At 66.9% G+C, this 49177-nt stretch carries 50 protein-coding genes, 1 tRNA gene and 6 pseudogenes; 22 read left to right on the top strand and 35 right to left on the bottom strand.

All coding sequences use genetic code 11. The features are described from left to right. Nucleotides 1-59 precede the first annotated feature (59 nt). Both TY51_RS05315 and TY51_RS05310 read left to right on the top strand, forming a co-directional pair. Nucleotides 60-703 (top strand): annotated as a pseudogene (locus TY51_RS05315) (NAD(P)H-hydrate dehydratase). Between the two features lie 47 nt (nucleotides 704-750). Further along, a tRNA-Leu gene (locus TY51_RS05310) sits at nucleotides 751-835 on the top strand. A 15-nt stretch (nucleotides 836-850) separates the two neighbouring features. On the opposite strand, the gene TY51_RS05305 is transcribed toward TY51_RS05310, so the two are convergent. The 6 genes from TY51_RS05305 to TY51_RS05280 form a co-directional block, all read right to left on the bottom strand. Continuing rightward, nucleotides 851-1585 carry a hypothetical protein gene (locus tag TY51_RS05305; protein WP_042246817.1) on the bottom strand — a complete coding sequence of 245 codons (735 nt, stop codon included), beginning with the start codon at nucleotides 1583-1585 and terminating at the stop codon, nucleotides 851-853. Between the two features lie 3 nt (nucleotides 1586-1588). Beyond that, nucleotides 1589-2866 carry a hypothetical protein gene (locus tag TY51_RS05300; protein WP_042246813.1) on the bottom strand — a complete coding sequence of 426 codons (1278 nt, stop codon included), beginning with the start codon at nucleotides 2864-2866 and terminating at the stop codon, nucleotides 1589-1591. An 83-nt stretch (nucleotides 2867-2949) separates the two neighbouring features. Beyond that, nucleotides 2950-3747 (bottom strand): Crp/Fnr family transcriptional regulator, encoded by a 798-nt coding sequence (locus TY51_RS20100; protein ID WP_052649820.1) that lies wholly within the window; start codon nucleotides 3745-3747, stop codon nucleotides 2950-2952. 306 nt (nucleotides 3748-4053) lie between these two features. Continuing rightward, a complete protein-coding gene (locus tag TY51_RS05290) occupies nucleotides 4054-5040 on the bottom strand; it encodes a GGDEF domain-containing protein (protein ID WP_052649818.1) in 987 nt (328 codons plus the stop codon). Beyond that, entirely contained in the window at nucleotides 5037-5606 is a 570-nt protein-coding gene (locus TY51_RS05285) for a heme NO-binding domain-containing protein (RefSeq protein WP_052649816.1), read from the bottom strand. The genes TY51_RS05290 and TY51_RS05285 overlap by 4 nt, the downstream gene beginning before the upstream one ends. A 69-nt stretch (nucleotides 5607-5675) precedes the next feature. Further along, complete coding sequence (locus TY51_RS05280) at nucleotides 5676-5966, bottom strand: DUF3572 family protein (RefSeq protein ID WP_197054649.1); 291 nt, start codon at nucleotides 5964-5966, stop codon at nucleotides 5676-5678. 106 nt (nucleotides 5967-6072) lie between these two features. On the opposite strand from TY51_RS05280, the gene TY51_RS05275 reads away from it, so the two are divergent. The 4 genes from TY51_RS05275 (at nucleotide 6073) to TY51_RS05265 (ending at nucleotide 8586) form a co-directional block, all read left to right on the top strand. After that, nucleotides 6073-7290 (top strand): diguanylate cyclase, encoded by a 1218-nt coding sequence (locus tag TY51_RS05275; protein WP_052649813.1) that lies wholly within the window; start codon nucleotides 6073-6075, stop codon nucleotides 7288-7290. 5 nt (nucleotides 7291-7295) lie between these two features. After that, nucleotides 7296-7457: a GGDEF domain-containing protein gene (locus TY51_RS21690; RefSeq protein WP_156117890.1), complete on the top strand. Its 162-nt coding sequence runs from the start codon at nucleotides 7296-7298 to the stop codon at nucleotides 7455-7457. Nucleotides 7458-7519: 62 nt separating this feature from the next. Beyond that, on the top strand, nucleotides 7520-7918 hold the full coding sequence (locus TY51_RS05270; RefSeq protein WP_042246807.1) for a DUF983 domain-containing protein: 399 nt from the start codon (nucleotides 7520-7522) through the stop codon (nucleotides 7916-7918). Then, nucleotides 7915-8586: an NUDIX domain-containing protein gene (locus TY51_RS05265; RefSeq protein ID WP_042246834.1), complete on the top strand. Its 672-nt coding sequence runs from the start codon at nucleotides 7915-7917 to the stop codon at nucleotides 8584-8586. Before TY51_RS05270 ends, TY51_RS05265 begins: the two co-directional genes overlap by 4 nt. Here the strand turns inward: TY51_RS05265 and TY51_RS05260 are convergent. From TY51_RS05260 to TY51_RS05225, 8 genes and pseudogenes are all read right to left on the bottom strand, one after another. Continuing rightward, nucleotides 8583-9352, bottom strand: a pseudogene (locus TY51_RS05260) (enoyl-CoA hydratase-related protein). The gene TY51_RS05265 and the pseudogene TY51_RS05260 sit on opposite strands and share 4 nt — an antisense overlap. 62 nt (nucleotides 9353-9414) lie before the next feature. Beyond that, nucleotides 9415-9873 carry a cytochrome c-type biogenesis protein gene (locus TY51_RS05255; RefSeq protein ID WP_042246805.1) on the bottom strand — a complete coding sequence of 153 codons (459 nt, stop codon included), beginning with the start codon at nucleotides 9871-9873 and terminating at the stop codon, nucleotides 9415-9417. Then, a pseudogene (locus TY51_RS05250) lies at nucleotides 9870-11833 on the bottom strand (heme lyase CcmF/NrfE family subunit). Before TY51_RS05250 ends, TY51_RS05255 begins: the two are co-directional and overlap by 4 nt. Before the next feature lie 102 nt (nucleotides 11834-11935). Next, nucleotides 11936-12463 (bottom strand): holin family protein, encoded by a 528-nt coding sequence (locus TY51_RS05245; protein WP_042246803.1) that lies wholly within the window; start codon nucleotides 12461-12463, stop codon nucleotides 11936-11938. Then, on the bottom strand, nucleotides 12454-13065 hold the full coding sequence (locus TY51_RS05240) for a holin-associated N-acetylmuramidase (protein ID WP_042246801.1): 612 nt from the start codon (nucleotides 13063-13065) through the stop codon (nucleotides 12454-12456). The genes TY51_RS05245 and TY51_RS05240 overlap by 10 nt, the downstream gene beginning before the upstream one ends. 94 nt (nucleotides 13066-13159) lie before the next feature. Continuing rightward, a complete protein-coding gene (gene ccmE, locus TY51_RS05235; protein ID WP_042246831.1) occupies nucleotides 13160-13609 on the bottom strand; it encodes a cytochrome c maturation protein CcmE in 450 nt (149 codons plus the stop codon). A gap of 19 nt (nucleotides 13610-13628) precedes the next feature. Next, nucleotides 13629-14441 carry a glutamate racemase gene (locus TY51_RS05230; protein WP_042246797.1) on the bottom strand — a complete coding sequence of 271 codons (813 nt, stop codon included), beginning with the start codon at nucleotides 14439-14441 and terminating at the stop codon, nucleotides 13629-13631. Between the two features lie 67 nt (nucleotides 14442-14508). Then, complete coding sequence (locus TY51_RS05225; RefSeq protein ID WP_042246795.1) at nucleotides 14509-17898, bottom strand: indolepyruvate ferredoxin oxidoreductase family protein; 3390 nt, start codon at nucleotides 17896-17898, stop codon at nucleotides 14509-14511. 161 nt (nucleotides 17899-18059) lie between these two features. Between TY51_RS05225 and TY51_RS05220 the strand changes: the two genes are divergently transcribed. The 5 genes and pseudogenes from TY51_RS05220 to TY51_RS05200 all read left to right on the top strand — a co-directional run bounded on the left by TY51_RS05220 (nucleotide 18060) and on the right by TY51_RS05200 (nucleotide 23547). Further along, nucleotides 18060-18965, top strand: coding sequence for a LysR family transcriptional regulator (locus tag TY51_RS05220; protein ID WP_042246793.1), 906 nt, complete (start codon nucleotides 18060-18062; stop codon nucleotides 18963-18965). Between the two features lie 303 nt (nucleotides 18966-19268). Then, nucleotides 19269-21448, top strand: a pseudogene (gene purL / locus TY51_RS05215) (phosphoribosylformylglycinamidine synthase subunit PurL). After that, a complete protein-coding gene (locus TY51_RS05210; protein ID WP_042246791.1) occupies nucleotides 21445-22587 on the top strand; it encodes a bifunctional 2-C-methyl-D-erythritol 4-phosphate cytidylyltransferase/2-C-methyl-D-erythritol 2,4-cyclodiphosphate synthase in 1143 nt (380 codons plus the stop codon). The pseudogene purL and the gene TY51_RS05210 overlap by 4 nt, the downstream one beginning before the upstream one ends. Next, nucleotides 22584-23081 (top strand): phosphatidylglycerophosphatase A, encoded by a 498-nt coding sequence (locus tag TY51_RS05205; RefSeq protein WP_042246789.1) that lies wholly within the window; start codon nucleotides 22584-22586, stop codon nucleotides 23079-23081. Before TY51_RS05210 ends, TY51_RS05205 begins: the two co-directional genes overlap by 4 nt. Then, nucleotides 23078-23547: pseudogene (locus tag TY51_RS05200) on the top strand (CinA family protein). Before TY51_RS05205 ends, TY51_RS05200 begins: the two are co-directional and overlap by 4 nt. Here the strand turns inward: TY51_RS05200 and TY51_RS05195 are convergent. From TY51_RS05195 to TY51_RS23185, 12 genes are all read right to left on the bottom strand, one after another. Beyond that, nucleotides 23544-24584, bottom strand: coding sequence for a low specificity L-threonine aldolase (locus TY51_RS05195; RefSeq protein ID WP_042246787.1), 1041 nt, complete (start codon nucleotides 24582-24584; stop codon nucleotides 23544-23546). The pseudogene TY51_RS05200 and the gene TY51_RS05195 overlap by 4 nt on opposite strands. Next, nucleotides 24581-25021: a YcgN family cysteine cluster protein gene (locus TY51_RS05190; protein ID WP_042246785.1), complete on the bottom strand. Its 441-nt coding sequence runs from the start codon at nucleotides 25019-25021 to the stop codon at nucleotides 24581-24583. Before TY51_RS05190 ends, TY51_RS05195 begins: the two co-directional genes overlap by 4 nt. Then, nucleotides 25021-25950 carry a bifunctional riboflavin kinase/FAD synthetase gene (locus TY51_RS05185; RefSeq protein WP_042246782.1) on the bottom strand — a complete coding sequence of 310 codons (930 nt, stop codon included), beginning with the start codon at nucleotides 25948-25950 and terminating at the stop codon, nucleotides 25021-25023. The genes TY51_RS05190 and TY51_RS05185 overlap by 1 nt, the downstream gene beginning before the upstream one ends. A 29-nt stretch (nucleotides 25951-25979) precedes the next feature. Next, entirely contained in the window at nucleotides 25980-26423 is a 444-nt protein-coding gene (locus TY51_RS05180) for a MaoC family dehydratase (protein WP_042246828.1), read from the bottom strand. Nucleotides 26424-26564: 141 nt separating this feature from the next. Continuing rightward, entirely contained in the window at nucleotides 26565-27434 is an 870-nt protein-coding gene (locus tag TY51_RS05175; RefSeq protein WP_042246778.1) for a TIGR01459 family HAD-type hydrolase, read from the bottom strand. Beyond that, nucleotides 27434-28351, bottom strand: coding sequence for a manganese-dependent inorganic pyrophosphatase (locus TY51_RS05170; protein WP_042246775.1), 918 nt, complete (start codon nucleotides 28349-28351; stop codon nucleotides 27434-27436). The genes TY51_RS05175 and TY51_RS05170 overlap by 1 nt, the downstream gene beginning before the upstream one ends. 139 nt (nucleotides 28352-28490) lie before the next feature. Beyond that, complete coding sequence (locus TY51_RS05165) at nucleotides 28491-29000, bottom strand: CarD family transcriptional regulator (protein ID WP_042246772.1); 510 nt, start codon at nucleotides 28998-29000, stop codon at nucleotides 28491-28493. Between the two features lie 292 nt (nucleotides 29001-29292). Beyond that, the gene (gene fdxA / locus TY51_RS05160) at nucleotides 29293-29631 is read right to left on the bottom strand and encodes a ferredoxin FdxA (protein WP_042246770.1); all 339 of its coding nucleotides are present in this window, start codon (nucleotides 29629-29631) and stop codon (nucleotides 29293-29295) included. Nucleotides 29632-29662: 31 nt separating this feature from the next. Further along, nucleotides 29663-29956 carry an RNA-binding S4 domain-containing protein gene (locus tag TY51_RS05155; RefSeq protein WP_042246768.1) on the bottom strand — a complete coding sequence of 98 codons (294 nt, stop codon included), beginning with the start codon at nucleotides 29954-29956 and terminating at the stop codon, nucleotides 29663-29665. Nucleotide 29957: 1 nt separating this feature from the next. Beyond that, the gene (locus tag TY51_RS05150) at nucleotides 29958-32909 is read right to left on the bottom strand and encodes a helicase-related protein (RefSeq protein ID WP_042246825.1); all 2952 of its coding nucleotides are present in this window, start codon (nucleotides 32907-32909) and stop codon (nucleotides 29958-29960) included. Between the two features lie 9 nt (nucleotides 32910-32918). Next, nucleotides 32919-33053, bottom strand: a complete 135-nt coding sequence (locus TY51_RS23940; protein ID WP_255351383.1) for a hypothetical protein — start codon at nucleotides 33051-33053, stop codon at nucleotides 32919-32921. Nucleotides 33054-33067: 14 nt separating this feature from the next. Continuing rightward, entirely contained in the window at nucleotides 33068-33406 is a 339-nt protein-coding gene (locus tag TY51_RS23185) for a hypothetical protein (RefSeq protein WP_052649811.1), read from the bottom strand. 154 nt (nucleotides 33407-33560) lie between these two features. Here TY51_RS23185 and TY51_RS05140 point away from each other — a divergent pair, with 154 nt between their 5' ends. Together TY51_RS05140 and TY51_RS05135 are read left to right on the top strand one after the other, a co-directional pair. After that, nucleotides 33561-33845, top strand: a complete 285-nt coding sequence (locus tag TY51_RS05140) for an SCP2 sterol-binding domain-containing protein (protein ID WP_042246766.1) — start codon at nucleotides 33561-33563, stop codon at nucleotides 33843-33845. A 101-nt stretch (nucleotides 33846-33946) separates the two neighbouring features. After that, nucleotides 33947-34792, top strand: a complete 846-nt coding sequence (locus TY51_RS05135) for an alpha/beta fold hydrolase (RefSeq protein ID WP_231558915.1) — start codon at nucleotides 33947-33949, stop codon at nucleotides 34790-34792. Between the two features lie 45 nt (nucleotides 34793-34837). On the opposite strand, the gene TY51_RS05130 is transcribed toward TY51_RS05135, so the two are convergent. The 6 genes from TY51_RS05130 to alr all read right to left on the bottom strand — a co-directional run bounded on the left by TY51_RS05130 (nucleotide 34838) and on the right by alr (nucleotide 39950). Further along, complete coding sequence (locus TY51_RS05130) at nucleotides 34838-35761, bottom strand: hemolysin family protein (protein ID WP_081994716.1); 924 nt, start codon at nucleotides 35759-35761, stop codon at nucleotides 34838-34840. Continuing rightward, nucleotides 35758-36255 carry an rRNA maturation RNase YbeY gene (gene ybeY, locus TY51_RS05125; protein WP_042246758.1) on the bottom strand — a complete coding sequence of 166 codons (498 nt, stop codon included), beginning with the start codon at nucleotides 36253-36255 and terminating at the stop codon, nucleotides 35758-35760. The genes TY51_RS05130 and ybeY overlap by 4 nt, the downstream gene beginning before the upstream one ends. Next, nucleotides 36248-37324, bottom strand: coding sequence for a PhoH family protein (locus TY51_RS05120; RefSeq protein ID WP_042246757.1), 1077 nt, complete (start codon nucleotides 37322-37324; stop codon nucleotides 36248-36250). Before TY51_RS05120 ends, ybeY begins: the two co-directional genes overlap by 8 nt. Nucleotides 37325-37459: 135 nt before the next feature. Then, nucleotides 37460-38182 (bottom strand): ABC transporter ATP-binding protein, encoded by a 723-nt coding sequence (locus TY51_RS05115; RefSeq protein WP_042246755.1) that lies wholly within the window; start codon nucleotides 38180-38182, stop codon nucleotides 37460-37462. After that, the gene (locus TY51_RS05110; protein ID WP_042246752.1) at nucleotides 38179-38937 is read right to left on the bottom strand and encodes an ABC transporter permease; all 759 of its coding nucleotides are present in this window, start codon (nucleotides 38935-38937) and stop codon (nucleotides 38179-38181) included. The genes TY51_RS05115 and TY51_RS05110 overlap by 4 nt, the downstream gene beginning before the upstream one ends. Further along, nucleotides 38934-39950 carry an alanine racemase gene (gene alr / locus TY51_RS05105; protein ID WP_042246747.1) on the bottom strand — a complete coding sequence of 339 codons (1017 nt, stop codon included), beginning with the start codon at nucleotides 39948-39950 and terminating at the stop codon, nucleotides 38934-38936. Before alr ends, TY51_RS05110 begins: the two co-directional genes overlap by 4 nt. 170 nt (nucleotides 39951-40120) lie before the next feature. Here alr and TY51_RS05100 point away from each other — a divergent pair. The 7 genes and pseudogenes from TY51_RS05100 to TY51_RS05075 all read left to right on the top strand — a co-directional run bounded on the left by TY51_RS05100 (nucleotide 40121) and on the right by TY51_RS05075 (nucleotide 45682). Beyond that, nucleotides 40121-41652: pseudogene (locus TY51_RS05100) on the top strand (acyl-CoA carboxylase subunit beta). Between the two features lie 205 nt (nucleotides 41653-41857). Then, nucleotides 41858-42013 (top strand): hypothetical protein, encoded by a 156-nt coding sequence (locus TY51_RS21685; protein ID WP_156117888.1) that lies wholly within the window; start codon nucleotides 41858-41860, stop codon nucleotides 42011-42013. 87 nt (nucleotides 42014-42100) lie between these two features. Beyond that, the gene (locus TY51_RS05095; protein WP_042246744.1) at nucleotides 42101-42514 is read left to right on the top strand and encodes a hypothetical protein; all 414 of its coding nucleotides are present in this window, start codon (nucleotides 42101-42103) and stop codon (nucleotides 42512-42514) included. Between the two features lie 127 nt (nucleotides 42515-42641). After that, nucleotides 42642-42884: a hypothetical protein gene (locus tag TY51_RS05090; RefSeq protein ID WP_042246742.1), complete on the top strand. Its 243-nt coding sequence runs from the start codon at nucleotides 42642-42644 to the stop codon at nucleotides 42882-42884. 75 nt (nucleotides 42885-42959) lie between these two features. Next, the gene (locus TY51_RS05085) at nucleotides 42960-43172 is read left to right on the top strand and encodes a hypothetical protein (RefSeq protein WP_042246739.1); all 213 of its coding nucleotides are present in this window, start codon (nucleotides 42960-42962) and stop codon (nucleotides 43170-43172) included. Between the two features lie 99 nt (nucleotides 43173-43271). Further along, complete coding sequence (locus TY51_RS05080; protein WP_042246736.1) at nucleotides 43272-45317, top strand: acetyl/propionyl/methylcrotonyl-CoA carboxylase subunit alpha; 2046 nt, start codon at nucleotides 43272-43274, stop codon at nucleotides 45315-45317. Continuing rightward, nucleotides 45314-45682 (top strand): hypothetical protein, encoded by a 369-nt coding sequence (locus TY51_RS05075; protein WP_042246733.1) that lies wholly within the window; start codon nucleotides 45314-45316, stop codon nucleotides 45680-45682. Before TY51_RS05080 ends, TY51_RS05075 begins: the two co-directional genes overlap by 4 nt. 48 nt (nucleotides 45683-45730) lie before the next feature. On the opposite strand, the gene TY51_RS05070 is transcribed toward TY51_RS05075, so the two are convergent. After that, complete coding sequence (locus TY51_RS05070; RefSeq protein WP_052649809.1) at nucleotides 45731-46078, bottom strand: DUF4174 domain-containing protein; 348 nt, start codon at nucleotides 46076-46078, stop codon at nucleotides 45731-45733. 47 nt (nucleotides 46079-46125) lie between these two features. Here TY51_RS05070 and TY51_RS05065 point away from each other — a divergent pair, with 47 nt between their 5' ends. After that, a complete protein-coding gene (locus TY51_RS05065) occupies nucleotides 46126-46803 on the top strand; it encodes a hypothetical protein (RefSeq protein WP_042246730.1) in 678 nt (225 codons plus the stop codon). Here the strand turns inward: TY51_RS05065 and TY51_RS05060 are convergent. Then, nucleotides 46769-46960: a hypothetical protein gene (locus tag TY51_RS05060; protein ID WP_042246727.1), complete on the bottom strand. Its 192-nt coding sequence runs from the start codon at nucleotides 46958-46960 to the stop codon at nucleotides 46769-46771. The genes TY51_RS05065 and TY51_RS05060 overlap by 35 nt on opposite strands. 93 nt (nucleotides 46961-47053) lie before the next feature. Next, a complete protein-coding gene (locus TY51_RS05055; protein WP_042246724.1) occupies nucleotides 47054-47596 on the bottom strand; it encodes a DUF4174 domain-containing protein in 543 nt (180 codons plus the stop codon). A 57-nt stretch (nucleotides 47597-47653) separates the two neighbouring features. On the opposite strand from TY51_RS05055, the gene scpA reads away from it, so the two are divergent. Next, nucleotides 47654-49177: methylmalonyl-CoA mutase (gene scpA, locus TY51_RS05050; RefSeq protein ID WP_042246721.1), on the top strand; the 1524-nt coding region annotated here is incomplete at its 3' end.

Raw genomic sequence — 49177 nt, 5'->3', positions numbered from 1 at the left:
CGCGGGCGGCGTTGCGGGTCGGCGCGGGGCTGGTGACGCTGGCGCCCCCGGCCGCCGCGATGGCCGAACATGCGGTTCCCCCCGATGCGCTGATGCGGCGCGCGGTCGATGATGCCAATGCGCTGGCGCAGATATTGTCCGACCGCCGCGGCATGGCGCTGTGCCTTGGGCCGGGCTGTGGCGTCACGCGGGCGGCGGCGCTGCTGCCAGCGGCGCGGGCTGCGGGACGCCCGATGGTGCTGGATGCAGATGCGCTGACCGCATTGGCCGGGGACCCCGGACCCCTGCCCCCCGACTGCGTCCTGACCCCGCATGGCGGAGAGTTCGCCCGCCTGTTTCCCGACCTTGCCGCACAGCTGTCCACCGACACGCCCGCCCGCCCCAAGCCCACGATCCTGCGCGAAGCCGCCCTGCGCATCGGTGCGGTCGTCGTGCTGAAGGTCCCGACACGGTCATCGCCGATCCGCAGGGGCGCGTCGCGATCCATTCGGACCTGCATATTCCCTGGCTTGCAACAGCGGGATCGGGGGACGTTCTGGCGGGCAGCATCACCGGGTTGCTGGCCCGCGGCCTGCCTGCGTTCGATGCGGCCTGCCTGGGGGTGCGCCTGCACGGGGCGGTCGCGCGGCAGCACGGGCCGGGGCTGATCGCGGACGACCTGATCGACGGGCTTGTCCCGGTCATCGCAGGGTGGCGCGGGTGATTTTTCCCCTCGCACTGCGCGCGACCATTTGCTAGATCGCGGGCAGCGCGGGTATGGCGAAATTGGCAGACGCACCAGATTTAGGTTCTGGCGCCGCAAGGCGTGGGGGTTCAAGTCCCTCTACCCGCACCACCACTGATCGATCTTCTAGCCTTCGACAGGCGTGGTCAGGCCCAGTTCCGCCATCAGATCCGGCTCCAGCACGTTGATCTCGGCCGGCGGGGTGCGCAGGGCATAGGTCATCAGCCGCAGATCGACCCCCATCTGCACCAGATAGTCCATCACCCCCGCCTGCGCGCGCTGCATGTCGCTGACCGCCATGAAGGCCGGCAGGATCGTGTTCTGGCCAAAATAGTGCTGGTGGACGCCGACCACGCCTCCGGCGGCGACCTGCCGTGCCGTACCGCCCGCAAGGATATAGGGGCAGGCCGACAGGCAGACCGCGCCATCCGGAACGGTGGTGCCATACCCTGCGGCCCGGATCGTCCGGCCGATGGCCAAGGCGTCCGACACCGACCCGCCCGAACTGTCCAGCGTGACCTGCGTCGCCGTGGGACGCGTCCGGTCCAGCCACGCGGCAAAGCGGTCGGCGTCGCCCGGTGCGATCTGGCCCGTGACGGTGATGGCATCGTCGGCCTGATCGAACTCCAGGGCCTCGGGCATGGCGCGCATGGCGGGGCCACCCGGTTGCGACGGGTCCGACGGCCGCAGGTCGGGGCGATAGGGGCGCACGCTTGGCCCCTGTGCGGGTGGGGCGTAAAGCCCCGGCGCCGCCGTTCCCGGCGCGCGCATCAGGTCCAACCCGACGATGGCCCCCGCCATCAGAACCTGGGACACCAGCACCGCCCGCACCACCTTGTGCGGGGACGAGAACATCCCCATCGCCTAGACCTCGCGCCGCGCGGGATCGGGCGCAGGTGGCGGGGTCGCGTCGATCTGGCGCAGCAGATCGGACGCGGCCAAGGCGGCGCGCAGCTCTCCGACGGTCATGCGCTCGTCGCTGTGACCCTCTCCGCGGCCGGACCGGATCGCGGCCTGCACGACCATGATGATGAAGACCAGCACCGCAGGCAGCAGGTCGATGGCGATGGCGCCCGCCCATGCCGGGACAAAATTGCCGGCATAGGCGATGACCGCATCCGCCGCCGACATGGGCGTGTACAGCGCATCGTCGACCTGTGGCAGCGCCATCACCTCGGTCGCGGCCTGGCCCAAGGTGGTGGCGCGCTGTTCGACCAGCGACAGGACCGAGGTGATGGTGCTTGACTGGCCCGCGCGCGTGGCCTCGGTGGTGCCGTCCAGTTCGGGCAGCACGACCGCATCGGCAAGGTCCTGCGCGGCGCGCCCGACCAGCGGCGCGGGGTTCAGTTGGCGCAGCTGTGTGATCAAACCGGCCAGCTGGACCGCGTCTTCGGAAAAGCGGACAGTCCTGTCCTCCAGCGGTCCCGGCTCGACCGAGGTGCCGCGCATGCGCGACAGAATGGTGTTGCCTTGGGCAAAGGTCTCTTCGATGGGAGCCTCTGCGGCCAGCAGCTGATCCTCCAGCGCCTGCAGTTCGGCGCCCTTCTGCGTCAGGACGCGAAAGACCGCGCCGCGGCCCGAAAAGCCCGACAGGGTGCCCCCGGCCTCCTGCTCCGACAGGTCGCAAGCTTGCCGCACGCGCGCCACGTCGCGCGACAGCGCCTGCCCCGCCACCGCATTGGCATGCGCGCGTTCCAGCGAGGTCTGATAGGTCTGCACGGTCGCGGCCATGTGGGTTTCCACCGCCGCCGTCCCTGCCAGCGCCGCCGCGTTCAGCCAGGACGACATCGCGACGATCGCCACCGAACCAAGCGCCATCGTCAGCAGCAGGCCCACCCGCGACGCCGCCGACCGGACCGCCGGCAACAGCCGCAGCATGTAGGACCAGAAGACGAAGATGCCCACCGACACGGCGATGGAATAGGCCAGCGCCGCAAAGGTCGTCCACAAGCCCGGATCATCCAGCAGCGTCCGCACGCCCAGATAGGTATAGATGCCCGATGCCGCCGACAGCACCCCAAGCGCGGTCGAGGTGAAGCTGTCCAGCCAGTCCAGGTGCCGCTCCAGCTCTCGGGCATAGCGGTCGCCGGCGCGATCGAGGCTGCGGTCTTGGACGGGGGCTGGGTTGGGGTCGTGGGCCATGCGGTCTCCGGGTGGCGCTGAGGGACTGGCCCCAGATAACCGCAGAACGTCCGTATTCTCAGCCCCTTGCGGCCGCGCGGCGGTCACGCTTTCGGCATGACCGCAATCGGCAGGGCGGGTTCCGGGCTGCGGGCGAACCCTTCATCGGGCAGCACGTGGTCGCCGCCGGGGCGCGCGGTCTTCAGCCGGGCGCGGTCCAGGATGCGGATCTCTCCGCGGCCCATCTCGACGATGCCTTCGGCGCGCAGTTGCGACAGGGTCTTGTTGACGGTCTGGCGCGAACATCCGGCGATGGCCGCCAGATCGGTCTGGCTCAGCTGGATCTGCGGGGTTTCGACGCTGGTCATGGTCAGCAGGTTGATGCGGATGCGATCTTCGGCCGCATAGAACATGGCGACGGAATGCTGGCGGTTGTCCCGCGTCAGCCGATCGTGAAAGATCTTGGCGAAATTGCGCATCAGCAGGTCGGCGGGAACGTGACGCAGGATCATCGCGGCATCCAGCAGCATTACCGTCGTATCTGGCAACGTGGTGCAGCTGGCGGCACAGGTCCGGCCGGAAAACTGCTCGACCTCTCCCAGCACTTCGCCGGGGGCGGCAAGATGCGCCATGACGCGGTTGCCGTTGATGTCCAGGTAATTGACCTCGATCCGCCCCTTGATGATCAGGTATATCCAGTCGGCGGGCTCTCCCTGGCGAAGGATGTCCTTGGGTCGGCGAATATGAACGAGGTTCGCTTCGGCCAGCAGCGCGGCCAGGCGCGACGTGTCCAGATCGGCAATCAGGGCGGGTTTCAGGCGGATCAGGATCGACAGAAGATCGGGGACCGGGACAGACGTCCTGCCCTTTGCCGAAGCCGTCCGTGGGGTAAAAGCCTGCATGTCCCCTGCCCGAATGCCGATGCAGGGCCAAGTATATCGACCTCGTCGCGCAGGAACAGACATTTCGTCAGGGTGGCGATGGCGCATGCGCCCATCGGTAGCGGATCAAGTGTGCTATCACTGATCACAATCCACGAGGTACCACACCCTCGATCCGCAGCTTGGTCATATTCGACCGCTCAAATCGACACTGTCGGCGGGGCGACACAAACCACGTTAGCGCAAAAATAATTGCGCGATTGCGCGCGTGACGATCGCAGGCCGGTTTTGATGTCCCTGAGTGTCAGCGGTTGTGGTTCCATACCGCTAGAGGATGGTCGCGCGCCCGCGCCCCGCCCCCTTGGAGACGTAAAGCGCCTTGTCCGCCATCGCCAGCACCTGTTCCGGCTGGTCCGGTCCACCGGGATGCCAGACGAGGATGCCCAGGCTTGCCGAAACCTGCAGGTCGGTCAGTTCTGGCGGCGACAGGGCGCGTATCGCCGCGATGATGCGGTCCGCAAGCTGTTGCAGGGCCGCGCGCGAGGTCATTCCCCGTAGGATCAGCACGAATTCGTCGCCGCCGATCCGCGCGGCCGTGTCGGCCTTGCGGATATGGCCGCGTAGAACAGCGCCAACCGCGCGCAGCAGGTCGTCGCCCGCTTGGTGGCCCAACTGGTCGTTAACCTGCTTGAAATGGTCCAGGTCCAGATGCGCGATCGCAAAGGGGTGGGCGACCTCGTCCGCGAAATCGGTCGTGCGCAGGGACAGCGACAGCGCGATTTCCAGTCCGCGGCGGTTCTGCAGCCCGGTCAGCGGATCGGTTTGCGCCTGCAGCAGGGCCAGCTCCCGTGACTGCGCCAGCTGTGTGTTGAAGCGGGACAGCTCTGTCAGAACACCGCGATTGGCCTCATGGAGGAACAGCAGCTCCATCGCCAGTTCGGACGGCGCGAAATCATCGTCGGTCAGCGACGCGGCCCTTATCGCGCGATGAAGGCCGATCCCGAAGCCGAGGTTGACCAGCAGCGTTCCGTCATCGACCTGCACGCCGTGACCGCGCAGGACCAGGTCGCGGGACTGGACCACGCGCAGGAACAGGCGGCGGCGGTGCTCGACCGCGGTACGGATCGCCTGCAGCGGGCATGGCCCCTGCCCCGCGCGTCCGCTGACCAGCCGGTCGGTCAGGCCGTCGGACAGGTCCGGGATCAGCTTGGCCAGGGTGGGGCCGACGGACAGCACCTGCCCGGTCGCGGACAGCCACAGATGCATGGGCAGCAATTGGCCAAGCGCCTGCGCCGAAAGGGACAATCCGGTCACGACGACACCGCGCCGGTCATTTGTGCGCCCTGCAAGCTGAAGATCCGTCCTTCGAAGAATTGTTCGTCCCAGATGTCGATGCGGATCGACAATCCCTCGACCGAGATCAGGCACAAAGCGCCGTAATCGTCGGCCATGCCGCGGATCAACCCGACCAGCAGATGCTGCCACACCTGGTCGGGTTCCAGCATGACCAGCCAGACCGACTGATCCTCGGCCTCGACCTGCAGGCGCGGGACCTCCAGCTCGGGCAGGACCAGATGCGCGCGACCCGGCAACTCCTCCAGGCGCAGCAGGAAATCCTTGAAATCGCGGCCCGAGAACCTCAAAAGCCGCCGCACCGGTTCGATGCGCGTCATCCAACCGCCCAGATCCTCGAACATTTCGGGCAGGGGCTTGGTCAGGCGGAACGCGGCGCGTTCCAGCGCCGCCGTCCCGAAACCCGCGCCAAGCGGCGCCAGCCGCCCCACGGCCACCGCCTCCTCGTCGGCGACCGACTGGACCAGGTCTTCTCCATACGTGGCGCGGAGGAATTCTTCGATCGCGCGATTGATCAGACTTTTCATGCCCACCTCGATTCGAACCGAGACTAGCGGCAGGGCGTAAACAAATCGGAAAGCGCCACCGGAAAAGCGCTAGTCGGCGTCCCAGCCATAGCTGCCCGGCCCCGACAGTGCCGTGCGGGCCGTCATGATGTCGCCCGGACGGACGCCCAGACTGTCGGCAAAGCTGCACAGGCGGTCGTCATTCTCGACCAGAAAATCCAGCAGGAACAGCGCGACGTCCGGCCGGCTGGCAAAGTTGCGCACATCCGCGGGCTGCAGACCGGCGGCATCCATGAACTGGGCCAGATCCTGCGGCCGATCCGCCAGCAGGATCAACGTCTGTGTCGCCAGATCGGCAGCCTGTTCGGCCGAATAAGCCATGTCATCCATCCGTATCGCAATTTCGTGAGGTCGCCTGCAAAGGAAACTCTTTGTTAAGCATTTTAGACGAGATTGAAATGAAGATGTCGGATTTCTGGATAGATCGATGACGGCACGTATCATGGTTGCAGATGGCATAGCGACGGCGCGGATCACGTTGAAGGTCCGGCTTGCCGCCGTGCGCTATGACGTGGCCGCGGTCGCATCGGCCGCGCAGCTGATGCAGGAACTGGACGTGGCCCTGCCCGACCTGATCATCCTGGGCAGTTTCCCCGATGGTGCGGCCATCGACATCTGCGGACGGCTGTCCCGCGATCCGCGGTTGGCCGACATTCCGGTGCTGATGCTGGTCCGGTCCGACCAGCGGCTGGCCGCGCTGCAGGCCGGCGCCACCGCCACGCTGGAACCCGATGTCGACGACCAGATGCTGATGGCCCGCATCCGCAACATCCTGCGCCAATCCGATGCGCCGCAGGACAGCCGGATGGGCATGGCAGAGGCACCAGTGGGGTTCGCCCATGCCGACCGCCCGCTGATCGTGCTGATTGCCGACAGCACGACCCGCGCCCGGCGCTGGCGCCAGATGCTGTCCGAACGGATGGCCTGCCGGTTCGAGATCCGCGATTCCGACGAGGCGCTTGGCGCGGCGTCGGCGGGGCGGACGGCGGATCTGTACCTGATTTCTGCCGATATCCGCGAACGTGGCGACGGGCTGCGCCTGCTGTCCGAACTGCGGTCCCGGCAGGGGTCGCGGGATGCGGGCTTCGTGATCGCCATCGGCCCGGACCGGGCGGAACTGTCAGCCATCGCGCTGGACCTGGGCGCGGGCGACGTCATGCCGGACGCGCTGTGCAGCGCCGCGACGGCAGAGGCGGCGGCGATGTCGCTGCAGATGCTTCTGTCGCGCAAATCCAAAAGCGACCAGCGCCGGGCCGAGGTTCAGCGCCACATGCTGTGGGCAATGACCGATCCGCTGACCGGGCTGTATAACCGCCGCTATGCCCTGCCCAAGCTGGCCGATATCGCACGGGACGCGATGCTGGCGCATCAGGGGTTCGCCGTCTTTGCCATCGATCTGGACCATTTCAAGGCGGTCAACGACTGCCACGGCCACACCGCGGGCGACGCGGTCCTGGCCGAGGTCGCGCAGCGCCTGCGCGATACCATCGGCGCCGAGGGCATGACCGCCCGCATGGGCGGAGAGGAGTTCCTGGCCGTGCAGGGCAACTGTCCCCCCGTCCGCGCGGCCCGCATCGCCGAGGCGCTGCGCCTGGCCGTCCAGGCGCGGCCGGTCCGCCTGCCGGGCCTGTCGGGGGTGGGATGATCCGGGTGACGGCCTCGGTCGGGGTGGCGATGGTCGCGCCGGCCGACGACATCTGGCCCGATCAACTGGCGCGCGTCGCGCTGGAACGCGCGGACCGGGCGCTGCTGGCGGCCAAAGCGGCCGGGCGCAATCAGGTCGTCTGTTCGCGTGCGGAACGTGCGGCATAGGGGGACTTTCAATGTGCCGCGGTGGCGCCTAGATTTGGTTCAGCGCCGCAAAGGACCTCGTCATGACAGATGCCGCCAAGATCACCCCTTCGCTGACCCAGGAACGCCCGACGGGCCAGGCGATGCTGCGCGGCGCGCGGGGCCGCTGCCCGGCCTGCGGAGAGGGACGGTTGTTCACCAGCTATCTCAAGGTGGCGGATGCGTGTCCGGCCTGCCACGAGGATCTGCACCACCAGCGGGCCGATGACGGCCCAGCCTATCTGACCATCCTGATCGTGTCGCATCTGGGCGCGCCGCTGCTGCTGGCGTCTTTCATCGCGTGGCGGCCCAGTGCCATGACGATGATCCTGTCCTTTGGGATCGGGGCCATCGTGCTGTCGCTGGCGATGCTGCCGGTGATCAAGGGCGCGATGGTCGGTCTGCAATGGGCGCGGCGCATGCACGGGTTCGGCAGGGCATGACCGTCGCCATCCGCGACGCCGCGACGGTGCTGGTCGTGCGCCGCGATGCGGCCGGGGCGTCAGTCCTGATGGGCATGCGTGGCGCCGGTGCGGCATTCATGCCGTCTAAGTTCGTCTTTCCCGGCGGCGCCGTCGATCCCGAGGATGTGCAGGTGGCCCTTGCCCGACCGCTTGGGCCCGCATGCCGCGCCCGCTTGGTGCAGGAGGACGGCCTGTCCCCCGATGCCATCGCCGCCGCCGCCCTGCGTGAACTGGCCGAGGAAACGGGCCTGTTGATCGGGCGTCCGGACGGGCCGCCTTGCGACTGGCCGAGCCATGCCAAGGCGGGTCTGACCCCCGACGCGGCCCCGCTGATCTATCTGTTCCGCGCGATCACGCCGCCGGGGCGACCGCGCCGGTTCGACGCGCATTTCTTTGTCGCGGATGCCGCCGACATCGCGGGCGATCCGGACGACTTTGGTGCTGCCTGCGACGAGTTGTCCCATCTGCACTGGGTGCCGCTGGATCAGGCGGGTGCGCTGGACCTGCCCTTCATCACCGAAGTGGTGCTGGCCGAACTAATCGCGCTGATCCGGGACCTGCCGCACGACCGACCGCTGGCTGCGCCCGACACGGTCCCGTTCTTTGACAATCGCGGCCCCGCGCCGGTCTTTCGCCAGATCGCCTAGCGTCCGGTAAAGACCGCAGGCCGCTTTTCCAGAAACGCCGCCACCCCTTCGGCGAAATCGGCGCTGCGTCCGGCCTGGCCCTGCAGCTGCGCCTCCAGCGCCAGCTGTTCCTGCATGTCGTTCCCGAAGGATGCCGCCAGCGATTGCCTGATGGCACGGAACGCGCCGGTCGGCCCTTGGCCAGCGCCTGTGCGCGGGCGGCGACGCCTGCGGCGAATTCGGCGTCGGGCAACGCCTGCCAGATCATCCCCCAATCCGCCGCCTGACGGGCGGACACGGGTTCGGCGAACAGCATCATGCCCATCGCGCGTGCCGTTCCCACCGCCCGCGGGATGATCCAGGTGCCGCCCGCATCCGGAATCAGCCCGATCCGCGTGAACGCCTGGATGAAGCTGGCGCTTTCCGTGGCGATCACCACATCCGCGGCCAGCGCGAGGTTCGCACCCGCCCCGGCGGCAACCCCGTTCACGGCGGCGATCACGGGCACCGGACAGGTGGTGATGGCCGCCAGCATCGGTTCGTATTCGTCGCGCAGGGTGCGTTCCAGATCGGCCGCCGCGCCCGCATCGGTCAGGTCCTGACCGGAACAGAACCCCCGGCCCGCCCCCGTCAGCACCACGGCGCGCACGTCCGGCGTCAGCGTCGTCAGTGCCTGCGTGATCTCTGCCCGCATGCGGGCGTTCAGGGCGTTCATCACCGCGGGGCGGTTCAAGGTCAGCGTGGCGACGCCGTCGGCTGTCGCGAACTGGATGGTCTCGAAGCTCATGTCATCCTCCCGTTTGGGGGGATCATGCAGGAAATCATGGGCGGTGAAAGCGCGACCCCGCGTCAGGGATCGCGCATGATCTCGGCCAGGCGCCGACGTTCGTCAGGGTCCAAGGCCTCGACCTCGGGCGTGGGGCGGTTGCGGGCGCGCAGAAAGCCCGCGGCCGTCAGCGCCGCCACCAGTGCCATCAGCGGCGCAGCCAGCCACAGGATCACGTTCGCCCCCGTCGCCCGGGGATCGAACAGCACGAATTCCCCGAACCGGTCAGCGACGGCGTCGATCACCTGATCGTTGCTGTCCCCCTCCAACAGCCGCTCGCGCACGTAAAGGCGCAGGTCGCGGCTGATCGGCGCGTTCGATTCGTCGATGTTCTCTCCCTGGCAGACGGGGCAGCGCAGCTGTTGCGAAATTTCCCGCGCGCGGGATTCCATGGCGGCATCAGGCAAGACTTCATCGGGCTGGACGGCCAAGGCCGGGCACGCGCCCAGCATCAGCGCCAGGGCGGCGGCACGCACCCTCATTCCGCAGGCACCGCGCCAGGACGGGTCGCGCGCGCCGCACCTGCCGCCACGCGATAGCGCCGGTCGGTCAGGCTGATCAGCCCGCCAAGCGCCATCATGATGCAGCCGGCCCAGATCCAGTTGGCAAAAGGCTTGATGTAGGTCCGCACGGCCCATCCGCCGCCGGGCTGTTCGTCGCCCAGAACGACATACAGATCGCGCCAGAAACCGTAATCGATCGCGGCTTCGGTCGTGGGCATGCCCTGAACGGGATAGACGCGCTTTTCGGGCGACAGGGTCGCGACGGGGGTGCCATCGCGGCTGGCCTCGATCACGGCCTGCTGAGCCAGATAGTTGGGGCCATCGGCGCGCCGCACCTCGCGCAAGACAAGGTCATAGTTGCCCACCGCGAACGGTTCGTCGACCTGCGCCACGCGCACATCCTCGACCTGCCAAGCCAGGATCAGGGACACGGCAACGAACGTGACGCCCAGCCCTGAATGCGCGACGGCCTTGCCCCAATCGGCGCGCGGCAGACGCAGCAGGCGGGCTGCGCCCGAATTGCCGGTCCGCAGCCACAGGTCGGCCAGCGCGCCGAAGATCAGCCAGGACCCCAGCCCCGCCCCGATCACGGCCAGTGCCGAATGACCGGTCGATACCGCAAAGACCAGCATCATGATCGCCGCCGACAGGATCAGCGGCCCGCGCAACGGGCGCAGGCTGCGCGCCATCGTCGCACGTTTCCACGGCATCAGCGACCCGATGGGCAGCGCGATCGCCAGCACGATCATGAAGGGCGTGAAGGCCTGGTTGAAGAAGGGCGGGCCGACGGACAGCACCCGTCCCCAGACCATCTCGGCCACCAGGGGCCAGATCGTTCCGATGAACACCACGAAGGCCGACACCGCCAGCAGCACGTTGTTCAGGACCAGCGCACCTTCGCGCGACAGTGGCGCAAAGACGCCCTTGGCGGTCATTTCCGACGCGCGGACCGCGAACAGGGTCAGCGCACCCCCTATGAAGACCGCCAGGATCGCCAGGATGAACACCCCGCGTTCAGGATCATTGGCAAAGCTGTGGACCGAGGTGATGACCCCCGACCGGACGATGAACGTCCCGATCAGAGAGAAACCGAACGCCATGATCGCCAGCAGGATGGTCCAGCTTTTCAGCGCCTCGCGCTTTTCGACGACGATCGCGGAGTGCAGCAGCGCTGCGGCCAGCAGCCAGGGCATGAAGCTTGCATTCTCGACCGGGTCCCAGAACCAGAAGCCGCCCCAGCCCAGTTCGTAATACGCCCACCAGGACCCAAGCGCGATGCCGATTGTCAGAAACACCCACGCCGCCAGTGTCCAGGGACGGACCCACCGCGCCCAGGCCGCGTCGACACGACCCTCGATCAGGGCGGCGACGGCAAAGCTGAACGCCATCGAAAGGCCGACATAGCCCAGATAGAGGAACGGCGGGTGAAACGCCAAGCCGGGGTCCTGCAGCAGCGGGTTCAGGTCGCGCCCGTCGAACGGCGGGTTGCCCATCCGCCAGAACGGGTTCGAGGTGAAGATAATGAAGGCATAGAACGCCACGCTGACCGAGGCCTGGACCCCCAGCACCCGCGCCCGCAGGCTGGGCGGCAGGTTGCCCCCGAACAGCGCCGCCGCCGCGCCGAACAGCGCCAGGATCAGCACCCACAGCAGCATCGAGCCCTCGTGGTTGCCCCAGACGCCGCTGATCTTGTAAAGCATCGGCTTCAGCGTGTGCGAATTCTCATAGACCAGCAGGACCGAGAAGTCGGACGTGACGAAGGCGATCGTCAGCGCGCCAAAGCTGATCACCATCAGCAACAGCTGCGCCAGCGCCGCGGGCCGGGCGCTGTCCATCCAGCCGTGCCAGCCTTTGGCGGCACCGACCATCGGCACGGTCATCTGATAGATCGCGACCATGAAGGCCAGGATCAGGCGAAATGGCCAAGTTCAGCGATCATCTTCGGGCATCCTTTGTTGCCCGTCAGCATAGGGATGCGACGAAGGGGGGAAAAGCCCCCCCTTCGTCCCGGTCGGTCAGTTTTGCGTGCGGGGCTTGCGGCCTATTCGCGCAGCGTGGCCAGCCAGTCGCGCAGGGCCGCGTTGTCGGCGAAATCCTCTGCGGGGATCGCGACCGGCGTCGTGACGGTGCCGGGGACGATTGTCGTTTCCTCGGTCACGGGGGCGGGCCAGACGCGATGGCGGAAATGATGCGCCTCGCGCGCGCCGAAATAGAACCCCACGATGGCGCCCAGCAGCCACCACAGGGGCTCGGGAACGCGCTGCAGCCCCTCCATGCGGACGCCAAAGCCGATCGGCTCGACCATCGCATAGATGAACAGCGCCATCGTCCCCAAGGCCAGCAGCGGTCGTGGCAGGCGGTTCAGCCCGTTCACGAACCCATCGAACCATCCCTGCCGCGGCACCGCGAATTCCTGGCCATGCTGGGCGATGGCGCGGGAGTAGGCCTCCTCGTCCAGTTCCATCCGGCGCGTGGCGTTCTGTGTAAAGACCTCGGCCATGCCGGTCGCGGCGCTGCCCAGGGCGGTGACGGTCGGGGCGATCCCGATAAAGCGGTCGATCAGGCCCATGCGGACGTCCTCTGACGATGTTCGGCCTCGCTGAGGCGATAGCGGGGGGCCATGAATTCCTCGGCGCGGGTGATCCAGCCGCCCTTGCCGCCTGCCTTGCTGCGCGCATACTTGCGGCTGGCCGGGCGCTGATCAGCCAGCGCATAGTAATAGTTGCGCCGCGCGATCCCATAGGCATCGACCAAATGATCCGGCGCAGCCTCGGCGGCCTCCGTCACGGCCGATATGGTCATCGGCCCGATCACCCCGTCATCGGCGGTGCGGAACCCCATCCGGCTGACCAGCCGCTGCAGGATCTTGACCGCGTTGCCGCCCGCGTTGACGTACATGTCGAACACGCTGGCCTGCAGCGGTTCCGGCAGTTCGGCCAAGCGCGGCTTGCGGAAATAATGTTCGACAAAGACCTGCTCGGCCTGTGCCCGTGTCAACGCGCGCACATCCGTGGCATCGATGCGACCGTCGCGGTTCAGGTCCATCCCCAGGGACTGCATCGTGCCGATGGTGACGCCGAAATTGGTGGCCCCGCCGGGATCGTCGGGGTCGTTCACGTATCCGCCTTCGCGGGCCACGATCTGTCGGGCAATCTGTTCGACGCTTGGCATGACACCCCCATGTCTGGCGCGACCCGGATCGGGGCCGCATCGGGGGATGCTGGGGCGGTGCGGTTAACCTGTCGTTAACCTCGCGCGCGTTGCGTCAGGTGCCGGGTTCCTGATAGACGCCGGTCGCCTTCAGCGTGTCTACGACCTCGCGCGGCATATAGGTCTCGTCATGCTTGGCCAGCAGGTCGCGCGCCTCGAAGCGGCCATCGCGGTAATGGCCCTTGGCGATGGTGCCCTGCCCTTCGCTGAACAGGTCCGGGCGGGGGTCGTTGCCGACATAGGCGACGGGGATCTCGACCGCGCCGTCGGTGATCACGAAATCGAACGCCATGCCGGTGCCGTTGACGATGGACCCATCCTTGACCAAACCGCCCAGCTGAAAGAACTCCTCCGGATCCGGCGCGGTCTCGGCCACCTGGCTGGGAGAGCGATAGAGGTTGATGCCGTCGCTGAACCCGTATCCGATCAGCCCCACCGCCACGACCAGCGCCAGGCTGGCCGCCGCCAGAACCTGCACGCGGCGCTGTTTCTTCAGGGATTTCATGCCGGCCATGGGGTCCTCCTCAGGCGGGATCGAAGCTGATGGCGCGGCGCAGGAACTGCGTGGCCTTGCCGCCCACCCGCGCCGGATCGCCGGTCGTCAGGTACATCGATTGCGTGCCCGACCCGACGAATTCGGGCCTGCGTGTCAGATAGTCGGCCAGGCTTTCCGCGACCAGCCCCGCCTGGCTGAAAACCTTGACCTGCGGGCCAAGGGCGCGTTGGAACGCGTCCTGCATCAGCGGGTAATGCGTGCAGCCCAGCACGGCGGCCTCGGGGAACGGCATGCGCCGTTTCAGGGCCTCGACATGGCTGGTGACCAGCGCCTCGGCCAGCTGCTCGTCGCCCATCTCGATCGCGTCGACCACGCCGGCACAGGGTTGGGCCTCGACATCGACGCCGACCGCGCGAAACGCCAGTTCGCGCTGGAACGCGCGGCTGGCCACGGTGGCCGGGGTCGCGAACAGTGCGACGTTGTTGACGGCGACCCGGCGCGGCGGCGAATTGTCGCCCCAGGCCCGTTCGGTCAGCGCCTCGATCATCGGGACGAACACGCCAAGGACGCGCTTGTCCGCGGGCAGCCAGGTTTCCTGCATCCGCTTCAGCGCCGCCGCACTGGCGGTGTTGCAGGCCAGAATGACCAGATCACAGCCCTCGGCCCACAGGCGTTCGACGCCCTGGCACGTCAGATCAAAGATGTCGTCAGCGGTGCGCACGCCGTAAGGGGCATGGGCGTTGTCGCCCAGATAGACCAGCGGCAGGTCGGGCAGGCGCGCGGCAATGGCCTGATGGACCGTCAGCCCACCCAGACCCGAATCGAACACCCCTATCGCCATCCCTGGACCTCCCGCGTCGCGTGTCGCCCTTCATAGGGCGACACGCCGCTTTTGGAAATGACCTGGATCATTCCGCCGCTTCACGGATGGGTGGGTGCCCGGCCTGCAGTTGCGCCAGCAACTCGGCCCGGCGGGTTGCGGCAAGGTCGGCGGCCTTGTCCTTGACCGGGCCAAAGCCGCGAACGCCCAAAGGCAGCTCCGCCAGTTCGATCGCGACAGGCATCATCGTATCCGTGACCGTGGCAAAGACGCGGGTCATGTCGGCCTCGTATTCGCGGATCATCGCCCGTTCGCGACGCCGCTCGGCGCTGTATCCGAACGGGTCCAGCGGCGTGCCGCGCAGCCCCTTCATCCTAGCCAGAACACGGAACGCGCGCAGCATCCACGGACCGAACTCACGCTTCTTCGGGCGGCCGTTCGCATCCTTGCCGGTCAGCATCGGCGGCGCCAGATGCAGCGACAGGGTCACGTCCCCCTCCCACCGGGCGGCGACCTGCTCGGCAGTGGTCAGATGCAGGCGCGCGACCTCGTATTCGTCCTTGTACGCCAACAGCTTGTAGTAACTTCTTGCGACGCTGTCGCGCAGCGGCGCGGGGGCCGCATCGACCAGCTTGCGATACCGCGCGGCCAGACGCTTGTTCTGATAGCCGACCAGACGTTCCGCGCGATAGGCGACCGGATCGACCGGCAGATGGCTGATCTCGGCCGGCTTGCGGGTCTGTTCGGGAAAGGCCACGGCCCAACGACCGATCTGGAACGCGCGCTGGTTGGCGTCGACCTGCGCGCCGTTCAGGCGGATCGCCTCCATGATCGCGTCCAGCGACAGCGGGATCAGGCCCTGCTGCCAGCAGGCGCCCAGCACCAGCATGTTCGAATAGATGGAATCCCCCAGCAGCCGCAGCGCCAGATCGTTCGCGTCCAGAAACGCCACCCGGTCGCCCAACCGCGCCTGCAGCGACAGCCGCAACCGGTCCGACGGCACCTGGAAATCGCGAAAGCGGGTGAAATCGCCGGTGATGATCTCGTGGTCGTTCACGACCGCGCCGGTGCGGCCATGGGTCATCAGGCCGACGGTCTTGGCGCCCGCCGTCACGACCAGATCGCCGCCGATGACGCAATCGGCCTCGCCCACGGCGACGCGGATCGCGCTGATGTCCTGCGGACGATCGGCCAGGCGCAGGTGGATGTGCACCGCACCGCCCTTTTGCGCCAAGCCCGCCATCTCCATCATGCCGGCGCCCTTGCCGTCCATATGCGCGGCCTGCGCCAGCACCGCGCCGATGGTCACCACGCCTGTGCCGCCGACGCCGGTGATGACGATGTTATGCGTGCCGCTGATCGCCGGCAGCGCTGGCAGCGGCAGGTCGGGCAGATCGAACGCCTCGGCCTTGGGCTTGCGCAGCTTGCCGCCCTTGACGGACACGAAGCTGGGGCAGAACCCGTTGACGCAGCTGAAATCCTTGTTGCAGCTGGACTGGTCGATCTGCCGCTTGCGGCCCAGTTCCGTGTCCAGCGGCACGATCGAGACGCAGTTCGACTGGACCGAACAATCGCCGCAGCCTTCGCAGACGTCCGAATTGATGAAGATCCGGCGGTCGGGATCGGGAAACTGGCCCTTCTTGCGCCGCCGGCGCTTTTCGGCGGCGCAGGTCTGGACGTACAGGATCGCGCTGACGCCCGGCACCTTTTCCAGATCGCGCTGGACGGTCATCATTTCGGCGCGTTCCTCGAACCGCAGGCCCTTGGGGAACTGCGCCTGATCGACGTCCTCCTTTTCGTCATGGACCACGACCACCGTGCCGACGCCCATCGCCACCAGTTCGCGGGCGATCTGCGGGGCGGTCAAACCGCCCTCGTTCGGCTGACCGCCGGTCATGGCGACGGCGTCGTTGTACAGGATCTTGTAGGTGATGTTGGTGTCCGCCGCCAAGGCCGCACGGATCGCCAACGACCCTGAATGATTATAGGTTCCGTCGCCAAGGTTCTGGAAGACGTGACTTCTGGTGCTGAACGGCGCTTCGCCGATCCAATTCGCACCCTCTCCGCCCATATGGGTGAAGCCCTCGGTCTCGCGGCCCATCCACTGGACCATGTAGTGGCAGCCGATCCCCGCATAGGCGCGGCTGCCCTCGGGCAGCTTGGTCGAGCTGTTGTGCGGACAACCTGAACAGAACCAGGGGATTCGGGTCGCAATCTCGGGGGCGTTGTCGTTGCGGCGCACCTCGTTCAGGCGCTCCAGCCCGGCGCGCAGACGCTCTGTCCCGCGGCCCTCCTCGATCAGGATCCCGCCGATCTTCTGGGCAATCATCACCGGGTCCAGCGCATAGCGGGTCGGGAACAGCTCCTCTCCGGTGCGGTCGTGCTTCCAGCCGTGGACGCGACGCCCGTGCCGGTTGTCAAAGATCGCCTCCTTCAGCTGAACCTCGATCAGCTTGCGCTTTTCCTCGACGCAGATGATCAGCTCCAGGTTCTCGGACCACTCCTGGATCGACTTCATGTCCATCGGCCAGGTCTGTCCGACCTTGTAGGTGGTCAGGCCCAACCGCTCGGCCTCGGCCTCGTCGATGCCCAGCAGGGACAGGGCATGCACCAGATCCAGCCAGTTCTTGCCCGCGGCGACAAAGCCGATCCGCGCGCCGGGCTTGCCCCAGACCTTGCGGTCGATGCGGTTCGCACGGCTGAACGCCTCGGCCGCCCACCGCTTGTGGTCGATCATCCTGGCTTCCTGCGCGACCGGCGTATCGCCAAGCCGGATGTTCAGCCCGCCATCGGGCAGCACCCGATCCGGCATGGCGAACACCATCCGGTGCGGATCGCCGTCGACGACCGATGTCGCCTCGACCGTGTCCTTCATCGTCTTCAGGCCCGTCCAGACGCCCGCGTAACGCGACAGCGCGAACCCATACAGGCCGTAATCCAGGATCTCCTGCACGCCCGCGGGCGACAGCACCGGGATATAGGCGTCGATCATCGCCCAGTCCGACTGGTGCAGCACGGTCGAGCTTTCGCCCGTGTGATCGTCGCCCATCGCCATCACGACGCCGCCATAGCGCGACGATCCGGCCATGTTGCCATGCCGCATGACGTCGCCTGACCGATCCACGCCCGGCCCCTTGCCGTACCACAGCGCATAGACGCCGTCATGGCGCCCCTCTCCGCGCAGTTCGGCCTGCTGGCTGCCCCAGATCGCCGTCGCGGCCAGATCCTCGTTCAGACCCGGCTGGAACAGCACCTGGGCCGCGGCAAGGCGCTTGGCCTCGCGCGTCATCTGCAGATCGACACTCCCCAAAGGCGAACCGCGGTATCCGGTGACAAGCCCCGCCGTATCAAGTCCCGCGGCTTTGTCGCGTGCCGATTGCATCAGCATCAGCCGGACAAGTGCCTGCGTACCGTTCAACAACACGTGACGTTTCGACAGATCGAACCGATCGGCTAGCGAAAATTCCTGCTTGCTCATCACCCTCTCCTCCCATGACCAAAGGCCTCCGCGGCCATTATAGGTCAGAAATGCTGACCAACGAAGCGAAAATTCTTTCCTTGACGTGACCTTGCCGGAATCGCAGGGGAAGGTTAGGTCTGCAAAAATCGCATGGCTGTCATGACAGGATTGTAACAGGGATGGACTGGGACAAGCTTAGAATATTTCACGCTGTTGCCGACGCCGGCAGCCTGACGCATGCGGGCGACGTGCTGCACCTGTCGCAATCGGCGGTCAGCCGCCAGATCCGCGCGCTGGAGGAATCGCTTGGCACGACGTTGTTCCACCGGCACGCGCGGGGGTTGATTCTGACCGAACAGGGCGAGCTGCTGTTCGAGGCGACATCCTCCATGTCGCGCAAGCTGGACAGCGCCTCGGCCCGCATCCGCGACAGCGAAGAAAATGTCTTTGGCGAACTGAAGGTGACGGCCACCGTGGGCTTCGGTACCCTGTGGCTGGCGCCACGCCTGGTCAAGCTGTACGAAAAATACCCCGACCTGCGCATCGATCTGCTGCTGGAGGAGCGTGTCCTGGACCTGCCCATGCGCGAGGCCGACGTGGCCATCCGCATGAAGGAGCCCAGCCAGTCCGACCTGATCCGCCGCCGGCTGCTGAACATCCGGATGCGGCTTTATGCCAGCCCCGACTATATCGCGGCCCATGGTGCGCCCGAAGCGCTGGCGGACCTGTCGAACCACCGCCTGATCTGCCAGAAGCCCGACCAGCCGCAGGTCGCCGCAGGCGCGCGTCTGGTACAGGAGCTGATGTCCCAGAACGTCGGATCGACGCTGACGGTGAACAACTATTTCGGCGTGCTGCAGGCGGTTCTGGCCAATCTGGGCATCGGCGTGCTGCCCGACTATCTGACCGCAGACCACCCGAACCTGATCCGCGTGTTCCCGGACACCGAGTCGGGAGAGGTGCCGGTTTTCCTGGCCTACCCGGAGGAGATGCGCCAGACGCGCCGCGTCGCGGTGTTCCGCGATTTCGTCCTGGAGGAAATTCAGGCCTATCGCCGCCACCAAAGCGAGGCCGGGCTGATCTGATCTGCCCACCGCGCAGGCATATCCGGCTTGATGCACGCCATGCGTGCAGCCATTACGCCAGCGCATGGCGGCTATGCTGCGGTCGCAGCCCCATTTGTCTTGAAGAGTTCACAAACTGCACATAGATCGGGCTCAGAAGGCGATGATCAGCGTAATCGCTCATCACCTTCTACCTCCCTGTTGGACTTAGGCCGGGCCTTGTGCCCGGCTTTTTTTTGTCCCGCGGCCGGGTTCTGCGGCCTTTCCATGGACGCCGCCAGCGCCTAGAAGACGCCTGATTTCATGCGCAGGAAGGGTCGTGTCATGCAGGAACCACAGCTTACCCCGGAACTGATCGCGGCCCACGGGCTCAAGCCGGACGAGTACGCCAGCATCCTGCAGATCATCGGCCGAGAGCCGACCTTCACCGAACTGGGCATCTTCAGCGCCATGTGGAACGAACACTGTTCCTACAAGTCGTCCAAGAAATGGCTGCGTACCCTGCCCGTCGACGGCCCCCAGGTCATCTGCGGCCCTGGAGAGAACGCGGGCGTGGTCGATATCGGCGACGGCCAAGCCGTCGTCTTCAAGATGGAGAGCCACAACCACCCCAGCTATATCGAACCGCATCAGGGCGCCGCGACCGGCGTCGGCGGCATCCTGCGCGACGTGTTCACCATGGGCGCGCGCCCCATCGCCGCGATGGACGCGCTGTCCTTTGGCCGCACCGACCACCCCAAGACGCCGCATCTGGTCAAGGGCGTGGTCGAGGGGATCGGCGCCTATGGCAATGCCTTCGGCGTGCCGAACGTGGGCGGAGAGGTCCGCTTCCATCCCAGCTATGACGGCAACTGCCTGGTCAATGCCTTTGCGGCGGGCTTGGCCGATGCCGACAAGATCTTTTATTCGGCGGCGTCCGGCGTGGGCATGCCGGTCGTCTATCTGGGCGCCAAGACCGGCCGCGACGGCGTGGGCGGTGCGACCATGGCCAGCGCGGAATTCGACGACACGATCGAGGACAAACGTCCCACCGTCCAGGTCGGCGACCCCTTCACCGAGAAATGCCTACTGGAGGCGTGTCTTGAGCTGATGGCGTCGGGGTCGGTGATCTCGATCCAGGACATGGGGGCCGCGGGCCTGACCTGTTCGGCGGTCGAGATGGGCGACAAGGGCGGCCTGGGCATCAAGCTGATCCTGGACAACGTGCCGCAACGCGAAACCAACATGACCGCGTACGAGATGATGCTGTCGGAATCCCAGGAGCGGATGCTGATGGTGCTGAAGCCCGAGAAGGAAGCCGAGGCACGGGCGATCTTCGTCAAGTGGGATCTGGATTTCGCCATCGTCGGAGAGACCATCGCCGAGGACCGCTTTCTGATCGTGCACCGCGACGTGATCATGGCCGACCTGCCGCTGTCCAAGCTGTCCTCCAGCGCGCCGGAATACGACCGCCCGTGGGTGGAAACCCCGCCCGCGGCCCCGGCACCCGCCCTGCCCCCGATCGCGCCCATCGCGGGCCTGCGCGCCCTGATCGGCAGCCCGAACCATGCCCACCGGGCCTGGGTCTGGGAACAGTACGACACGCAGGTCGGCGCCGACACGATCCGCCGTCCCGGAATGGCGCGGGCGTCGTGCGCGTGCACGGCACCCGCAAGGCGCTGGCCTTCACCAGCGACGTCACCCCGCGTTACGTCAAGGCGAACCCGTTCGAGGGCGGCAAGCAGGCCGTGGCCGAGGCCTATCGCAACCTGACCGCCGTGGGCGCCCTGCCCCTGGCTACGACCGACAACCTGAACTTCGGCAACCCGGAAAAGCCGGAGATCATGGGTCAGCTGGTCGGCGCCATCAAGGGCATCGGCGAGGCCTGCCGCGCGCTGGACTTTCCCATCGTGTCGGGCAACGTGTCGCTGTACAACGAGACCGACGGCAAGGGCATCCTGCCCACCCCGACCATCGGCGGCGTGGGTCTGATCGCGGATCTGGACGACCTGATCGCGGGCCTGCCCGCGGACGGTGACCTGGCGCTGGTCATCGGCGCCACGCGCGGTCACCTGGAACAGTCGGCCCTGGCGTGGGAGGCGTTCCGCATCGAATCCGGCGACGCGCCGCATGTCGACCTGGACGCAGAACGCGCGCATGGCGAATTCCTGCGCGCCAATCGTGGCCATCTGGCCTCCGCCACCGACCTGTCCGATGGCGGCCTGGCCCTCGCGGCATTCGAGATGGCCGAGGCCGCGGGTCTGGGCGTCACGCTGGACAGCGCCGACATCGCCCAACTGTTCGGAGAGGATCAGGCCCGCTATCTGGTCGCCTGCCGGCCCGATGCGGCGCGCGCGCTGACCGATGCGGCAGAGGCCGCGGGCGTGCCTATCGTCACCGTCGGCCGCTTTGGCGGCGACACCGTGACCCTGGGCGGCGACAGCGCACCGCTGGCGGACCTGTCGGATCTGTACCGGACGGCCTTCGCGACCGCGATCCAGGGCGATATGCCCGACCACGCATGATCCGCGCGCCTGCGGGCTTTGCCGCGCTGATCACGGCGGCGGGGCGCGGCACGCGGGCCGGGGACGGCCTGCCCAAGCAATGGCGCGACCTTGCCGGGCGCCCGGTCCTGGACCGCACGCTCGCGGCCTTTGCGGGCTTCGACCGGATCGTGCTGGTCGTCCATCCCGATGACATGGGTCAGGCCATCGCCCGCTATGCCGGCGGCATCACCATCGTCGCCGGGGCCGAGACGCGCGCCGCCAGCGTCCGCGCGGGCCTGATGGCGCTGCAGGGACAGGCCAGCCACGTGCTGATCCACGACGGTGCCCGCCCATTGGTCGCGCCCGCGGTCATCGCCGATGTCATCCACGCGCTGCAGGACGGGGCGGACGCCGCGGCACCTGCCCTGCCCGTGTCGGACGCGCTGTGGCGCGGCAACGGGGGACAGGTGACGGCGATCGCCCCGCGCGGCGGGCTGTTCCGGGCGCAGACGCCGCAGGGGTTCGTGCTGGACAAGATCCTGCGCGCGCATCGCGATCATCCGGGGGATGCCGCCGACGACGTCCAGCTGGCCTTGGCCGCGGGGATGGAGGTTGCCATCACCCAAGGTTCGGAAGACAATCTGAAGATAACCTTTCCCGCCGATTTCGCGCGGGCCGAACGCATTCTGGGGACCGACATGGATATCCGCCTTGGCAATGGCTATGACGTGCACGCCTTTGGGCCGGGGGACCATGTGACCCTGTGTGGCGTGCAGGTGCCGCATGACGCGGGCCTGCTTGGCCATTCCGACGCCGACGTGGGCATGCACGCGCTGACCGACGCCATCTATGGCGCGCTGGCGCAGGGCGACATCGGGCGGCATTTCCCGCCGTCGGACCCGCAATGGCTGGGTGCGGACAGCGCGATCTTTCTGGCCCATGCGGCCAGCATGGCCCGCGACAAGGGGTTCCGCATCGGCAATGCCGACGTGACCCTGATCTGCGAAGCCCCCAAGATCGGCCCCCACGCGCTGGCGATGGCCCACCGCCTGTCCCAGATCATGGGCGTCGAGGAAGCGCGCATCAGCGTCAAGGCCACTACGTCCGAACGCCTGGGCTTCACCGGCCGCCGCGAGGGCATCGCCGCCATCGCGACCGCCACCCTGATCAAGGAATGACCATGGATCGCATGCTGGCCACCTGGTTCGGCGCAGGCCTGCTGCGCCCCGCCCCCGGCACCTGGGGGTCGGCGGTCGCGGTGGCCATGGGGCTGATCCTGCACCGCATCGGTCATTTCCCCCTGCTGGCGCTGGCCACGGGGCTGGTGATCCTGCTGGGGTTCTGGGTGGTGCCGAGGTACACCGCCGGCATGGACGATCCCGACCGCAGCGAGATCGTCATCGACGAGGTCGCGGGCCAGTGGCTGGCCTTGATGGCGCCGTCCTTCGGGTTCTGGCACGCGGGGCTGCCCGCCGACAGCTTTCCCTATCCTGGATGGGTCGCGGCCTTCCTGTTCTTCCGCTTGTTCGACATCTGGAAACCGTGGCTGGTGGGCCGGGCCGACCGCCGCCATGACAGCGCGGGGGTGATGCTGGACGATCTGTGGGCCGGGATCTTTGCAGCGCTGGCCACGATGGCCGCCGCGGCCTTTGCCCATACGGTCCTGATGTGAGCCAAGCCGCGCAGGTCCTGGACGCCGCCCGCGCGCGCCGCGTCCTGATCGCCACCGCCGAAAGCTGCACCGGCGGTCTGATCGCCGGCGCCTGACCGAGGTTCCGGGATCGTCCGACAGCTTTGACCGCGGCTTTGTCACCTATTCGAACGCGGCCAAGATGCAGATGCTGGGCGTCCGGGCGGAGACGCTTGACGCGCATGGTGCGGTCAGCGAACAGGTCGCGGCGGAAATGGCGCAAGGCGCGCTGCGCCATTCCGATGCCGGGATCGCCGTGTCCGTGACGGGCATCGCAGGCCCCGGCGGGTCCGAGCACAAGCCCGAAGGCAGGGTCTGCTTTGGCATCAGCCAGTCCTTTGGCACCTTCACCCAGACCATCGAATTCGGCGCGATCGGCCGTCACCGCGTCCGCGCGGCGACCATCGAACATGCGTTGCAGTTGCTGCTGGACGCGCTGCGGGCCTAGCCGCGCAGGATCGCGGCCATCGCCGCCACATCCGCGTCGGGCGTGTCCCATGCGGTGACCAGACGCAGCGGCACCGGGTCGGCCCCCTGCACCGTCTTGTCGGGCCACAGGTGATACAGAACGCCCGCCGCCTGCGCGCGATCATGCGCGGCCTTGGGGATCGCGGCAAAGACGCCGTTTGACTGGACCGGCTGCAACAGCCGACCGCCGCCATCGACGACCGCCTGACCCAGCACCTGTGCCTTGGCATTCGCGCGCCGCGCGAGGTCCAGCCACAGCCCACCGGTCGCCAGGGCCAGCATTTGCGCCGCCAGATAGCGGTTCTTGGACATCACATGGCCGGACTGCTTGCGACGATAATCGAACCCCCCGGCCCGGGCGGGGTCAAAGAACACCATCGCCTCGGCCCCCATCGCGCCGTTCTTGGTACCGCCCAGGCACAGCGCATCGACGCCTGCCCGCCAGGTCAGATCGGCCGCCGAACAGCCAAGCGTCGCGACCGCGTTGGCGAACCGCGCCCCGTCCATGTGCAGCGGCAACCCTGCCGCATGCGCGACGGAGGCCAGCGCCGCGACCTGATCCGGGTCATAGACGGTGCCCCATTCGGTGGCGTTCGTGATCGACACCAGCGCGCTGCACCCGCCGTTCAGCCCCACGCCGGCGCCGACCTGCAGCGCATGGGCCAAGGTGTCGACGCCAATCCGACCGCCGTCGCCCGGCAGCGTCACCAGCTTTGCGCCGTGCGAAAAGAATTCGGGTGCGGCGCATTCGCTTGTCTCGATATGCGCGTCATCGTGGCAATAGATCCGCCCGAAGGACGGCGACAGCTGCGCGCAGACCAGCGCGTTCGCGGCCGTCCCCGTGGCCACGAACCGGACGACGGCCTCGGGCGCCTCCAGCAGGTCGCGGATCGCGGCCTCGGCCCTTGCGGTGACCGGGTCGGCGCCATAGCCCATGACCGCGCCGGAATTGGCATCGGCCATGGCGGTCAGGACGGCGGGATGCGCGGCGTAGGAGTTGTCCGATGCGAAATTCACGACAGATCCTCGATGATGTGGTCCTCCCAATCGTCCTCCGTGACCGACAGCTCGCTGATGGTCCAGCCGCGGACGCTGACGCCGGCCTGGTGCACCGTCTCGGTCGAACCCGAGATCAGGTGGTGCCAGTCATACAGCGGTCGCCCCTTGTGGCGCAGGCGATAGGCGCAGGTGACGGGCAGCCACCAGGCGACCTCCTTGATCTTGGCCGGCGTCAGCACGACGCAATCGGGGACATAGTCGTGGCGGTTGGGATAGCTGCTGCACCGGCAGGCGTCACCGTCCAGCAGCTTGCAGGCGACGCGGGTGAAGGCCAGCTCGTTCGTGTCCTCGAACTCGATCTTGTTCAGACAGCATTTACCGCAGCCGTCGCACAGGGCCTCCCATTCGTCGGGGGCCAGGCGGGACAAGGGCAGTTCCCAGAAACGCTCGCGCATCAGCGGCCCGCCAGCAGGGCACGGGCATGGGCGCCGTCCTGCTCCATCTGGTCGATCAAAGCCTGCAATCCGTCGAACCTGGCCTCGTCGCGCAGGAAATCGACCAGCGCGACCGACAGATGCTGGCCGTACAGATCGCCCGAAAAGTCGAACAGGTTCACCTCCAGGTTCGGTGTGTTGACCCCGAACATCGGCCGCACCCCAAGGGATGCCACGCCCTTGCACGGGCCGCGATCCGGCCCGGTCAGGATGTCGACCAGCACCGCATAGACGCCAAGGCGCGGCAGGTGCAGCCCGTCCATCGCCATGTTCGCCGTGGGCCAGCCCAATTCGCGGCCGCGCTTTTCGCCGTGGATGACCTCTCCCTCGATCCGGTGCCAATGGCCCAGCATGCGTTCGGCGTCATGGGTCAGCCCCTGTGCCAGCGCCGCCCGGATCGCGGTGGAGCTGTATTCCTCCGGCCCCGCGCCCACCAGCGGCACGATGGTCACGCCGAAACCGTATTGCCGGCCCAGGTCCTGCAGGGTCTGCGCCGTGCCCGCGCGGTTCTTGCCGAAACAGAAATCCGCACCCACGGTGACATGGGCGATGCCCAGACCCTCGGCCAGGACCTCCTGCGCAAAGGCCTGGGGGGTCAGGCCGGCCAGGACCGGGCCGAAAGGCAGTTCGTAAAGATGCTGGACGCCAAGGCGCGACAGCCGGTTGGCCCGCGCTTCAGAGTTCATCAGGCGAAAGGGCGGCGCGTCGGGGGCGAAATATTCGCGGGGATGCGGCTCGAACGTCAGGATGCCCAAAGGCGCGTCGCTGGCCGCGCGGGCGGCGTCGATGACCGCGCGGTGGCCCTTGTGGACGCCGTCGAAATTGCCCATGGCAACCGTTGCGCCGCGTGCCTCGGCCTTCAGCCCGGTCCAGTCGCGATGGATCTGCAATGCGCCCCCAACAGGGCGCCACGCACCCTTCAGTCGAACTTGCGGCTTGGGGCCAGCACGACCGCCTCGCCTTTCAAGACGACCGTATCGCCGACGAGGCAGCGGGTTGCAAGCGTGACCCGCCGTTTCGAATGGTCGATGGCCAGAACCTCGACCTCGGCCCGCACCATGTCGCCGGGGCGGACGGGGGCCATGAATTTCAGCGTCTGGCCCAGATAGACGGTGCCGTGGCCCGGCAGCTGTTCCCCGATCACCGCGGAGATCAGCCCCGCGGTCAGCATCCCGTGGGCGATGCGCCCCTCGAAGATGGTGTCCTGGGCATAGGCATCGTCCAGATGAACCGGGTTTCTGTCCGTCGACACCTCGGCGAACAGTTCGATGTCGCGGTCGGTCACCTGCTTTTGCAGGTGGCGGATCATCCCGATCTCCAGATCCTCGATCACGATGGTGCCGCGCGGAAGGTTGTCCAACATCTTGCTGCTCATTCGGATATGCCATGGCCCTGATATTTGCTGCATAGCAGCATCAAGGCGTCATGGCAACATTATATCCTGAACAGGGCCGTCAGAGACTTATTATTGCGAGGCAGCCCGCACGCGATGGGCCGCGTCAACTCAGCGCAGGCGGCCGATCGCAAAGGTCGGCGCCCGTCCCTGCGAACCCAGCCACTCAGGCAGCAGTCCCGCATCGGGCTGTTCCACATCGGGTCCAAAGGCATCGGCAGCCAGCCCACCAGTCACAAAGATCGAATCGATCCCCTGCGCCTCGGCTCCCGCGATGTCGGTGGCGATGCCGTCGCCCACGGCCAGATAGCGCGCGTCCGGGCCCAACCCCATCAGCGCCCGCGCCCGGTCATAGATCGGGGCATGCGGCTTGCCGTAGTACAGCGCCGTCCCGCCAAGCGACTGATAGAAATCGGCCAATGCGCCCGCGCAATAGATCCGCGTCTCTCCCAGATCGACGACGATGTCAGGGTTCGCGCACAGCATCGGCAGCCCGCGGTCGATCGCGCCCTGGAACCGGTCACGGTAATCCTCGGGCGTCTCGGTCAGCTCGTCGAACGGGCCCGAGGCGATGATCCCCTCGGCCTCGTCCAGTGGCACGCGCCGGATCGGGGCGGCATCGCGGTGGGCATCGGGGATGTCGGTGAAGAACCCGTGGTCCTTCTCGATCCCGATATGCCAGACGTCGCGCCCGACGGCGCCCGCGAACATCGCGTCCTGCGCCGCGTCGCCCGAACTGACCACCAGGTCCCACGCATCGCGCGGCACGCCCATGCGGTCCAGTTGCGCGATCACGTACTGGTTCGGACGCGGCGCGTTGGTCATCAGACAAACCTGCCCGCCCTGCGCGCGGAACGCCTGCAGGGCGGCGACTGCGGCCGGAAAAGGCTGCTTGCCATTGTGCAGGCAGCCCCACAGGTCGCAGAACAACGCGTCATAGCCGGCCGAGATTTCGGCCAGCGAAGCGATGATGCGGGTCATCAGACGGCCAGGACCGGGATGATCTGCTTCTTGCGGCTCATGACGCCGGGCAGCACCACGGTGTCGCCGGTGACGGTCACGCCAAAGCTGCGCTCGGCCACGAACTTGACATAGTCGTTGGGCACCAGCAGCGTCGCCTGTTCGCGCAGGATGTCCACGACGAACAGCATCACCTCGTCTGCGCCATCTTCGGCCGCGACGCCGGGCATGGCGGCGATCAGGGCGTCCTTGCGGTCGAGGATGACCTGCGGCGCGGTCGTCTCCAGCACCGAGATGCGCAGCTGCTTGCCGCCCAGTTCGTATTCCTTGCTGTCCATCTTCAGCAGTGCCGCCTCGCTGAAGGCGCTGACATCGGACTTGGCTGCGAACATCTCGGCGGCGAATTCGCTGATGTTGACGCCCAGGTCGGCGGCCAGCTTTTCGGCCACGGCGCGGTCATGAGGGGTCGTGGTCGGGCTGCGGAATTCCAGCGTGTCCGACAGGATGCAGGTCAGCATCACGCCCTTGATCCCTTCCGGGGCCTCGGCCATCTCGTCGCCGATCAGGTCGTGCATGATCGTGGCGGTGCAGGCCAGCGGGCGGATGGTGATGTTGATGGGCGCGCGGGTCTTGATGCCGCCGGCCAGGAGGTGGTGGTCGATGATCTCGATCACCTCGGCATGCTCCAGGTTGGCGGGCAGCTCGGCGGGGTTGTTGGTGTCGACGATCACGCAGACGTCGTCGGCGGTGACGTCGTCGATGATGCGCGGCTTGGTCATGCTCCAGCGGTCCAGCATCCACAGCGCCTCGGTATTCGGCTCTCCCTGCAGGACGGCCTCGGCCGGGGTCTTGCGGCACTCGTTCAGATACCAGGCCCAGATGATGGGAGAGCCTGTGGAATCCGTGTCGGGGGAAGTGTGGCCGAAGACCTTGATCATGATGCGCCTCGAAGGGTGTTGGGTATGGATGGCCGCCTTATAGGCAGCCAAGGGAGCGTTGTCCACGTTCGGCACAACGGTCGGCCAAAGCGAAAGGGCGCCCGATCAGGGCGCCCTTGGGGTCGTTCAATGGGCCGGATCAGGCGGCGCGGGTCAGCAGGACCTCGCCCACGCGCTTTTGTGCGCCACCCTCGTCCAGACCGCCGACGGCGGCGACTTCGCGGGTCAGGCGGTCAAGGGCCGCTTCGTACAACTGGCGCTCGGAATAGGACTGTTCGCGCTGATCGTCGCAGCGGTGCAGGTCGCGTACGACTTCGGCGATGGACAACAGGTCGCCGGAATGGATCTTCTGTTCATATTCCTGCGCGCGGCGCGACCACATCGCGCGCTTGACGCGGGCCTTGCCCTTCAGCGTCTCCAGCGCACGGTCGATCAGGTCGGGGGTCGACAGGCTGCGCATGCCGATCTCGCTGGCGCGAGCGGTGGGCACGCGGAGCGTCATCTTGTCCTTGTCGAACGAGATCACGAACATCTCCAGCCGCAGGCCAGCGACCTCCTGTTCCTCGATCGAGACGATACGACCGACCCCATGGGCCGGGTAGACAACAAAGTCATCGGGGCGGAATTCGTTCTTCTTCGATTTCGACATCTGGCTTCCTCTGACATGTGCCCGCGAGACGGGCACAAAGGGCCGCAGGGGGGCAAGGCCACCCTCGGTCCATTTTCGATCATGTTTGGCGATCCCTGCCTGCAGAGGGCAAGGATGCGACAGCGTGGGGTGCGACATGGCCCTGTTGACAAGCAACAACGCAAGGCGCGACATAAGGGAGTATAACACAAAAATGACGCCGAAAAAAGCGCCGCCATTCGGGCGACGCATCGGCATTGGCAACCTATTTAACCATGCCGCATCAGGGCGTTGCGCGCCCTGCCGGGTCGAATCAATCGCCTTCGCCGGGCGCTTCCGAGAAATACTTGTCCAGCTTGTCCGCTTGACCGTCCATCTCGGCCGCAGTGGGCAATGGGTCCTTCTTGCGCGTGATGACCGGCCACAGTTCCGAATACTTGCGGTTGAATTCGACCCACGTCTCCATCGCCGGCTCGGTGTCCGGGCGGATCGCGTCGGCGGGGCATTCGGGTTCGCAGACGCCGCAATCGATGCATTCGTCGGGATGGATGACCAGCGTATTCTCGCCTTCGTAGAAGCAGTCCACGGGGCACACTTCGACGCAATCAGTGTATTTGCACATGATGCAGTTGTCAGTCACGACATAGGTCATCGGGGCGCTTTCGTCTGGTCTGTTCGGGCTGTCACCTAGACACTCCCGGAGGATCAATCAAGTCTTCGCGATACAGCTGCTGCGCCTCGGATGCGGGGCCGCGGCGGTCGGAGAGGCCCAGCACGTTCAGCACCCGCACCTGCTGATAGGCTGACACGGTCAGCACGTCGCCGGCACGCACCGCCCGCCCCGGCTTGCGACAGGGCTGGCCATTCACCCGGATGCCGCCCGCCTCGATGCGGGCGGCAGCCAGGCCGCGGGTCTTGAAGATCCGCGCGTGACACAGCCATTTGTCCAGCCGGAGGCCGGGGGCAGCCTCGGTCAAGTCAGGTTTTGTCCTTCAGCTGCGCCAAAATCGCGAACGGGCTGTCGGGATCAGCCTTCTTCTCGGGGCGCGAGGAGAACGTCTGGGGCCCTTGGTGGGACGGCTTGCCGCTCTTTTTCGGGCCGCCGAACTTGCCGCCGGGCTTGCCGTTGCGGTCGCGACGCTCGCCCTGCGGGGCGTCGCCGCGCGGACGATCCCCTGCGGGGGCCGCGTCCTTGGCCTGACCCTCGCGCGGGGCGCCATCACGGCGCGGGCCGCGACGCTGACCCTGCGGGCGGTCGCCCTGGGGACGTTCGGCCTGACCGCGGTCACCCTGAGGACGGCGGTTGCCGCGCGGCTTGGGTGCCCATTTGAAGGTATAGAACACCTCCATCTCGGGCGGCGCGATGTCGGCGGGCGCCTCGGCTTCGGCTTCCGCTTCGGCGGGTTCCGCTTCTGGCGCTTCGGCCTTGCGCTTCTCGGCCTGCTCGGCCTCCCACTTTGCGCGGGTCTCGGCGGCCAGGACGGATTCTTCCTCGGTCATGGGCGCGTCGGAACCGTCAGCCTCGGGGGCGGACACGACGGCGGGGGCTTCGGTCGTCTTGACCTTGCTGCGCTCCGCCTTGTCGGCGGAATAGCCCAGCCCCTGCATCAGACCCGAAAACTGCTCCAGCGTCATGCCGGTGATCGACAGCATGTCGGGGTTCGCCTCGAACCCGCCGCGCGTGTCCTGGGTGCGCAGCAGATCGGCCAGTCGCTCCAGCATGTCGATGCGGATCGCGCGGTCGCCCGCGGGACGGTAACCCGACAGCGCATAGACCTGGTCCGGCACGACCGGCAGATGCGGGATCGTGACCAGGCCCGGCGGCGGGCTTTCCGGGAATTCCGACAGCCCCTCGTGCAGCGACCACAGCACCAGCCGCAGGCGCGTCGGCGCGGGCTTCAGCAGCGCGGGCAGGAAGATCGTGAACTGTCCGAAACGGACGCCATGCTTGCGCAGCATGCCGCGCGATTCCTGGTCCAGTTCCTTGACCTCGGTGGCGATGCCGTCGCGCGGCAGGATGCCAAGCGCCTCGACCAGCCGGAAGGCAAAGCCGCGGGCCAGACCGGTCAGGGCCTCGTCCTTCTGCAGGGTCACCAACGGCTCGTACAGCGCGGCGATCTTGCGGTCGATGAAATGCTGGGCGCGGCGGCGGACCTTGTCGGCGATCTCGGGGCCGGCTTCCTCGTCGACAAAGACCTCGACGCCGGGATGCAGCGGATCGGCACCCTTGATCAGCTTGCCGACCGCCTGGTTGCCCCACATCAGGCCGCCCTGCTCGGTATAGTCCATCTCGGTGTCGGGCGCGTTGTAGAAACGGTCCGCACGCAGGTGGAATTCGGGCTTGAGCGCGTCATAGCTGGCGCGGCTCAGCATCCTGGCCTCGTCCGCCGAAGCGGTCTGGTCGGGGCGAAACCGGAAGCCCTCCAGGCGGCCGGCGAATTCGCCCTCGACCGTCACTTCGCCCTTGTCATTCACTTCGGCCACCAGGCTCTCCTTCTGCTTGAGCCGGCGCAAAAGCACGGATGTGCGCCGGTCCACAAATCGTTGGGTCAGGGCCGCGTGCAGCGCGTCCGACAGGCGGTCTTCTACAGCTCGCGTTTCCCCGCGCCAATGCTTTTCGTCCGCCACCCAGCCCGTTCTTTGCGCGACATAGGTCCAGGTGCGGATATATGCCAACCGTTTCGAGATGGCGTCGATGTCGCCAGCCGTCCGGTCGATGCGTTCGATGGCCCGGCCAAGCCAATCCGCCGGGATATGACCATCCTGCAGGAAACCGAAGATCCGCGCCAGCAAAGTCGCATGTTCCATGGTCGAGATGCCCCGAAAATCGGGCACCTGGCACACGTCCCACAGCAGGCGGACGTCCTTGCCGCCGCGGATGCGGTCCTTGATCTCGGGGAATTCGCGCAGGATCTTCAGCGTGGCCACGTCGTCGGCCTCGCGACCGCGGGTCAGCAACTCGTGGCCCGGCCCCATCTCAAGGCTTTCGACCAGCCGGTCCATGCTGCCGAATTCCAGCTTGCCGTTGCGCCAGATCAGGCGGCTGATCGGCGCAAAACGGTGGTTCTCCAGCGCGTCGATCAACCCCTCGTCCAGGGGCTCGGCCTCTCCGGTGACGCCGAACGTGCCGGATTCGGTGTGCCGCCCTGCCCGGCCCGCGATCTGGCCCATCTCGTGGGGGAACAACGGGCGGACGCGCTTGCCGTCGAACTTGTGCGTGGCGCTGAAGGCCACGTGCTTGATGTCCAGGTTCAGGCCCATGCCGATGGCGTCGGTGGCGACCAGATAATCAACCTCGCCGTTCTGGTACATCTCGACCTGGGCGTTGCGGGTGCGCGGCGACAGCGCCCCCATCACGACCGCGCAACCGCCCTTCTGCCGCCGGATCAGTTCGGCCATCGCATAGACGTCGTCGACGCTGAACCCCACGATGGCACTGCGCGGCGGCATCCGTGACAGCTTCTTCGACCCCGCCCAGGTTAGGGTCGAGAACCGCTCCTTGCGCTCGAACTGGGTTTCGGGAACCAGCGCGGCGATGGTCGGGCGCATCGTGCTGCTGCCCAGGAACAGCGTCTCGACCGTGCCGCGCATGTGCAGCAGGCGGTCGGTGAACACATGCCCGCGACCCGGATCGGCGCACAGCTGGATCTCGTCGATGGCCACGAAATCGACGGCGATGTCGGGCATCGCCTCGGTCGTGGCGACCCAGTACTGGACGCGGTCGGGGACGATCCGCTCCTCTCCGGTGACCAGGGCCACGACGGACGGGCCGCGGGCGGCCACGATGCGGTCATAGACCTCGCGCGCCAGCAGGCGCAGCGGCAGGCCGATCACCCCGGACCGGTGGTTCAGCATCCGCTGAATGGCGTAGTGGGTCTTGCCCGTGTTGGTCGGGCCCAGAATGGCGGTGATCCGCCCGCGCGTCATCATGTTCATGCCCTAGATATCGGTGCCGATGCGCTTGCGTTCCAGACGTGCCTGGCCGTCGATCGCTTCCTGCTGGTGGGGGTGGATGGCCAGGCTGGCGCGATAGGCGGCCAGGGCGCGGTCGTCATCGCCCATTTCCTCCAGCATGGCGCCCAGCTGGGTCAGTGCCGCGAAATGCCGCGGCTCCAGCTCAAGTGTGCGGCGCAGGTCGGCCAGCGCGGCCCGAACTGGCCCGCCGTCGCATAGGCCGCGGACCGCGTCTGGAAACCGGCCGCGAAATCGGGCGCGTGATCGGTCAGCGCCGTCAGGTGGCCGATGGCCGATGGGATGTCCCCCATGTCCAGCGCCGCCTCTCCGCGTTGCAGCAGCAGGTCCATCGCCGGGGAACCGGACCGCGACCATTCGCGCAGGATGTCGCTTTCCGCGATGCGCCAGCCCTCTCCGTCAGGTTGGGCAAGACGGGCGAATGCGTCGTCCAGGCCCTGGCCCGCGGCGGCCATCGGCATTGCGCTTGCAATAACAACGAAAATCGTCAGAACTTTGTGACGCAATGCCGTGACGGCAGAGTGGAAATTCGGGCGGACCGCGTTCATATGTCTGGTGTAGCCCAGGCCGCAGGTCGGGCGCCAGACAAAGCGCACCAGGAGACGTTAAATGAGCGAAGTCGTGACCAAGGCCGTCCAGAAGCTGGGCGAAAAGATCGACAGCTTCGATTCTGTCGCGAAATTCGTCATCACCGGCGAAGGCGCGATCATGATCGACGAGGACGGCGTTCGCGCCGGCGACGAAGATGCCGAAGTGACCCTGACCGCCAGTCGCGAAACGTTCGAGGGTATCCTGAACGGCGACGTGAACCCGGCCACCGCCTTCATGATGGGCAAGCTGAAGATCGACGGCTCGATGGGCGTCGCGATGCAGCTGGGCCAGAAGCTGTCCTAAGCCCCCGCGTGCAACAGGCACCCTTCCATCAGCTGCCGGACGATCGGTCGCAGCCTGCCCGCGCCTTCTGGGCGCAGGCAGGCGATGGAATTCGCCTTCGCATGGCACATTGGCCTGCCGATGCGGCGCGCGGCACCGTTCTGCTGTTTCCCGGCCGCACCGAATACATCGAGAAATATTCCCCCGTCGCCCACCGCCTGATGGCCGAGGGTTACGACGTCCTGTCGATCGACTGGCGCGGTCAGGGCATGTCGGATCGCCTGCAGCCCAATCCCCGTCCCGGCCATATCCGCGATTTCGCCGATTATCAGAATGACGTGGTCGAGATGATGGTGGCGGCCGAACAGCTTGACCTGCCCCGACCGTGGCACCTGCTGGCCCATTCGATGGGCGGCTGCATCGGGCTGGCCGCGCTGGAAGGCGGGATGGCCGTGCAAAGCGCGGTGTTTTCCGCGCCCATGTGGGGCATCAACCTGCGGCGGATGCAGCAGGGCATGGCGCTCAGCATCGCCTATCTGGCGGGGCGCGTGGGGCGCGGTGGCCTGACCGCACCCGGTAGCGGTGGGGCGGCCACGACCTATCCGCTGGACGAAAGCTTCAACGCGAACCTGCTGACCGGAAACGGCGACGAATGGGCGCGGCTTGTGCGCGAGGCCTTTGCCTGGCCCGACCTGACCATCGGCGGCGCGACCTTCGATTGGGTCAGCAAGGCGCTGAACGAATGCGCCCGCCTGTCGCGCATTCCGTCGCCCGAAGTCCCGATGCTGGTCTCTGTCGGCAGCGACGAAAAGGTCGTGTCCCCACAGGCCATCCGCGACCGCGCGGGCCGATGGCCGCAATCGGAATTGCTGACCATTCCGGGTGCCAAGCACGAGATCCTGATGGAGACCGACCCGCTCCGCGACCTGTTCTTCGAGGCGATGCTGGCCCGGTTCGAGGCCAGCTGAAACGCCGCATACCGGGGGACGCATGCCCCCCGGCTGCCTTGAAGCCTAGGCGGTCTTGCGGTCCGACGGGGTGCTGATGCTGGGCATCCGCAGGCGGATCCGCTTCAGCCGGCGTGGATCGGCGTCCACGACCTCGAACTCGGCACCCGAAGGGTGAGCGATCACCTCGCCGCGCAGCGGCACGCGCCCCGCCAGCATGAAGATCAGGCCGCCAAGAGTGTCGATATCCTCATCCTCGTCGCCGATCAGGCGCAGGCCGGTCTCTGCCTCGACATCGTCCAGCGCGGCGCGGGCCTGGATCAGCCACTGACCGGTCTTTTCATGAACCCAAAGGCCACCTTCGACCTCGTCATGCTCATCCTCGATCTCGCCGATGACCTGCTCGATCAGGTCCTCGATCGTGACCAGACCGTCCACGCCGCCGTATTCGTCGATGACCAGCGCCATGTGGATGCGCTTGGTCTGCATCTGCTGCAGCAGCACCCCGATGGGCATCGACGGCGGAACATACAGAAGCGGACGCAGCATCGGGCGCATGGTGAACTTGCCCCCCGCGCCGAACCCGTGCTTCAGCGCCAGATCCTTGAGATGGATCAGACCAAGCGGGCTGTCCAGGGTGCCCCGAAAGACCGGCATCCGCGAGAACCCATGCTCGCGGAACATCTCGACCAGATCCTCCAGCGACAGGTTCGCAGGGGCGGCCACGATCTCGACCTTGGGGATGGCGACGTCGTCGACCCGCATGCGGCGCAGGTTGACCAGACCGGGGGTGCCGACCACGTGCCGGTCCGGATGATCCTCGTCGGTCGCGGTCTCGGACCCGGTCAGGGCCGACAGCACGCGCCCAAAAAATCCTTTGCCATTTCCGGCTTCCTTCTCCTCGACGACGCCACCGTCGACGGCAATCGCCGTGACCTCCTCGATGGCCGGCTGAGGAGCGGGCTCGGATAATCGGCTTTCGGAATTCATCGGTCTTTCTCCTGATAGGGGTCTGGAATGCCAAGCCGGGTCAGGATGGCGCGTTCCGTCGCCTCCATCAACTCGGCGTCGGGGTCGTTCAGGTGATCATAACCCAGCAGATGCAGGGTCGCATGGACCAGTAGATGCTGAACATGATGATCGAAGGGCTTGCCCTGCGCCTCCGCCTCGGCGGTGCAGGTGTCGAAGGCTATCGCGATGTCGCCCAGTTCGTCCTCGTCCGGCAACTCGGGCGCCGCACCGGGGTCGTGCGGCAGATGCTCGACCGAGGGCCACGACAGCACGTTCGTCGCCCGCGGCTTGCCGCGGAAATCGGCGTTCAGCGCGGCGATGCGGACGTCGTCGCAGCCCATGACGACCACCTCTCCGCCCAAGCGGTGGTGGTCCAGCGCGGCTGTGACGGCAAGGGCCGCCAGGTCCTCAAGACCGGCGGCCTGCCATCGGTCATCCTCGATGACGCAATCGACGGAAATCTCGTCAGGCATCGTTTCTGAATGCGCGGCGGGGGACGTACTGGCCGCGCGGCTCCTCTGTTTCACCGCGGGCAAGGGCGGCGTTATCCTCGACCTCATACGCCTTGATGATGCGCGCGACAAGCGGGTGGCGCACGACGTCATCTGCGGTGAAATAGCTGAAGCTGATGCCCTTGACGTCCTTGAGAATCTTTTCGGCGTCCATCAGCCCCGACATCATCCCGCGCGGCAGATCGATCTGGGTCCGGTCGCCGGTGATGACCATCCGCGACCCCTCACCCAAACGGGTCAGGAACATCTTCATCTGCATGCTGGTGGCGTTCTGCGCCTCGTCCAACACCACGAAGGCACGGCTCAGGGTTCGTCCGCGCATGAACGCCAGCGGCGCGATCTCGATGCGCTTCTCCTCCATCAGCTTCTGCATCTGCTTGCCGGGCAGGAAATCGTTCAGCGCGTCGTAAAGCGGCTGCATGTAGGGATCGACCTTCTCCTTCATGTCGCCGGGCAGAAAGCCCAACCGTTCGCCCGCCTCGACCGCGGGGCGCGACAGGATGATCTTGTCGACATGACCGCCGATCAGCATCGTGACGCCGACCGCCACCGCCAGATAGGTCTTGCCCGTGCCCGCAGGCCCAATGCCGAATGCCAGCTCGTTCTGGAACAGCGCGCGGACATAGGCCTTCTGCGCGTCGGTGCGCGGCTCGACCGATTTCTTGCGGGTGCGCAGTTCGTAATTGCCCTGCGCGAACATCTCCAGCTGTTCGGCGGGGGTCACGTCGGCCGCGGGTTCGACGCCCATGCGCAGGGCAGCCTCGACCTCGTCGGGACCGACAGGACGGTGCTGTTCCAGACGCGCGTACAGGCCGCGCAGCAGGTTCGCGGCCTCGGACTGGGCCTCGGGACCGCCGACGACGGCGATCTGGTTGCCGCGACGCAGGATGTGGACGCCAAGTGCCTCCTCGATCCGGGCCAGATGGCGGTCGTTGGGACCGCACAGGTCGATCAACAGCCGGTTGTCGGGGAATTCCAGCAGGGTTTCGGCAGAAGCCGCGGTGACGGGTGGCGTCGGGGTCAGGCCCAAATGTCTCTCCTGGTCAATCTGGTCGGTCCATGGTGGCAAGCCGGTCGGATTCGCACAAGTTCATGTTTGCCGTAATGGGGGCGGAACTGCCCCTGTTTGGGGCAGAACGGCCCAGCCTGTGCAAAAGTTGCATCATTATCCCGCATGTTCGCCGGGTCCCGCATCTGCGTTGCCCAAAAAACCGGCCAAGGCGGGTGCGCCGTCCATGTCGGCCACCGGACCGTCATGCGCGATCCGGCCGTCCGCCAGCAGCGCGACCCGGTCGCCGATGATCCGGCAGCTGGCCATGTCATGCGTGATGGTGATGGCGGTGGCCCCGGTTTCGGTGACGATGCCGCGGATCAGCGCATCGATGGCCCGTGCGCGGATCGGGTCCAGCCCGGTCGTCGGTTCGTCGAAGAAGATCACCGCCGGGTCGTCGGCGATGGCGCGGGCCAGGCCCACGCGTTTGGCCATGCCACCCGAAAGCTGCGCGGGCATCAGGTCCGCGATGTCGGCGGCCAGCCCCACGCGCGCCAGCTTGTCCAGCGCGATGGCGCGGGCGCGGCGGTCGTCCATGCGCTGCCGCAGCCGGAACGCCACGTTCTGCCAGACCGACAGGCTGTCGAACAGCGCGGCCCCCTGGAACAGCATCCCGAACCGCGCCATGAAGCGCGCCCGGTCCAGCGGCTGCCCGTCCCACAGCACCTGCCCCGCATCCGGGCGTTCCAGCCCCAGGATGCATTTCAGCAGGACCGACTTGCCGGTGCCGGACTGGCCGATCACGCACAGGCTCTCGCCCGTGGCGACGGACAGGTCCACGCCGTCCAGAACCCGCTTGGCGCCGAATGACTTGGTCAGGCCGTCCATCCGGATCATTCGAAGAACAGCCCGGTCAGCGCGAAATTCGCGGCAAGAATGCCGACGGCCGCGGCGACGACAGCGTTTGTCGTGGCCCGCCCGACGCCCGCAGCACCACGCCCCGACCGCATCCCGAACCAGCAGCCCGACAGCGCCACGACCAGCCCGAAAAAGGCACCCTTGATCAGGCCCGAGGTCACGTCCCACGGCTCAAGATAGGCCCAGCTGTTTGCGATATAGCTGGCCGAATTGAACCCAAGCGAGGTCGTGCCCACCAGCCAGCCGCCCATGATGCCGATGATGTCGCCCGTCGCCACCAGCACCGGCATGCACAGGATCGCGGCCCACAGGCGCGGCGTGACCAGCCAGCGCATCGGGTCGGTGGACAGCGTCACCAGCGCGTCGATCTGTTCGGTGACACGCATGGTCCCGATCTCGGCCGCGATGCTGCTGGCGACACGGGCCGCGACCATCAGGCCGCCCAGGACGGGGCCCAGTTCGCGCACCATGCCGATGGCCACGATGGCGGGGACCACGTCGCCCGCCTGAAACCGCTCTCCGCCGGAATGGATCTGCAGGGCCAGCGCCGCACCGGTGAACAGCGCGGTCAACCCGACCACCGGCAGGGACAGCCAGCCGATCTGCACCATCTGGCGCAGGATCGCGCGGGGTGGGCCGAATCCCGACAGGCCGCGCGCCGCGAACAGCGCCACCGCCCCGATGGTCCGGGTGGCGCGCAGGGCGGGGCGTCCGATCGCCCGGATGGGCGTCACAGATAGGTCCGCTGGTATCGCAGGCCAAGCGAGGTCAGGACCTCGTAGCCGATGGTACCGGCGATGTCGGCCAGCCTGTCGATGGGCTGATGCGCGCAGATCAGGTCCAGCCTGTCGGGCGCCGTTTCCAGATCGGTCACGTCCACGGTGATCAGGTCCATCGACACGCGCCCCACCACCGGACAGGCCGTATCGCCCGCGAACAGCTGCGCGCCCTTGCCCGACAGCGACCGCGGGATGCCGTCGGCATAGCCCGCGTCCACCGTGGCGATGCGGCAATCGCGCGGCGCGTGCCAGCTGGCGCCATAGCCGACCATCTCACCCTTGCGAACGTCGCGGGTCTGGATCACCCGCAGCGACAGCGTAACGACGCCCCGCGCCTGCGCAAAGGGCAGCCCGCCGTACAAGCCGACGCCGGGACGCACCATGTCGAAATGATAATCGGGACCCAGCAGGATGCCCCCGGTTGCCGCCAGCGACCGCGGCACGCCGCAGCCATTGGTCATCGCGCGGAACGCTGCCAGCTGCCCGGCATTGGCCGGGTGGTCGGGTTCATCGGCGCAGGCCAGATGCGACATGATGAAGGTTGGACCGGCGGCCAGCGCCTCGGTCCGGATGGCTGCCCATTCTGCGGCCTCCATCCCGAGGCGGTTCATGCCCGTGTCCAGCTGGATCGCAAAGGGCTGACCGGGCCGCATGGCGCGGTCGCGAAAGAACTGCGCGGGGCTGTTCAGGACTGGGGTCAGGCCGGTCAGGTCCGCGCCCTCCATGTGCCCGGACAGCACATTGATGCGCGCGTCCTGCGGCAGCATGGGGCGGATCGCCCGTCCCTCATGCGCCAAGGCCACGAAAAAGTCGCGCACCCCTGCGGCGTACAGCGCCGGGGCGACGCGGTCGGCGCCCAGCCCATAGGCGTCGGCCTTGACCACCGCGGCCGCGCGCGCGCCGGGGGCCAGTGCGGCCAGCGCCGCGTGATTGGCCACGATGGCCGCGATGTCGATCTGCAATCCCATCTGCGTGGCTTGCCCCCCTGCCCGGCCCGCGTCAAGAGGCTGCTGCGTCGCGCGTTTGCACATATGCAGTTAGCATTTTCGGACGCGCCGGTATTTTGCAAATTTACCTGATTTGTCTTTGCTGCACCTGCATCACAGTCTAGCCTTGGACACCGGATCAGGAGGGCGCGATGAAGGACATTCTGCAGCAGCTGGAAGAACGGCGACAGCAGGCCCGGCTTGGCGGCGGTCAGCGGCGCATCGATGCCCAGCACGCCCGCGGCAAGCTGACGGCACGCGAACGCATCGACCTGCTGCTGGACGAGGACAGCTTCGAGGAATTCGACATGTTCGTCGCCCATCGCAGCACCGATTTCGGCATGCAGGACGACCGCCCGGCCGGCGACGGCGTGGTGACCGGATGGGGCACGATCAACGGCCGCATGGTCTATGTCTTCTCTCAGGATTTCACCGTCTTCGGCGGGTCGCTGTCGGAAACCCACGCGCAGAAGATCTGCAAGATCATGGACATGGCGATGCAGAATGGCGCGCCGGTGATCGGGCTGAACGATTCGGGCGGCGCGCGCATCCAGGAAGGCGTGGCCAGCCTTGCGGGCTATGCGACGTGTTCCAGCGCAACGTGCTGGCGTCGGGCGTGGTGCCGCAGATCAGTGTGATCATGGGCCCCTGCGCAGGCGGTGCAGTCTATTCGCCCGCGATGACCGACTTCATCTTCATGGTGCGCGACACGTCCTACATGTTCGTGACCGGGCCCGACGTGGTCAAGACGGTCACGAACGAGGTCGTGACCGCCGAACAGCTGGGCGGCGCGTCCACCCACACCAGGAAATCGTCGGTGGCAGACGGCGCATTCCAGGACGATGTCGAGGCGCTGTCGGAAATCCGCCGCCTGTTCGACTTTCTGCCGTTGAACAACCGCGAAAAGGCGCCCACGCGGCCGTTCTTCGACGATCCCGCGCGGATCGAGCCCAGCCTGGACACGCTGATCCCCGACAACCCGAACCAGCCCTATGACATGAAGGAGCTGATCGCCAAGGTCGCGGACGAAGGCGATTTCTATGAGATCCAGAAGGATTTTGCGGGCAACATCATCATCGGCTTTGTCCGGATCGAGGGTCAGACCGTCGGCATCGTCGCCAACCAGCCGATGGTGTTGGCCGGATGTCTGGACATCGACAGCAGCCGCAAGGCCGCCCGGTTCGTGCGGTTCTGCGACGCGTTCGAGATCCCGATCCTGACGCTGGTCGACGTCCCTGGCTTCCTGCCCGGCACGGGCCAGGAATATGGCGGCGTCATCAAGCACGGGGCGAAGCTGCTCTTCGCCTATGGCGAGGCGACGGTGCCCAAGGTCACGGTCATCACCCGCAAGGCCTATGGCGGCGCCTATGACGTGATGGCGTCCAAGCATCTGCGGGGCGATTTCAACTATGCCTGGCCCACTGCGGAAATCGCCGTGATGGGGGCCAAGGGCGCGGTCGAGATCCTGTATCGGAGCGAGCTGGGCGACGCCGACAAGATCGCCGCGCGGACCAAGGATTACGAGGACCGCTTCGCAAACCCGTTCGTGGCCGCCGAAAAGGGCTTCATCGACGAGGTGATCCAGCCCCGCTCGACGCGGCGGCGGGTGGCGCGGGCGTTTGCCAGCCTGCGCGGCAAGCGTCTGACGAACCCGTGGAAAAAGCACGACAACATTCCGCTGTGACGGACAGGGACGGGCGCGCGATGCACAAGATCGTGAATGATGCAGCCGGGCCACAGGGGGGCGGCGCTTTGGCGTGGGCGTCCCTGCGTCCCTGTCTGATCGCGCCTGCCTTGTCTATCATCCCGCGCAGGCCGGCAGATCAACAAGCCGACCACAACCCGAGCAGCCGGGCGCAACCCCGCCCGCCCTACAGGAGCATGTTCCCATGTCGAAAAAGATCATCCTCGGCCTCGTGCTGGTTTCCGCGTTCGCCGCGTGCCAGCGTCAGCAGCCCGCCGACGTCTATGTCCCGACCGCGCCCGCCGCGCCCATGGTCAACCCCGTGTCGAGCGAGCCTGTCTATAACAGCAAATTCGGCTAAGACGAGACGTCCGACAATTGCGCGCGGGCGGCCAGCCTGCCCGTGCGCAGCGATCCGGCCCGCGCGCCCCAGCACAGGGGCCCTGCCATGCTGAAGCATCGCGGTTTTCCCGGGCGTCTGCCCGGCACCGATTTCCAGTTCGTCATCCGTCGCGAGAATCGCAAGAAGGGCGCCACGCCCATCACGCGCCGCGAACGGTTCAAGGACCGCAGGCCCGCTGACAAGCGCGCCGATGCGGGTTTCCTGTCCGCGCTGATCGCCAATTTCGGCGACGAACCCTTTCCCCGCGGCAATCTTGACGCCGGTCGCCTGTCCTGGCTGATCGGCCGCGAGGTCAAGCCGGTGGGCGAATTCGACCCCGCCGACTATGAGCAGCTGCTGCAGGTCGACATGGCCGAGGCCGAGGCCGCGTTCCCCGAACTGTTCGTCAAGGATGCGCCCGATGCATTCGATTGGGACGACCAGGACGATTGGGACGACGACGAGGCCGACGACGACTGATGCGCGGCTTGATGCTGAACCCTTTGAAGTCACACGCATGTCAGTTTGACGCGGGCAGCAGCTATGCGATAACGCCTTACCACCTCCAATCGGCCCCCGACGGGCCCAACACGACAGGTTTCTTATCATGCAGAAATTCTTCTCGCTCCGCGTTGCCGGTCTGGCTCTGGTCGCGGCGGGCCTCTCGGCTTGCGCACCGGGTTACCAGGGCGGCGGCATCTCGCCCGACGCACAGCGCGCTGCGGGTGGTGCCGTTGCCGGTGCCGTCATCGCGAAGGCCCTGGATGAGGACATCGCAACCGGCGCGGCCATCGGTGCCGTCGGCGGCGCGCTGTGCGACGACGCCGGTGTCTGCCAGCGCCGCTACTGATCGCTGCGGCAACCCTTCACCCTATCGGCAGCCCGCGCCTAGCGCGGCTGCCAGCCAACCCACGGGATTCCCATCATGTCCAAGTTTCTTGCCATCGCCGCGCTGGTCGGCACCACGGCCATCGCCGGCTGCACCCAAGGCATCAACCCGACCGACACTGACCGCGCGCTTATCGGCGCCGGCGTCGGCGCGACCGTCGCATCGGTCGGCGGCACCAACGTCGTCAAGGGCGCGGCCATCGGCGGCGCCGCTGGCGCGCTGTGCAACGACTTCCGTCTGTGCCAGTGACCTGCTGATCGGCGCGCCCGTCGCGCCGACCGTCTGCAAAGCCGTCCGAAGCCCCGCGCTTCGGGCGGCTTTTTCATGTTCCGTCCTGGGGGGGAGCCCATGTTCAAGAAGATCCTGATCGCCAACCGGGGCGAGATCGCCTGCCGTGTCATCAAGACCGCGCGCAAGATGGGCATCGCGACCGTCGCCGTCTATTCCGACGCCGACCGCAACGCGCTGCATGTGCGGATGGCGGACGAGGCCGTCCATATCGGACCGGCCCCTGCCAACCAGTCATACATCGTGATCGACAAGATCATGGACGCGATCCGCCAGACCGGCGCCGAGGCCGTCCATCCCGGATATGGCTTCCTGTCCGAGAACCGGAAGTTCGCCGAGGCGCTGGAGGCCGAGGGCGTCGTCTTCATCGGCCCGCCATCGGGCGCGATCGAACAGATGGGCGACAAGATCACCTCCAAAAAGCTGGCGCAGGCGGCGGGCGTCAGCACCGTTCCGGGCCACATGGGACTGATCGCAGACGCGGACGAGGCCGCGGCCATCAGCGCCCAGATCGGCTATCCGGTGATGATCAAGGCCAGCGCCGGCGGCGGCGGCAAGGGCATGCGCATCGCCTGGTCCGACGACGAGGCCCGCGAGGGTTTCCAGTCGTCCAAGAACGAGGCCGCCAACAGTTTTGGCGACGACCGGATCTTCATCGAGAAATTCGTGACGCAGCCGCGCCATATCGAGATCCAGGTCCTGGCCGACCAGCACGGCAACGCCGTCTATCTGCACGAGCGCGAATGTTCGATCCAGCGCCGCAACCAGAAGGTCATCGAGGAGGCCCCGTCGCCCTTCCTGGACGAGGCCACGCGTGCAGCGATGGGTCAGCAGGCCGTGGCCCTGGCCAAGGCCGTGGGCTATACCAGTGCCGGCACGGTCGAATTTATCGTCGATGGCGCGCGCAATTTCTATTTCCTGGAAATGAACACCCGCCTGCAGGTCGAACATCCCGTAACGGAGCTGATCACCGGCGTCGATCTGGTCGAACAGATGATCCGCGTCGCCGCGGGCGAACCGCTGCCCTTTGCGCAATCCGATCTGAAGATCACCGGTTGGGCGATGGAAAGCCGGCTGTATGCCGAGGACCCCTATCGCGGCTTTCTGCCCTCCATCGGGCGGTTGACCCGCTATCGTCCGCCGGTCGAGGTCGCGGCGGGGCCGATGCTGTCGGGGGGCAAGTGGCTGGCTCATGGCGCACCCACCGGCACGGCGGCGGTCCGCAACGACACCGGCGTCTATGAGGGCGGCGAGATCAGCATGTTCTATGACCCGATGATCGCCAAGCTGTGCACATGGGCACCCACGCGCCCTGAGGCGATCGAAGCGATGCGCACCGCCCTGGACGCGTTCGAGGTCGAGGGCATCGGGCACAACCTGCCCTTCCTGTCGGCGGTGATGGACCACCCGAAATTCGTCAGCGGCGACATCACCACCGCCTTCATCGCCGAGGAATATCCCGACGGATTCCAAGGCGCGACCCTGCCCGACGATGAGATGCACCGCATCGCAGCCGCCGCAGCCGCCATGCACCGCGTGGCGGAGATCCGGCGCACCCGCATCAGCGGGCGGCTGAACAACCATGAACGCCATGTCGGCGATGATTGGGTCGTCTTCGCGGGCAAGCAGGACTGGCCCGTCCGCATCACGGCCGATGCCCAAGGCGCCGATGTCGCCATCGCCGGCCGGACGATCCGGGTCGAGGGGGACTGGCGCCCCGGACAGTCGCTGGCGCGGCTGGATGTCGATGGCCGCCCACTGGTGCTGAAGGTCGACAAGATCGCCGCCGGGCTGCGCCTGCGCGCACGGGGCGCTGACCTGCGCGTCCATGTGCGTGCCCCGCGCGCGGCCGAACTGGCGCGGCTGATGCCGGAAAAGCTGCCGCCTGATACGTCGAAATTCCTGCTGTGCCCGATGCCCGGCCTGATCGTGACGATCAACGTGGCCCAAGGCGACGAGGTGCAGGAGGGTCAGGCCCTGGCCACCGTCGAGGCCATGAAGATGGAGAACATCCTGCGCGCCGAACGCCGGGGCATCGTCAAATCCGTCAATGCCGCAGCGGGCGAGAGCCTCAAGGTAGACGATGTGATCATGGAGTTCGAATGATCCCCGCCCTGCCCGCCTTTCTGCTGGCCGCCTGCCTTGGGTTGGCGGGCGCGGCGGGCATCCTGTCTGCGGTGGCGGCACAGACCGTGCCCCTGCTGGGCACGCAGGTGCCGTTGGCCTATCTGCTGCCGCCGGTCGTCGGCCTGGCGCTGTTCCAGCTGGTGTTCGGGACGTGCACCGGACGCTGGCGCGGCTGGCGGTTCTGGATGGCGGCGCTGCCGCTGTCTGCGATCATCTGGGGCGCCGGACTGGTCGCCCTGCTGGGCGGGCATGTGTCATGGCAGCCGGCCCTTGGAGCGGCGGCTGCGGGTCATGTCTTGGCCGGTCTGATGGCGCTGACGCTGGCACGGAGGCGCGCGGCATGACCGGGGTGGGCTATCGCGTTTCCTGCTGGCGCATCGGCATGCTGTCGATCAGGACAGGATGTCGTCGGCCGCGACGGGTGTGGTGGACCGCATCTTGACCCCGCCATCCTTGCCGATCAGCAGCACGTGGAACCCCGGCCCGTCGCGCAGCGCATCCGCGCCTGGTCCGTCGGTCAGGATCACGACCTCGCGGTCGGTCAGTTGCTGGGTATGTTCTTGCAAGGCCGCGACCTGGTCAGCAACCTGCGCATCCGGGCCCAGGACGACGACCGGACGCGCCTGCCAGCGCAGATCCTCCAGCGTGTTCGCCTGCAGGGGCGTGGGACCGCGGGCGGCATCTGCGGGGGCCATCACGGGCCACAGGGCAAGGACGGTGGACAGGCAAAGTCGGTGCATGGGGGCTCCTTTCAGGACAGGACGCGCGTGTCGCGGGGCGGGTTCCCATGGCACCGCTTGATCAGTGGATCAGTCCACAGTTGCAACAGGCGGTCGTCACCGGCCTGTTCGTCGCCATCGGCTGGATCGTCGTGGCGTCCCAGACCCGCCGCCGCGACGCCATGCTGCGCCGCGCGCGCGAGACCGACCTGCAGCGCGCCCTGCTGGCAGAGATCCGGGCCCATGTCTTTGCGTTGGAACAGCAGGTGCCGTCACCCGAGGACGCCGCCCTGCTGGTCGCGCGCATCGAATCGGGGGATTTCGTGCCGACCCTGCCGCAGCAGGCCAATGACCGCATCTTTGCGGCCGTGATCGCCGACATTCATATCCTGCCCGCGCCGATCATCGACCCGATCGTGCTGTACTATCGGCTGCTGTCGATCATGGGCGCGCTGGCCACCGACCTGCGTCGCATCGCTCGCAGCGACGGCCGGCGGGCGGCGCAGATGATGGCCGATTACCTGGAACTGATGGAGGAGACCCGCGACACGGGGCTTCAGGCGATGCGCGTGTTGACCGAATGTCTGCGCGGTGGCGCGGATGCGGTCGACGCGATGCTGGACGAGGACGAGGCGCAGGCCGCGGCGCAGATCGGCGCGCGCCTGCCGCAGGAACTGGCGCAGATGCGCGAGCGGCTGTCGGCGACCGAGGTCAGTAGCCGATCTTCGGACCCGAGAGGCCGGTGATGGGACGCAATCCGATGGCGCGCACGATTTCGTTGGCACGGCTTACGGCGGTCGGTTTGGGCTTGGGCTCGGTGCGCAGCACGGGCGTGTCGGGTCGGGGCGGCGCCTTGGGGGCGCGCGGTTGCGACAGGCTGCGGTCGGAACGCGAATTGGCCATGATCAACCCTCCTGCTGATCCGGCGACCATGCCGGATACCTGTCATGATATAGAGAACGCACCGCAAATCCACAAGTTTCGCGCCCCCCCGCCCTATCGCATCAGGCTGCCCCGGCCGATCTCCTGCCGGCGCAGCGGAAGGCGGTCGATGGCGCGGCCGATCTCTCGGACATCCCACGGGCTGGGGCGGCGGATCTTGACCTGCCCATCCTTGTCGATCAGCACCAGGGAAAACCCCTGCGGGCGCAGCTGCTGTCGCCAGACGCTGTTTGCGGCGGGATCGCTGTCGATGACCACGACCACGTCGCGCCCGGCCAGCCCGCCCGTGTCGCGCCGCAGCGCCTGGACCTGTTCCGTGAACGACGGGTCGTCGGCGGTATCGGCAAACACCACCACCGGACGTTGCGTCCAGCGAAAGTCATCCGGGTTCGCCGCGTCAGCCTCCAGCACCTGCAGCGTGCGGGCGGGTGCATCGGGTGCGGGGGTTTCGGGCTGGGGCTGCGCCACGGGTGGCAAGCGGGCCGGATTGCGCTGCGACGAGGTGTCGCGAACGCTGTCCGGATCGGGCGGCGGGTCGTCCCGCGCAGGTCCCATGGCGGCCACGGCCATCGCGAAAATCATAAATTTCAACTTCATCGGCACCTCGTCATGTCTTGAATATAGGGCAGGACCGTCGGCAGGAAAGGATGGATCATGACAAAACCCACACTGGAGGACTGGCGCAAGCTGGCACAGGGGGAACTGAAGGGGCGCGATCCCTCCAGCCTGACCTGGGACACGCTGGAGGGGATCGCCGTCAAGCCGCTGTACACCAGCGCCGATCTGGACGGGATGGACCACCTGGACGGGTTGCCGGGCATCGCCCCGTTTACCCGCGGCCCGCGCGCCACGATGTATGCGGGCCGTCCCTGGACCATCCGGCAATATGCTGGCTTCTCGACCGCCGAGGCATCGAACGCCTTCTATCGCCGCGCGCTGGCCGCGGGGCAGCAGGGCGTGTCGGTGGCCTTCGACCTGGCGACGCATCGCGGCTATGACAGTGACCATCCGCGGGTCGAGGGGGACGTGGGCAAGGCCGGCGTCGCCATCGATTCGGTCGAGGACATGAAAATCCTGTTCGACGGCATCCCGCTGGACAAGGTCAGCGTGTCGATGACCATGAACGGCGCGGTCATCCCGATCCTGGCGAATTTCATTGTCACCGGAGAGGAGCAGGGCCATTCGCGCGCCGTGCTGTCGGGCACCATCCAGAACGACATCCTGAAGGAGTTCATGGTCCGCAACACCTATATCTATCCGCCCGAACCCAGCATGCGGATCATCGCGGACATCATCCAGTACACGTCCGACGAGATGCCTAAGTTCAACTCGATCTCGATCTCGGGCTATCACATGCAGGAGGCCGGGGCGAACCTGGTCCAGGAGCTGGCCTACACGCTGGCCGATGGGCGCGAATATGTCCGTGCGGCGATCGATGCCGGGATGGACGTCGATGCGTTCGCCGGGCGGCTGTCGTTCTTCTTTGCCATCGGCATGAACTTCTTTATGGAAATCGCCAAGCTGCGGGCTGCCCGCTTGCTGTGGCACCGCATCATGGCCGAGTTCGAGCCCAAGAAGCAGGGCAGCCTGATGCTGCGGACGCATTGCCAGACATCGGGCGTCAGCCTGCAGGAACAGGACCCCTACAACAACGTCGTCCGCACCGCCTATGAGGCGATGTCGGCAGCATTGGGCGGCACGCAATCGCTGCACACCAACGCGCTGGACGAGGCCATCGCCCTGCCCACCGATTTCAGCGCCCGCATCGCGAGGAACACCCAGCTGATCCTGCAGGAGGAGACGGGCATCACCAACGTGATCGACCCGCTGGCCGGGTCGTATTACATCGAGAGCCTGACGGCAGAGCTGGCCGACAAGGCCTGGGCGCTGATCGAGGAGGTCGAGGAGATGGGCGGCATGACCAAGGCCGTCGCCAGCGGCATGCCCAAGCTGCGCATCGAGGAGACGGCGGCCCGCCGTCAGGCCCTGATCGACCGCGGAGAGGACGTGATCGTCGGCGTCAACAAGTACCGCAAGGAGACCGAGGACCCGATCGACATTCTGGACATCGACAACGTCGCCGTCCGTCTGAGCCAGATCGAGCGGCTGACCCGCATCCGCGCCGCGCGCGACGAGGCCGCCTGCACCGCCGCCCTGACCGAGGTCACCCGCCGCGCC

This window comes from Paracoccus sp. PAMC 22219 (assembly GCF_000787695.1).
In the GTDB taxonomy this organism is placed as follows: Bacteria; Pseudomonadota; Alphaproteobacteria; order Rhodobacterales; family Rhodobacteraceae; genus Paracoccus.
Note: the sequence above shows the minus strand (reverse complement) of the source record. Positions and strands in the feature narration are given on the sequence as shown.

Excerpts from the sequence above, each read along its gene's own strand:
- TY51_RS05305 (WP_042246817.1), bottom strand. The coding sequence starts at position 1,585 with ATGGGGATGTTCTCGTCCCCGCACAAGGTGGTGCGGGCGGTGCTGGTG.
- TY51_RS05300 (WP_042246813.1), bottom strand. The coding sequence starts at position 2,866 with ATGGCCCACGACCCCAACCCAGCCCCCGTCCAAGACCGCAGCCTCGAT.
- TY51_RS20100 (WP_052649820.1), bottom strand. The coding sequence starts at position 3,747 with ATGCAGGCTTTTACCCCACGGACGGCTTCGGCAAAGGGCAGGACGTCT.
- TY51_RS05285 (WP_052649816.1), bottom strand. The coding sequence starts at position 5,606 with ATGAAAAGTCTGATCAATCGCGCGATCGAAGAATTCCTCCGCGCCACG.
- TY51_RS05280 (WP_197054649.1), bottom strand. The coding sequence starts at position 5,966 with ATGGCTTATTCGGCCGAACAGGCTGCCGATCTGGCGACACAGACGTTG.
- TY51_RS05275 (WP_052649813.1), top strand. The coding sequence starts at position 6,073 with ATGACGGCACGTATCATGGTTGCAGATGGCATAGCGACGGCGCGGATC.
- TY51_RS05270 (WP_042246807.1), top strand. The coding sequence starts at position 7,520 with ATGACAGATGCCGCCAAGATCACCCCTTCGCTGACCCAGGAACGCCCG.
- TY51_RS05265 (WP_042246834.1), top strand. The coding sequence starts at position 7,915 with ATGACCGTCGCCATCCGCGACGCCGCGACGGTGCTGGTCGTGCGCCGC.
- TY51_RS05255 (WP_042246805.1), bottom strand. The coding sequence starts at position 9,873 with ATGAGGGTGCGTGCCGCCGCCCTGGCGCTGATGCTGGGCGCGTGCCCG.
- TY51_RS05245 (WP_042246803.1), bottom strand. The coding sequence starts at position 12,463 with ATGGGCCTGATCGACCGCTTTATCGGGATCGCCCCGACCGTCACCGCC.
- TY51_RS05240 (WP_042246801.1), bottom strand. The coding sequence starts at position 13,065 with ATGCCAAGCGTCGAACAGATTGCCCGACAGATCGTGGCCCGCGAAGGC.
- ccmE (WP_042246831.1), bottom strand. The coding sequence starts at position 13,609 with ATGAAATCCCTGAAGAAACAGCGCCGCGTGCAGGTTCTGGCGGCGGCC.
- TY51_RS05230 (WP_042246797.1), bottom strand. The coding sequence starts at position 14,441 with ATGGCGATAGGGGTGTTCGATTCGGGTCTGGGTGGGCTGACGGTCCAT.
- TY51_RS05225 (WP_042246795.1), bottom strand. The coding sequence starts at position 17,898 with ATGAGCAAGCAGGAATTTTCGCTAGCCGATCGGTTCGATCTGTCGAAA.
- TY51_RS05220 (WP_042246793.1), top strand. The coding sequence starts at position 18,060 with ATGGACTGGGACAAGCTTAGAATATTTCACGCTGTTGCCGACGCCGGC.
- TY51_RS05210 (WP_042246791.1), top strand. The coding sequence starts at position 21,445 with ATGATCCGCGCGCCTGCGGGCTTTGCCGCGCTGATCACGGCGGCGGGG.
- TY51_RS05205 (WP_042246789.1), top strand. The coding sequence starts at position 22,584 with ATGACCATGGATCGCATGCTGGCCACCTGGTTCGGCGCAGGCCTGCTG.
- TY51_RS05190 (WP_042246785.1), bottom strand. The coding sequence starts at position 25,021 with ATGCGCGAGCGTTTCTGGGAACTGCCCTTGTCCCGCCTGGCCCCCGAC.
- TY51_RS05180 (WP_042246828.1), bottom strand. The coding sequence starts at position 26,423 with ATGTTGGACAACCTTCCGCGCGGCACCATCGTGATCGAGGATCTGGAG.
- TY51_RS05175 (WP_042246778.1), bottom strand. The coding sequence starts at position 27,434 with ATGACCCGCATCATCGCTTCGCTGGCCGAAATCTCGGCCGGCTATGAC.
- TY51_RS05170 (WP_042246775.1), bottom strand. The coding sequence starts at position 28,351 with ATGATCAAGGTCTTCGGCCACACTTCCCCCGACACGGATTCCACAGGC.
- TY51_RS05165 (WP_042246772.1), bottom strand. The coding sequence starts at position 29,000 with ATGTCGAAATCGAAGAAGAACGAATTCCGCCCCGATGACTTTGTTGTC.
- fdxA (WP_042246770.1), bottom strand. The coding sequence starts at position 29,631 with ATGACCTATGTCGTGACTGACAACTGCATCATGTGCAAATACACTGAT.
- TY51_RS05150 (WP_042246825.1), bottom strand. The coding sequence starts at position 32,909 with ATGATGACGCGCGGGCGGATCACCGCCATTCTGGGCCCGACCAACACG.
- TY51_RS23940 (WP_255351383.1), bottom strand. The coding sequence starts at position 33,053 with ATGCTGGAGGAAATGGGCGATGACGACCGCGCCCTGGCCGCCTATCGC.
- TY51_RS23185 (WP_052649811.1), bottom strand. The coding sequence starts at position 33,406 with ATGGCCGCCGCGGGCCAGGGCCTGGACGACGCATTCGCCCGTCTTGCC.
- TY51_RS05140 (WP_042246766.1), top strand. The coding sequence starts at position 33,561 with ATGAGCGAAGTCGTGACCAAGGCCGTCCAGAAGCTGGGCGAAAAGATC.
- TY51_RS05135 (WP_231558915.1), top strand. The coding sequence starts at position 33,947 with ATGGCACATTGGCCTGCCGATGCGGCGCGCGGCACCGTTCTGCTGTTT.
- TY51_RS05130 (WP_081994716.1), bottom strand. The coding sequence starts at position 35,761 with ATGAATTCCGAAAGCCGATTATCCGAGCCCGCTCCTCAGCCGGCCATC.
- ybeY (WP_042246758.1), bottom strand. The coding sequence starts at position 36,255 with ATGCCTGACGAGATTTCCGTCGATTGCGTCATCGAGGATGACCGATGG.
- TY51_RS05115 (WP_042246755.1), bottom strand. The coding sequence starts at position 38,182 with ATGATCCGGATGGACGGCCTGACCAAGTCATTCGGCGCCAAGCGGGTT.
- alr (WP_042246747.1), bottom strand. The coding sequence starts at position 39,950 with ATGGGATTGCAGATCGACATCGCGGCCATCGTGGCCAATCACGCGGCG.
- TY51_RS21685 (WP_156117888.1), top strand. The coding sequence starts at position 41,858 with ATGTCGAAAAAGATCATCCTCGGCCTCGTGCTGGTTTCCGCGTTCGCC.
- TY51_RS05095 (WP_042246744.1), top strand. The coding sequence starts at position 42,101 with ATGCTGAAGCATCGCGGTTTTCCCGGGCGTCTGCCCGGCACCGATTTC.
- TY51_RS05090 (WP_042246742.1), top strand. The coding sequence starts at position 42,642 with ATGCAGAAATTCTTCTCGCTCCGCGTTGCCGGTCTGGCTCTGGTCGCG.
- TY51_RS05085 (WP_042246739.1), top strand. The coding sequence starts at position 42,960 with ATGTCCAAGTTTCTTGCCATCGCCGCGCTGGTCGGCACCACGGCCATC.
- TY51_RS05080 (WP_042246736.1), top strand. The coding sequence starts at position 43,272 with ATGTTCAAGAAGATCCTGATCGCCAACCGGGGCGAGATCGCCTGCCGT.
- TY51_RS05075 (WP_042246733.1), top strand. The coding sequence starts at position 45,314 with ATGATCCCCGCCCTGCCCGCCTTTCTGCTGGCCGCCTGCCTTGGGTTG.
- TY51_RS05070 (WP_052649809.1), bottom strand. The coding sequence starts at position 46,078 with ATGCACCGACTTTGCCTGTCCACCGTCCTTGCCCTGTGGCCCGTGATG.
- TY51_RS05065 (WP_042246730.1), top strand. The coding sequence starts at position 46,126 with ATGGCACCGCTTGATCAGTGGATCAGTCCACAGTTGCAACAGGCGGTC.
- TY51_RS05060 (WP_042246727.1), bottom strand. The coding sequence starts at position 46,960 with ATGGCCAATTCGCGTTCCGACCGCAGCCTGTCGCAACCGCGCGCCCCC.
- TY51_RS05055 (WP_042246724.1), bottom strand. The coding sequence starts at position 47,596 with ATGAAGTTGAAATTTATGATTTTCGCGATGGCCGTGGCCGCCATGGGA.